At 70.8% G+C, this 56022-nt stretch carries 55 protein-coding genes (1 of these 55 running past the window's edge); 35 read left to right on the plus strand and 20 right to left on the minus strand.

Going from position 1 to position 56022, the window contains the following annotated elements; genetic code table 11:
- The first annotated feature begins 60 nt into the window (after positions 1-60).
- The 3 genes from EIY87_RS04155 (at position 61) to EIY87_RS48875 (ending at position 1461) form a co-directional block, all read left to right on the plus strand.
- A complete protein-coding gene (locus tag EIY87_RS04155) occupies positions 61-519 on the plus strand; it encodes a nuclear transport factor 2 family protein (protein ID WP_125306310.1) in 459 nt (152 codons plus the stop codon).
- A gap of 79 nt (positions 520-598) precedes the next feature.
- Positions 599-1213: a class I SAM-dependent methyltransferase gene (locus EIY87_RS04160; RefSeq protein ID WP_263855601.1), complete on the plus strand. Its 615-nt coding sequence runs from the start codon at positions 599-601 to the stop codon at positions 1211-1213.
- A gap of 119 nt (positions 1214-1332) precedes the next feature.
- A complete protein-coding gene (locus EIY87_RS48875) occupies positions 1333-1461 on the plus strand; it encodes a hypothetical protein (protein ID WP_255482257.1) in 129 nt (42 codons plus the stop codon).
- Between the two features lie 12 nt (positions 1462-1473).
- On the opposite strand, the gene EIY87_RS04165 is transcribed toward EIY87_RS48875, so the two are convergent.
- Entirely contained in the window at positions 1474-2751 is a 1278-nt protein-coding gene (locus tag EIY87_RS04165) for a glycosyltransferase family 4 protein (protein ID WP_125306312.1), read from the minus strand.
- Between the two features lie 112 nt (positions 2752-2863).
- Between EIY87_RS04165 and EIY87_RS04170 the strand changes: the two genes are divergently transcribed.
- Positions 2864-4627, plus strand: a complete 1764-nt coding sequence (locus tag EIY87_RS04170; protein WP_125306313.1) for a glycoside hydrolase family 2 protein — start codon at positions 2864-2866, stop codon at positions 4625-4627.
- Positions 4628-4699: 72 nt separating this feature from the next.
- Here the strand turns inward: EIY87_RS04170 and EIY87_RS04175 are convergent, their stop codons facing one another.
- A complete protein-coding gene (locus EIY87_RS04175) occupies positions 4700-5815 on the minus strand; it encodes an ROK family transcriptional regulator (protein ID WP_125306314.1) in 1116 nt (371 codons plus the stop codon).
- A gap of 85 nt (positions 5816-5900) precedes the next feature.
- On the opposite strand from EIY87_RS04175, the gene EIY87_RS04180 reads away from it, so the two are divergent.
- Complete coding sequence (locus tag EIY87_RS04180; protein WP_125306315.1) at positions 5901-7130, plus strand: YbiU family protein; 1230 nt, start codon at positions 5901-5903, stop codon at positions 7128-7130.
- 40 nt (positions 7131-7170) lie between these two features.
- On the opposite strand, the gene EIY87_RS04185 is transcribed toward EIY87_RS04180, so the two are convergent.
- From EIY87_RS04185 to EIY87_RS04195, 3 genes are read right to left on the minus strand one after another with little or no spacing between them, the layout of a single operon-like run.
- Positions 7171-7659: a glutathione peroxidase gene (locus tag EIY87_RS04185; protein ID WP_125306316.1), complete on the minus strand. Its 489-nt coding sequence runs from the start codon at positions 7657-7659 to the stop codon at positions 7171-7173.
- Positions 7660-7668: 9 nt separating this feature from the next.
- Positions 7669-9174, minus strand: coding sequence for a 1,4-alpha-glucan branching protein domain-containing protein (locus tag EIY87_RS04190; RefSeq protein ID WP_125306317.1), 1506 nt, complete (start codon positions 9172-9174; stop codon positions 7669-7671).
- Positions 9171-9944: a class I SAM-dependent methyltransferase gene (locus tag EIY87_RS04195; RefSeq protein WP_125306318.1), complete on the minus strand. Its 774-nt coding sequence runs from the start codon at positions 9942-9944 to the stop codon at positions 9171-9173. The genes EIY87_RS04190 and EIY87_RS04195 overlap by 4 nt, the downstream gene beginning before the upstream one ends.
- Before the next feature lie 53 nt (positions 9945-9997).
- Between EIY87_RS04195 and EIY87_RS04200 the strand changes: the two genes are divergently transcribed.
- Positions 9998-10423: a hypothetical protein gene (locus EIY87_RS04200; RefSeq protein WP_191983945.1), complete on the plus strand. Its 426-nt coding sequence runs from the start codon at positions 9998-10000 to the stop codon at positions 10421-10423.
- On the opposite strand, the gene EIY87_RS04205 is transcribed toward EIY87_RS04200, so the two are convergent.
- Complete coding sequence (locus EIY87_RS04205; protein ID WP_125306320.1) at positions 10401-11246, minus strand: DegV family protein; 846 nt, start codon at positions 11244-11246, stop codon at positions 10401-10403. The genes EIY87_RS04200 and EIY87_RS04205 overlap by 23 nt on opposite strands.
- 243 nt (positions 11247-11489) lie before the next feature.
- Here EIY87_RS04205 and EIY87_RS04210 point away from each other — a divergent pair, with 243 nt between their 5' ends.
- The 4 genes from EIY87_RS04210 (at position 11490) to EIY87_RS04225 (ending at position 15085) form a co-directional block, all read left to right on the plus strand.
- Positions 11490-12275 carry an electron transfer flavoprotein subunit beta/FixA family protein gene (locus EIY87_RS04210; RefSeq protein ID WP_125306321.1) on the plus strand — a complete coding sequence of 262 codons (786 nt, stop codon included), beginning with the start codon at positions 11490-11492 and terminating at the stop codon, positions 12273-12275.
- A 28-nt stretch (positions 12276-12303) separates the two neighbouring features.
- The gene (locus EIY87_RS04215; protein ID WP_125306322.1) at positions 12304-13263 is read left to right on the plus strand and encodes an electron transfer flavoprotein subunit alpha/FixB family protein; all 960 of its coding nucleotides are present in this window, start codon (positions 12304-12306) and stop codon (positions 13261-13263) included.
- Between the two features lie 158 nt (positions 13264-13421).
- The gene (locus tag EIY87_RS04220; protein ID WP_125306323.1) at positions 13422-14204 is read left to right on the plus strand and encodes a GNAT family N-acetyltransferase; all 783 of its coding nucleotides are present in this window, start codon (positions 13422-13424) and stop codon (positions 14202-14204) included.
- Positions 14201-15085: a lysophospholipid acyltransferase family protein gene (locus EIY87_RS04225; RefSeq protein ID WP_125306324.1), complete on the plus strand. Its 885-nt coding sequence runs from the start codon at positions 14201-14203 to the stop codon at positions 15083-15085. Before EIY87_RS04220 ends, EIY87_RS04225 begins: the two co-directional genes overlap by 4 nt.
- 49 nt (positions 15086-15134) lie before the next feature.
- Here EIY87_RS04225 and EIY87_RS04230 read toward each other — a convergent pair whose 3' ends face one another.
- Positions 15135-16037 (minus strand): NADP-dependent oxidoreductase, encoded by a 903-nt coding sequence (locus EIY87_RS04230; protein ID WP_125306325.1) that lies wholly within the window; start codon positions 16035-16037, stop codon positions 15135-15137.
- 143 nt (positions 16038-16180) lie between these two features.
- Between EIY87_RS04230 and EIY87_RS04235 the strand changes: the two genes are divergently transcribed.
- From EIY87_RS04235 to mnmA, 4 genes are all read left to right on the plus strand, one after another.
- Entirely contained in the window at positions 16181-17464 is a 1284-nt protein-coding gene (locus EIY87_RS04235) for a helix-turn-helix transcriptional regulator (protein ID WP_125306326.1), read from the plus strand.
- 44 nt (positions 17465-17508) lie between these two features.
- Positions 17509-18876 carry an MFS transporter gene (locus EIY87_RS04240; protein WP_125306327.1) on the plus strand — a complete coding sequence of 456 codons (1368 nt, stop codon included), beginning with the start codon at positions 17509-17511 and terminating at the stop codon, positions 18874-18876.
- A gap of 64 nt (positions 18877-18940) precedes the next feature.
- Positions 18941-20137: a cysteine desulfurase family protein gene (locus tag EIY87_RS04245; protein WP_125306328.1), complete on the plus strand. Its 1197-nt coding sequence runs from the start codon at positions 18941-18943 to the stop codon at positions 20135-20137.
- A gap of 4 nt (positions 20138-20141) precedes the next feature.
- The gene (mnmA, locus tag EIY87_RS04250; RefSeq protein ID WP_125306329.1) at positions 20142-21233 is read left to right on the plus strand and encodes a tRNA 2-thiouridine(34) synthase MnmA; all 1092 of its coding nucleotides are present in this window, start codon (positions 20142-20144) and stop codon (positions 21231-21233) included.
- Between the two features lie 7 nt (positions 21234-21240).
- On the opposite strand, the gene EIY87_RS04255 is transcribed toward mnmA, so the two are convergent.
- The 5 genes from EIY87_RS04255 to EIY87_RS04275 all read right to left on the minus strand — a co-directional run bounded on the left by EIY87_RS04255 (position 21241) and on the right by EIY87_RS04275 (position 25639).
- Positions 21241-22440, minus strand: coding sequence for a DUF222 domain-containing protein (locus tag EIY87_RS04255; protein WP_225439693.1), 1200 nt, complete (start codon positions 22438-22440; stop codon positions 21241-21243).
- Between the two features lie 282 nt (positions 22441-22722).
- Positions 22723-23175 carry a GNAT family N-acetyltransferase gene (locus tag EIY87_RS04260; RefSeq protein ID WP_125306331.1) on the minus strand — a complete coding sequence of 151 codons (453 nt, stop codon included), beginning with the start codon at positions 23173-23175 and terminating at the stop codon, positions 22723-22725.
- 11 nt (positions 23176-23186) lie between these two features.
- The gene (locus tag EIY87_RS04265) at positions 23187-23588 is read right to left on the minus strand and encodes a GNAT family N-acetyltransferase (protein ID WP_125306332.1); all 402 of its coding nucleotides are present in this window, start codon (positions 23586-23588) and stop codon (positions 23187-23189) included.
- Positions 23589-23666: 78 nt separating this feature from the next.
- Complete coding sequence (locus EIY87_RS04270) at positions 23667-24710, minus strand: MBL fold metallo-hydrolase (protein ID WP_125306333.1); 1044 nt, start codon at positions 24708-24710, stop codon at positions 23667-23669.
- A 104-nt stretch (positions 24711-24814) separates the two neighbouring features.
- A complete protein-coding gene (locus tag EIY87_RS04275; protein ID WP_125306334.1) occupies positions 24815-25639 on the minus strand; it encodes a phospholipid scramblase-related protein in 825 nt (274 codons plus the stop codon).
- Between the two features lie 134 nt (positions 25640-25773).
- Here EIY87_RS04275 and EIY87_RS04280 point away from each other — a divergent pair, with 134 nt between their 5' ends.
- The 4 genes from EIY87_RS04280 to EIY87_RS04295 all read left to right on the plus strand — a co-directional run bounded on the left by EIY87_RS04280 (position 25774) and on the right by EIY87_RS04295 (position 30278).
- Complete coding sequence (locus EIY87_RS04280; RefSeq protein ID WP_125306335.1) at positions 25774-26811, plus strand: uroporphyrinogen decarboxylase/cobalamine-independent methonine synthase family protein; 1038 nt, start codon at positions 25774-25776, stop codon at positions 26809-26811.
- 83 nt (positions 26812-26894) lie between these two features.
- Positions 26895-27599, plus strand: a complete 705-nt coding sequence (locus tag EIY87_RS04285) for a hypothetical protein (protein WP_125306336.1) — start codon at positions 26895-26897, stop codon at positions 27597-27599.
- Between the two features lie 11 nt (positions 27600-27610).
- Positions 27611-29791 carry an NAD-dependent DNA ligase LigA gene (ligA, locus tag EIY87_RS04290; RefSeq protein ID WP_125306337.1) on the plus strand — a complete coding sequence of 727 codons (2181 nt, stop codon included), beginning with the start codon at positions 27611-27613 and terminating at the stop codon, positions 29789-29791.
- Positions 29784-30278, plus strand: a complete 495-nt coding sequence (locus EIY87_RS04295) for a GNAT family N-acetyltransferase (RefSeq protein ID WP_125306338.1) — start codon at positions 29784-29786, stop codon at positions 30276-30278. The genes ligA and EIY87_RS04295 overlap by 8 nt, the downstream gene beginning before the upstream one ends.
- A gap of 64 nt (positions 30279-30342) precedes the next feature.
- Here EIY87_RS04295 and EIY87_RS04300 read toward each other — a convergent pair whose 3' ends face one another.
- Positions 30343-30996, minus strand: a complete 654-nt coding sequence (locus tag EIY87_RS04300; protein WP_163046647.1) for an ACT domain-containing protein — start codon at positions 30994-30996, stop codon at positions 30343-30345.
- Positions 30997-31232: 236 nt separating this feature from the next.
- Between EIY87_RS04300 and gatC the strand changes: the two genes are divergently transcribed.
- The 8 genes from gatC to EIY87_RS04340 all read left to right on the plus strand — a co-directional run bounded on the left by gatC (position 31233) and on the right by EIY87_RS04340 (position 39305).
- Positions 31233-31532: an Asp-tRNA(Asn)/Glu-tRNA(Gln) amidotransferase subunit GatC gene (gene gatC, locus EIY87_RS04305; protein ID WP_003080804.1), complete on the plus strand. Its 300-nt coding sequence runs from the start codon at positions 31233-31235 to the stop codon at positions 31530-31532.
- Positions 31529-33046, plus strand: coding sequence for an Asp-tRNA(Asn)/Glu-tRNA(Gln) amidotransferase subunit GatA (gene gatA / locus EIY87_RS04310; RefSeq protein WP_125306340.1), 1518 nt, complete (start codon positions 31529-31531; stop codon positions 33044-33046). Before gatC ends, gatA begins: the two co-directional genes overlap by 4 nt.
- The gene (gatB, locus tag EIY87_RS04315) at positions 33043-34548 is read left to right on the plus strand and encodes an Asp-tRNA(Asn)/Glu-tRNA(Gln) amidotransferase subunit GatB (protein WP_125306341.1); all 1506 of its coding nucleotides are present in this window, start codon (positions 33043-33045) and stop codon (positions 34546-34548) included. Before gatA ends, gatB begins: the two co-directional genes overlap by 4 nt.
- Positions 34549-34556: 8 nt before the next feature.
- Entirely contained in the window at positions 34557-35093 is a 537-nt protein-coding gene (locus EIY87_RS04320; protein WP_125306342.1) for a hypothetical protein, read from the plus strand.
- A 363-nt stretch (positions 35094-35456) separates the two neighbouring features.
- A complete protein-coding gene (locus tag EIY87_RS04325; protein ID WP_125306343.1) occupies positions 35457-36536 on the plus strand; it encodes a Gfo/Idh/MocA family protein in 1080 nt (359 codons plus the stop codon).
- Entirely contained in the window at positions 36533-37453 is a 921-nt protein-coding gene (locus tag EIY87_RS04330; RefSeq protein ID WP_125306344.1) for a DUF6807 domain-containing protein, read from the plus strand. The genes EIY87_RS04325 and EIY87_RS04330 overlap by 4 nt, the downstream gene beginning before the upstream one ends.
- Entirely contained in the window at positions 37450-38163 is a 714-nt protein-coding gene (locus tag EIY87_RS04335) for a cupin domain-containing protein (RefSeq protein WP_125306345.1), read from the plus strand. The genes EIY87_RS04330 and EIY87_RS04335 overlap by 4 nt, the downstream gene beginning before the upstream one ends.
- Complete coding sequence (locus tag EIY87_RS04340) at positions 38163-39305, plus strand: Gfo/Idh/MocA family protein (protein WP_125306346.1); 1143 nt, start codon at positions 38163-38165, stop codon at positions 39303-39305. Before EIY87_RS04335 ends, EIY87_RS04340 begins: the two co-directional genes overlap by 1 nt.
- Positions 39306-39357: 52 nt before the next feature.
- Here EIY87_RS04340 and EIY87_RS04345 read toward each other — a convergent pair whose 3' ends face one another.
- On the minus strand, positions 39358-40566 hold the full coding sequence (locus EIY87_RS04345; RefSeq protein WP_125306347.1) for a PQQ-dependent sugar dehydrogenase: 1209 nt from the start codon (positions 40564-40566) through the stop codon (positions 39358-39360).
- 65 nt (positions 40567-40631) lie between these two features.
- Here EIY87_RS04345 and EIY87_RS04350 point away from each other — a divergent pair, with 65 nt between their 5' ends.
- Together EIY87_RS04350 and EIY87_RS04355 are read left to right on the plus strand one after the other, a co-directional pair.
- Positions 40632-41540, plus strand: a complete 909-nt coding sequence (locus tag EIY87_RS04350) for a 2-hydroxyacid dehydrogenase (RefSeq protein ID WP_191983946.1) — start codon at positions 40632-40634, stop codon at positions 41538-41540.
- A 37-nt stretch (positions 41541-41577) separates the two neighbouring features.
- Entirely contained in the window at positions 41578-42153 is a 576-nt protein-coding gene (locus EIY87_RS04355) for a DoxX family membrane protein (protein ID WP_125306349.1), read from the plus strand.
- Positions 42154-42685: 532 nt separating this feature from the next.
- Here EIY87_RS04355 and ilvD read toward each other — a convergent pair.
- Entirely contained in the window at positions 42686-44530 is a 1845-nt protein-coding gene (gene ilvD / locus EIY87_RS04360; protein WP_125306350.1) for a dihydroxy-acid dehydratase, read from the minus strand.
- 95 nt (positions 44531-44625) lie between these two features.
- Positions 44626-45057, minus strand: coding sequence for a PH domain-containing protein (locus EIY87_RS04365; protein ID WP_225439695.1), 432 nt, complete (start codon positions 45055-45057; stop codon positions 44626-44628).
- A 335-nt stretch (positions 45058-45392) separates the two neighbouring features.
- Here EIY87_RS04365 and EIY87_RS04370 point away from each other — a divergent pair, with 335 nt between their 5' ends.
- From EIY87_RS04370 to EIY87_RS04385, 4 genes are all read left to right on the plus strand, one after another.
- Positions 45393-47276 (plus strand): acetolactate synthase large subunit, encoded by a 1884-nt coding sequence (locus EIY87_RS04370; protein ID WP_225439697.1) that lies wholly within the window; start codon positions 45393-45395, stop codon positions 47274-47276.
- Position 47277: 1 nt separating this feature from the next.
- On the plus strand, positions 47278-47784 hold the full coding sequence (ilvN, locus tag EIY87_RS04375) for an acetolactate synthase small subunit (RefSeq protein WP_086842284.1): 507 nt from the start codon (positions 47278-47280) through the stop codon (positions 47782-47784).
- Between the two features lie 32 nt (positions 47785-47816).
- Positions 47817-48830, plus strand: a complete 1014-nt coding sequence (ilvC, locus tag EIY87_RS04380; RefSeq protein WP_086842286.1) for a ketol-acid reductoisomerase — start codon at positions 47817-47819, stop codon at positions 48828-48830.
- Between the two features lie 94 nt (positions 48831-48924).
- A complete protein-coding gene (locus tag EIY87_RS04385; RefSeq protein WP_125306352.1) occupies positions 48925-49179 on the plus strand; it encodes a DUF397 domain-containing protein in 255 nt (84 codons plus the stop codon).
- Here EIY87_RS04385 and EIY87_RS04390 read toward each other — a convergent pair.
- From EIY87_RS04390 to EIY87_RS04405, 4 genes are all read right to left on the minus strand, one after another.
- Positions 49176-50042, minus strand: a complete 867-nt coding sequence (locus EIY87_RS04390; protein ID WP_125306353.1) for a nuclear transport factor 2 family protein — start codon at positions 50040-50042, stop codon at positions 49176-49178. The genes EIY87_RS04385 and EIY87_RS04390 overlap by 4 nt on opposite strands.
- 70 nt (positions 50043-50112) lie before the next feature.
- Positions 50113-51273, minus strand: coding sequence for an ankyrin repeat domain-containing protein (locus tag EIY87_RS04395; protein WP_125306354.1), 1161 nt, complete (start codon positions 51271-51273; stop codon positions 50113-50115).
- A 55-nt stretch (positions 51274-51328) separates the two neighbouring features.
- Positions 51329-52141 (minus strand): TIGR03620 family F420-dependent LLM class oxidoreductase, encoded by an 813-nt coding sequence (locus tag EIY87_RS04400; RefSeq protein ID WP_125306355.1) that lies wholly within the window; start codon positions 52139-52141, stop codon positions 51329-51331.
- Complete coding sequence (locus tag EIY87_RS04405; RefSeq protein ID WP_125306356.1) at positions 52138-53037, minus strand: TIGR03620 family F420-dependent LLM class oxidoreductase; 900 nt, start codon at positions 53035-53037, stop codon at positions 52138-52140. The genes EIY87_RS04400 and EIY87_RS04405 overlap by 4 nt, the downstream gene beginning before the upstream one ends.
- Before the next feature lie 89 nt (positions 53038-53126).
- Between EIY87_RS04405 and EIY87_RS04410 the strand changes: the two genes are divergently transcribed.
- The 3 genes from EIY87_RS04410 to EIY87_RS04420 form a co-directional block, all read left to right on the plus strand.
- Positions 53127-53690, plus strand: a complete 564-nt coding sequence (locus EIY87_RS04410) for a TetR/AcrR family transcriptional regulator (RefSeq protein WP_125306357.1) — start codon at positions 53127-53129, stop codon at positions 53688-53690.
- Positions 53691-53816: 126 nt separating this feature from the next.
- Complete coding sequence (gene serA, locus EIY87_RS04415; protein WP_125306358.1) at positions 53817-55415, plus strand: phosphoglycerate dehydrogenase; 1599 nt, start codon at positions 53817-53819, stop codon at positions 55413-55415.
- A gap of 230 nt (positions 55416-55645) precedes the next feature.
- Positions 55646-56022, plus strand: partial view of a S8 family serine peptidase gene (locus tag EIY87_RS04420; protein ID WP_191983947.1) — the beginning only. Its footprint extends 2977 nt past the window's final position; the window shows 377 of its 3354 coding nt (coding positions 1-377); it begins with the start codon at positions 55646-55648; its stop codon lies beyond the right edge, outside the window.

Below are 56022 nucleotides of genomic sequence, written 5' to 3' on the forward strand. Positions count from 1 at the left end.
TTCTCTACGGTAGCGGACGTAGTGGAGAACGCACGTTCTCCGCGTCCGGAAGGAGCTGCCATGACCTCGCGACCCCCGTTCCCGCCCTTCGACGAGGACACTGCCCGCCAGAAGGTCCAGGCCGCCGAAGACGCGTGGAACACCCGCGACCCGGAGCGGGTCTCGCTGGCCTACACCGAGGACTCGGTCTGGCGGAACCGCGACCGGCACGTCGTGGGCCGCGCCGAGATCGTCCGGTTCCTGACCGCGAAGTGGGAGCGCGAGCTGGACTACGCGCTGCGCAAGGAGCTGTGGGGCTTCCGCGGCAACCGCATCGGCGTCCGGTTCCAGTACGAGTCCCGCACCGCCGAAGGCCGGTGGTTCCGCAGCTACGGCAACGAGCTCTGGGAGTTCAGCGACGAAGGCCTGATGCGCCGGCGCGAGGCGAGCATCAACGACGTCCCGATCGAGGAGTCCGACCGCCGCATCTTCGGCCCGCGCCCGGCGTCCGAACACGGCCTCCTGCTGCCGGTGTTCTAGGTCCGCCCGCCCGGCGTCCGGGGCATGGTCGAAAGATGACCACACCGGCGCGGCGGACGAGCTGGCCGCGGCGTTCGCGCTGACCCGCGACGACGTCGTCCTCAACCTCGGCTGCGGCACCGGCCAGCTCACCCGGGTCCTGGCCGCCCGGGCGGGCGCGGTCCTCGGCATGGACCCGGAGCCGGCCATGCTGGAGCAGGCCCGCCGGGCGACCCCGCTGCCGAACGTCAGCTGGCTGCTCGGCGCCGACACCGACGTCGGCGCGCTGTTGCCGCTTTTCGGCAACGGCCGCCTGGCCGCGGTGACGGTCGCCCAGGCGTTGCACTGGATGGACCACGAACGGCTGTTTTCGGCCGTTCGCCCGCTGCTGCGCCCCGGCGGCGGCATCGCGGTGGTGACGAACGGCGAGCCGCTGTGGCTCCAGGACACCGCGTGGTCCGCCGCGCTGCGGGACGTCGTTTCGGCGTACCTGGGGACACCGCTGCACAGCACGTGCGGCACTGACGAGGCGAGCCAGGAGCGCTACGCGGCGGCGCTGGCGGCCGCCGGTTACGCCGTCGACCTGCGCGTTGTCGACTACGCGACCACGCTGACCGTCGAGCAAATAGTCGGTGGCGTTTTTTCGGCCATGAGCCCCGCGCACGGACCGCTCCGCGAGGCGGTCCGGGTGCGGATCCTCACCGGAACCCGCTGACCGGTCACGCTACGCGATTGCGTAGCCACCCCTACTGTTCCACCTGTTGTTTCCCCGGGGAGCGGCGCGGATGCTCGCTCCGAGGGCGCCCATCGCGCCATCGCCCCCGAGGAGTCCCCATGACCAGCAGGTTGAGAACGGCCGTCGCCGCCCTCTTCGTCGTGTTGTCGTTTTCCTACGGTGCCGTGGTGACCCCGGCCGGAACCGTCGCGGGGCAGCCGGACTGCGTCCGCCCCTGCCGCTTCTGAGCGGTCCGCTACCTACAGTTTCGGGATCCCGGCCGCGACCGGCTCGAACGCGTTGCCGGTGGCGATCTTCGGCCGCGGCAGCTCCACCGGTTCGGCCGGCTTCGCGCGGCGGTAGACGTCGGCGGTCGCCTCGGCGATCCGGCTCCAGTCGAAGTCCGCGGCCAGCCGCGACTGCGCCGCCTTCGCCCGCTTCGCCGCGGCCGGAGCGTCGCTGAGCACCGCCGTCACGGCGTTGGTCAATTCCGCGACATCGCCGGGGCTGAACGCGAGCCCGGTCTCCCCGTGCACCACGACCTCGCCGAGCCCGCCGGCGGTCGACGCCACGAGCGGCGCCTTCGCGGCCGCGGCCTCCAGCGCGACGATCCCGAACGGCTCGTACCGGCTGGGCAGCACGACGGCGTCGGCGGCGGCCAGTGCCGCCCGCAGGTCGCGGTCGGAGAGGTGCCCGACGAAGTCGACCGCGCGCCGCACCCGCAGCTTCCGCGACTGTTCGACCAGCTCGTCGAAGTGCCGTCCTTTTCCGGCGACGACCACGCGCGTGCCCGGGTGGCGGCGCCGGATGCGGGGGAGCGCGGCGAGCAGGTCCTGCACGCCCTTCTCCCACTCGAGCCGTCCGAAGTAGAGCAACAGCGGCGCGCCGGCCGGGCTGTAGACCTCGCGGGCGCGGGCGATCTCCTTCGCCGGCACCTGCCAGCCGCGTTCCTCGATGCCGTTGTGGATCACCGTGACGTCGGCGGCCTCGACCTCGAAGAGGTGCGCGACCTCGCGGCGCATGGCCTGCGAGCAGGTGATCAGCGCGTCGGCGCGGTTCGCCAGCCACCACTCGACCGAGTGCACCTGCTGGTTCAGCGGGTGCGAAAGCCAGCCCGAGTGCCGGCCGGCCTCGGTCGCGTGGATGGTGCCGACCAGCGGCACCCGCGCGGCCTCGGCGATCGCGATCGCCGGGTGCGCGACCAGCCAGTCGTGCGCGTGGACGACATCGGGCTGCCAGGTGCGCAGCAGGTCGTGGGCGGCGCGGATCATGGCGTGCCCCATGGCCAGCGTCCAGGCGACGAGGTCCCGCTCGAACGTCACGTGCATCGGGTCCTCGGCGACCCGGATGATCCGCACGCCCTCGACCACGCGGTCGCTGCGCGGGTGCGTCCCGGCGTCGGTGCCGGCGGCGTGGCGGCAGAGCACGACGACCTCGTGACCCTGGCGCGCCAGGTGGGTGGCGAGCGCGTGCACGTGCCGGGCCAGGCCTCCGATGGCCACTGGCGGGTACTCCCACGACAGCATCAGCACACGCATGGGCAGAGGTTACTCGCGAGTCAGAACGACCCGACGCGCCCGTGCTGGCGAAGTGTTCACATGTGATCTCGATCACTGGCGAGCGCGGGGAACTCTGCCACCATCGGCCGGGATGACTTCCCCCGAGGACACCGGCTGGCGCCGGCTCGACCCGCCCCTGCCGACCCCGTGGAGCGGCGACGTCGCTCCGGGCAACGCGCTGCCCGAGTACCCGCGGCCCCAGCTGACCCGGCCCCGCTGGCTGAGCTTGAACGGCGTCTGGGAGTACGCGGGCCGGCCGTCGTCGAAAAACGAACCACGGCCGTCCGGCTACGCCGAGCGGATCCTGGTGCCGTTCCCGCCGGAGTCGGCGTTGTCCGGAATCGGACGACGCGACGAGGTCCTCTGGTACCGGCGGCTCTTCGACGTCCCGCCGGACTGGGCCGGCTCACGGGTCCTCCTGCACTTCGGCGCGGTCGACCAGACGGCGAAGGTGTGGGTCAACAACCAGCTCGTCGCGACCCACGAAGGCGGCTACACGGCGTTCAGCGCGGACATCACCGACGTCCTGCGCGCGTCGGGGCCGCAGGAGCTGACCGTGCGGGCCGAGGACCGCACCGACATCGAGACGTTTCCGGTCGGCAAGCAGCGCAACGCCCCCGGCGGCATCTGCTACACGGCGTCGTCCGGAATCTGGCAAACGGTCTGGCTGGAGCCGGTGCCCGACCACCGCGTCGACCGGCTGGACCTGACCCCGGACCTGACCGGCGTGACGGTGTTCCCGCAGGTCACTGGCGGTGCCGAAGTAGTTGTCGTTCTTTCGGCAAACGGCGAGGAGGTGGCCCGCGCGTCGGGCGCGGCCGGGGCGTCGGTCCGCGTGGACGTCCCCTCGCCGCGCCTCTGGACGCCCGACGACCCGCACCTCTACGCCCTGCGCGTCGAGCTCCGGGACCGCCACGGCGCGCTCCTCGACGAGGTCGGCGGCTACACGGGCCTGCGGACGATCGGCCTGGTCCCCGACGAGCGGGGGCGGCCGCGGATCGCCCTCAACGGCCGTGTCACTTTTTTGCACGGGCCGCTCGACCAGGGCTACTGGCCGGACGGCATCTCGACCGCGCCCACCGACGAAGCCCTGCGGTTCGACCTTGAGAAGACCAAGGAACTGGGCTTCAACTTCGTCCGCAAGCACGTCAAGGTGGAGCCGGCCCGCTGGTACTTCTGGGCCGACACGCTGGGCTTGGTCGTCTGGCAGGACATGCCCTCGCTGACGGTGTCGTTCGACGGCCCGCCCGGCATCGCGCCGGACCCGGTGCCGCGGGCCCGGGAGCGGTTCGAGCGTGAGTTGATCGCGATGATCGAACAGCTGCGGCCGGTCCCGTCGATCGTCGGCTGGGTGCCGTTCAACGAAGGCTGGGGCGAGTTCGACACGGCCCGTGTCGCGGAATTGGTCAAAGCCCTGGACCCGACGCGCCTGGTGATCGCGAACAGCGGCGTCAACTGCTGCTTCTCCCGCCCGGACACCGGCGCCGGCGACGTCTACGACGACCACACGTACGTCGGCCCGGGCGACCCCGCGGTCCACGACGCCCGCGCGATCGTCGACGGCGAGTACGGCGGCCTCGGCCTGGTCCTCGACGACCACCGCTGGCCGGGCCCGCCGAACGCGTACGAGATGACGCCCACCCGGGAACGCCTCACCGAGCGCTATGCGGAAGTGAGCGCGGCGCTCGAGCGCGTGGTGGCGGAGCGCGGGTTGTCCGGTGCCGTCTACACCCAGACGACCGATGTCGAAAACGAGGTCAACGGCCTGCTGACGTACGACCGCCGGGTGGTCAAAGCCGACCCGGCAGTGGTCGCGAAATGTGCGAAGGCAGTGATCGAGGCGGGCTCGGCCTGACCGCGTTGACGCTGGTCAGCGCCGTGGTCGACTTTCGGCAACGGTCCGGGAGCGGCTCGTCGCGCCTGCTGGTCAGCTTTCGGCAACCGCCCTGAGCAGGCCGTCGCGCCCGTGGTCGAGCGCCGACAGCAGCGCCCCGCGCAGCGCCGCCGAGTCCGTCACTTCACCGGCTTCCACCCGGACCGGGCCGGGCGTCAGTTCGCGGACCGTTCGCCGGATTTCGGCCACGAGTTCCCCTCGGCTCCCGGCCGGGCCGCCCAGCAGCACCAGATCCGGGTCGACGATGGTGCAGATCGCGGCCACGGCCCGCCCCAGCGTCGCGCCGAGCAGCCGCAGCCGTTCCGCGGCGACGGCGTCTTCGGCGGCCCGGTCGAGCGTGGTCAGAATTGCGCCAACGTCCAGTGACGGCGCATCCGGCCGGCCGAACCCCTGGTCGGCGAGCGCGGCGGCCAGCGTCGAGCCCGAGCTGTCCAGGTACCCGATCTCGCCGGCCAGCCCGTGCGCGCCGCGGACGAGCTGGTCGCCGACGTAGAGGCTCACGCCGAGCCCCGCGCCGACGTAGACGTAGGCGAAGCTCTTCGCCTCCCGGGCGGCGCCCTCACGCCGTTCGGCGAGCGCCGAAAAGTTGACGTCGTTGTCGAGCAGCACGCCGGAGCCGACTTCCTCGGCCCGGAGCCGCCCCTCGGGAAACGGTGACCCCGGCAGCGCGACGACCTCGTGCGTGACCGGGTCCACGGGGTTGGCCACCGAGACCGCGGTCGCTCGCACCGGCCCTGTCCCCGCGGCGCCCGCGGCGGCGACGGCGACCCGGACGGCCTCGGTGATCGGCCGGCCGTCCGGCGCGTGCCGCTCGGTGGCCAGGACGGCCCCGGTCAGATCGGTCGTCACCGTGCGGACGCCCTGCTGGTTCACCTCCGCGGCGACGACGTGCCCGGCGTCGGCGGCCAGCTCGTAGAACGTGGCGATCCGGCCGCGGCGGCCGGTCTGGTCGGTGCCGGTGGCCCGCAGCGCGCCCGCCGTTTCGAGCCGTCGGACGGACTCCGAGATCGTCGGTTTCGAGATCCCGGTGGCCGCGGCGAGCTCGGCACGCGTGGTCCGGCCGTGGGCGAAGACCTGGTCGAGCACCGCGCGGTCGGTCATGGCCCGCAGCATCGCCAGGCGCGGGAGCGGCCGGTCGGGGTCGGACATCGCACCTCTTGTGGCGGGGAAGGAACTGGGGTTACCGTAGCGGGGACATTCTAGTAAGGAGTCCTAACCAAAACGGAGGACGCCGATGACCACCACCGAACTGCCCGCGAACCTGGCCGAGGCCGTCACACGCACCAAGCGGGAGCTGCGCGCCCGGATCGGCGACGTCGCCGGCGCGTTCGACGGGATCCGGGACTGGACGCGCCGGGAGGTCGACGCCGTCGCCGCCGATCCGGACGCCTTCCCCGTGGTCCGGTTTCGCGACATCGCCGGCGGAACCGTGCCGGACCGCACGCTCGGCGCGATCCGGCGCCGCGGCTGCGCCGTCGTCAAAGGCACCTTCGCGCGCGAAACGGCCGAAACCTGGGACGCCGAACTCGCCGCCTACCTCGCGGACAACGACTTCGACGGCACCTACGAAGGCCCGGCCGACGACGTCTTCGCCGGGCTCGCCTCCGGCCAGCCGCAGATCTACCCCGTCTACTGGTCGAAGCCGCAGATCCAGGCGCGCCAGCACGAGCACATGGTCGCGGTCCGGCGGTTCCTCAACTCCTTCTGGCGGCACGAGTCCCAGGGCCGCGTCTGGTTCGACCCGGATCGCGACACCGCCTACCCCGACCGCATCCGCCGCCGCCCGCCCGGCTCGGCGTCGCTCGGCCTGTCCGCCCACACCGACTCCGGCTCGGTCGAACGCTGGCTGCTGCCCGCCTACCAGCAGGTCTTCCGGCACGTCTTCGACGGCGACTGGCCTGCCTACGACCCGTGGGACGGCGCCCACCGCACCGAAGTCGACGAATACCCGTCGACGGTGATGTGCTCGGCCTTCCGCACGTTCCAGGGCTGGACCGCGTTGTCGGAAATGCGCCAAGGCGACGGTGTGCTGCACGTCGTGCCGATCCCGTCGGCGATCGCGTACGTCCTGCTCCGCGCGCTCCAGGACGACATCCCCGACGACGACCTCTGCGGCGCGGCGAACGGCCAGGCGCTACCGGTCAACGACAAGTACCACGAGGACCTGCTGCCGGCGCTGACTTCGATCCCCGACGTCGAGCCCGGCGACACGGTGTGGTGGCACGGCGACGTCGTCCACGCGGTCGCCGACGGCACCAACCCGGACCGGTGGGGAAACGTCATGTACATCCCGGCGAGCCCGCATTGCGCGAAGAACGCCGCGTACGCGGAGAAGTGCGGCCGCGCTTTCCTGACCGGCGCCAGCCCGGGCGATTTCGCCCCCGAGGACTACGAAGTGAACTGGGCCGGCCGGGCCACGCTCGACGACCTCAACGCCGTCGGGCGCGCCCAGCTCGGCCTGTGAACCGGCGGTGGTGGGGGATCGGCGTCCCCCACCACCGCCGTCAGGCCGGGAGTGCCGCTTCGATGGCCTTGACGACCGTCTCGTCCTCGGGCTCGGTGCGCGGCCGGAACCGCGCCAGAACCTCGCCGTCCGCGCCGATCAGGAACTTCTCGAAGTTCCACTGGACGTCGCCCGCGGCACCTTCGGCGTCGGCGGTCTTGGTCAGCTCCGCGTAGAGCGGGTGCTGGCGCTCGCCGTTGACGTCGATCTTCTCGAACAGCGGGAACGTGACGCCGTAGGTCGTCGAGCAGAACGTCTGGATCTCCTCGGCGCTGCCCGGTTCCTGCCCGGCGAACTGGTTGCACGGAAAACCGACCACGGAGAAGCCCTGGCCGCCGAAGCGTTCCTGAAGCCGCTCGAGGCCGGCGTACTGCGGGGTCAGGCCGCATTTCGACGCGACGTTGACCACGAGCAGCGCCTTGCCGGCGAGGGAGCCCAGCGAGCTGTCCTGCCCGTCGAGGGTCTTGACCGGAATTTCGTGGATTCCCATGGGTCCCTTTCAGTCGTGCTTCAGCGCCCGGGCGTCGAGGTGCCCGAACGGTCCGTCGTCTGCGCGGTAAGCGGCGGCGAGTTCTTCGGCCCGCGCGCGGTCGCCGCGGCGCAGCAGCCCGGCCAGCGCATCGAACCGTTCGGTGTGGACGGCCGCGCGTCGGCGCGCGTAGTCCGCGGCGGAGTCCTTGGTGACCATGAACGCCCAGTCGCTTTCCAGCGCCAGCATCGCCTCGGCGACGGCCTGGTCGGCGACGGTGTCCCGGGCCGTTGTCGCCAAATCGGCAACGAGGTCGAGCAGCCGCCGCTGCAGTGCCGAGTTGGCTTCGACCATGTCCTTGACCTGCTCGCCGTCCCAGACGCGCCAGTCCTTGCCCGATCCCCACGACGACGCCGGCAGGTCGATCGGCTCGCCGACGTGGCCGGCTTCGATCGCGCCCTTCAGCGTCGTCACGCGGACGCCGGCCTCGGGCAGCGCGCGCAGCACGCCTTCCAGCCACGCCGGTCCTTCGTGCCACCAGTGCCCGAACAGCTCCGTGTCGTACGCGGCGACCACGAGCGCCTCACGCCCGTGTTGCGCCTTCAGCGAACGCAGCCGCGTCACGACCGTCTCGACGAAGTCCTTGACGTGCTGCTGCAGCACGTCCGCGGCGAGCGCGGGGTCGTAGGGCGCCTTGTCCTGCGGCTCGACCGTCTTGCCGGTGACCCGCGCCGCCTTCAGCCCGACCTCGTGCTGCCAGGTGTGGAAGTCGCGGTACGCGGCGTGCCCGGGGTAGCCGGCCTTCGGCGACCAGACGCGGTAGGTGACTTCGAGGTCTCGTCCGAAAGCGACCACGTCGCTCGCGCCGACCGGCCGCGCGGACCAGGTCTCGCCACGCAGCGACGGGCCGTCGACCATGAACCGCCGCACGCCGGCGGCGGCGTAGTCGTTTTCCATGCCAGGCGCGTAGCCGCACTCCGGCGCCCAGATCCCCTCGGGCCGCGACCCGAGCCGCAGCGCCGCGTCGGCGAGCCCGGCGTTCAGCGCGAATTCGCGCACCCGCGGGTCCAGCAGCGGCTGGAACGGGTGCGCCAGCGGACCGCCGAGCAGCTCGATCGTCGAATTTTCGACCAGGGACCGGAGCACCGGGGAAAAGCCGTGCCGCCAGCGGGTGCCCAGCTCCTCGGCGGCGCGGACGGCGGTCCGGTGCTCGGCCGCCGCGAGCTCGCGCAGCAGCGGGTCGCCGCGCCACAACGTCGACGCGTGCTGGGCGCGCAGCTGCCAGTGGCCGAGCCAGTCGTGGAACGCGCGGATGCTGTACGGGTCGTCGAGCTGCGCGGCCAGCACCGGCGTCACGCCCAGCGTCAGCACGTCCTGGCGCCCCTCGGCGGCGAAGCGTTCGAGCAGGTCGACCATCGGCAGGTACGAGTGCGCCCACGCCTGGTACAGCCATTCCTCGCCGACCGGCCAGGTCCCGTGGTGCGGCAGCCACGGCAGGTGGCTGTGCACGACGAGGCAGAACGTCCCTTCGCTCATCGGCGCACCGCCACGGCGATCAGGTCGAGGCTCGCGTCCAGGTCGTCGCCGTGGATGTCGAACCCGGAGGCGTCGATCGCGGCGACGTCGGCGAGCAGCGCCGCCGGCCAGACGGCCTGGCCGGGCAGCTCGCCCATGACCACGTCGAGCTGGGCGTCGATGAGCGAACCGCCGTACCGCTCGTCGAGCGCGCGCACGGCCTCGCCGTGGTGCAGCCCGTGCAGCGTCTCGACCTCGAAGCCGGCGTCGTCGAGCAGCCCGGCCAGCTCCGACGGCGCCAGCTCACGGGTGTGGAACGGGTTCAGCGGCGTGTCGCTGTCCGGCGTGAACGTCAGCCGGTTCGGCGTCGTGACCAGCAGTTTGCCGTTTTCCGGCAACACCCGCCGGCACTCGGCGAGGAAGCCCGCCTGGTCCCACAGGTGCTCGATGACCTGGAAGTTGGCCACGACGTCGACCGCGCCGTCCCGCACCGGCAGGAACGCCAGGTTCGCCCGCGCGACGGCGAGCTCGGGGTAGCGGCGGGCGACGTGCTCGGTGGTCGGCACGTCGTAGTCGAGCGCCAGCACCCGGCGGGCGGTGGTCGCGAGGAGGCTCGCGCCGTACCCCTCGCCGCAGCCGGCTTCGAGCACCGTCGCGTCCGCGCAGTGGGGGAGCAGGGCGGCGTACGCGGCTTCGTGGCGGCGGAACCAGTAGTTCTCCTCGGCGATGCCGGGGACGGTCCGTTCACCGGTCAGGTGCAGCGCCTCGGCCCGGGTGGCTGGGGTGGTCACCTGCGCGACCATAGCGGGTGTCACGTCCGGGCAGCCGGGCTCGTTCCGTGGTCATGCAACGGACCATCACCCGCGTACTGCTCGTCGTCTTCGGCCTGGTCGAGGCCGTGGTCGGAATCTGGCCACTGCTCTCGCCCACCGGCTTCTACCAGGACTTTCCCGGTTTCCGCACCGGCTGGGTGGCCATGGACGGCGCCTTCAACGAGCACCTCCTGCGTGACTTCGGCGGCCTCAACCTGGCCCTCGCCGCGCTGCTGATCGGCGCCGCCGTGATCGCCACCACAGCAGTGGCGCGGCTGGCCGGTGTGGCGGCGCTGCTGTTCGGCCTGCCGCACTTCCTCTACCACCTCGGCCACGTGGCGCACTTCGTGCGGCTCGACCAGGTGCTGATCATCGCGACGACCGGGCTCGGCGTCGTGGTCCCGCTCGTGGTCCTGCTGGTCCCGGGGCGGCGCGTCAGCCCACCGGCGACACCGTGATGCCGAGCGCGCCCGGGCCGAGGTGCGCGCCGATGACGGTGCTCGCCTCGACGACCATGCTCTCGGCCATCGCGGGCACCCGGCGTTCGATCTGCCTGCCGATTTCGAGCTCGTGGTCGCTGGCGCCGAACCGGGTGACGGCGATGTCGGCGCGGAACCCGCCGGACTTCTTCACCGCGAGGTCGACCATCTTGGCCAGCGCCCGCCGCGTGCCGGGGACCCTGGCCAGCGGCGCGACCTCGCCGTCCTTGACCGTGAGCAGCGGCTTGATCGAGAACGCGGTGCCGAGCATCGCCTGCGCGGCGCCGATCCGCCCGCCCCGGCGGAGGTACTCCAGCGTGTCGACGTAGATGAACTCGGTGCTGGTCAGGCACCGCCGTTCGGCGGCTTCGATGACGCGGGCGGCGTCCGCGCCCGCCGCGGCCGCCCGGGCCGCCGACACCACGGCGAAGCCCAGGCTCATCCCGGTGGTGCGGCTGTCGAGGACGTGCACCGGGATGCGGACCTGCTGGGCGGCGTCCCGGGCCGCGCGGACGGTGTCGGACATGCGGCCGGAGATGTGGATGCTGACGATGGCGGTCGCGCCGGCGGCGGCCGCCTCCTGGTAGGTCCAGAAGAACGCCCCCGGATCCGGGGGCGAAGTGGTCAGGACTTCCCCGGCTCTCAGCGCGTCGATGACCTTGCCGCGGTCGAAGCGGTTCTCGTCGTCGAAGTGACCACCCAGGTTCAGCTGGATCTGGACGACCCCGATCGCCCAGCGGGCGGCGACGATGTCGGGCAGGCAGGAGCTCGAGTCGGTGATGACGGCGATGCGCGCGGGCATGGTGCGGGAGGTTAATGCCTGACATCCACTGCGAGTAGGCCGTGGTTGGTCCGATCGGACGAACGGCTGTTCAAGCGGGGTAACCGGTCGACTACTGGGACGATGGTCCCACTAGATTGCGCATCCAGGTGAAAGGCGTCACCTCGGCGGGTGCTGGGCGCCGATCGGCCCTAATCTACCGGCCAGTAGAGCACTGTCCCGTGGTCGACCGCGGGCCACGAACCGGGAGGTCGAAGCAGACCCATGACCAACATCGTCGTCCTGGTCAAGCAGGTACCGGACACCTACTCGGAGCGGAAGCTCAACGGGTCCGACCACACCCTTGACCGCGAATCCGCCGACGCCGTGCTCGACGAGATCAACGAGAAGGCCGTCGAAGAGGCGTTGAAGATCAAGGAAGCCGGCGAGGGCGAGGTCACCGTGATCTCGGTGGGCCCGGACCGCGCGACCGACGCCATCCGCAAGGCGCTGTCCATGGGCGCCGACAAGGCCATCCACGTCTCGGACGAGGCGCTGCACGGCTCCGACGCGATCGCGACCGCCAAGGTGCTCGCCGCCGCGATCGGCAAGGTCGAGGGCTTCGACCTGGTCATCGCCGGCAACGAGTCCTCCGACGGCCGCGGCGGCGCCGTCCCGGCGATCCTCGCCGAGCTGCTCGGCCTGCCGCAGGTCACCTACGTGCGCGAGCTGACCGTCGACGGTTCGACGATCAAGGCGACCCGCGAGACCGAGGACGGCCTCACGCACCTCGAGGCGAGCCTGCCCGCGATCGTGAGCGTCGGCGAGAAGATCAACGAGCCGCGCTACCCCTCCTTCAAGGGCATCATGGCCGCGAAGAAGAAGCCGGTCGAGACGTTCACCATCGCCGACCTGGGCGTCGACGCGGGCGAGGTCGGCCTCGGCAACGCGTGGTCCACCGTGACCGAATCCGCGCCGAAGCCGCCGCGCACCGCCGGCGAGAAAGTCGAAGACGAGGGCGACGGCGGCACCAAGGTCGCCGAGTACCTGGTCGGCCAGAAGCTCATCTGACAACGGCTCTTCGAGGAGGAACAAGAACATGGCTGAAGTACTCGTCCTCGTCGACCACGTCGACGGTGAGGTCAAGAAGGTCACACTCGAGCTGCTGACCGCCGCCCGCGCGCTCGGTGAGCCGTCGGCCGTCGTCGTCGGCCCGACCGGGACCGCCGCCAAGGCGAAGGAGGCGCTGGCTTCGCACGGCGCCGCCAAGGTGTACGTCGCGGAAGGCGACGACGCCGCGAACTACCTGGTCACGCCGAAGGTGGACGTGCTCGCCGCGCTCGCGCAGCAGGCGTCCCCGGCTGCCGTGCTCGTCACCGCCAGCGGTGAGGGCAAGGAGGTCGCCGCCCGCCTGGCCGTGCGCCTGGGCTCCGGCCTGATCTACGACGCCGTGGGCGTCAACGGCGACGGCGTCATCGATCAGTCCATCTTCGGTGGCGCGTTCTCGGTGAAGTCCAAGTCCGCGAAGGGCGCGCCCGTCGTGTCCATCCGCCCGGGCGCGGTCGAGGCCGAGCCGGCCGAGGGCGCGGCGGCCGAAGAGACCGTCGAGATCCCCGCGGTCGACGCGGCGAAAGCCACCAAGATCACCGGCGTCGAGCCGGTGACCGGCGGTGACCGTCCGGAGCTGACCGAAGCCTCGATCGTGGTCTCCGGTGGCCGTGGTGTCGGCTCGGCGGAGAAGTTCGACGTCGTCGAGAAGCTGGCTGACTCGCTCGGCGCGGCCGTCGGCGCGTCGCGTGCCGCGGTCGACTCCGGCTACTACCCGGCGCAGTTCCAGGTGGGCCAGACCGGCAAGACCGTGTCGCCGCAGCTGTACATCGCGCTCGGCATCTCCGGCGCGATCCAGCACCGCGCCGGCATGCAGACGTCGAAGACGATCATCGCCGTCAACAAGGACCCGGAGGCGCCGATCTTCGAGATCGCCGACTTCGGCATCGTCGGCGACCTGTTCAACGTCGCGCCGCAGCTGACCGAAGCGGTCGAGAAGCGCAAGGGCTGATCCAGTACTCGAAAGGGCCTCCCGGGACGTCCCGGGAGGCCCTTTTCGCGTTTTCGGGACCTGAGAGAAGCCTGAGAACCCGCCATTAACTGAACGTGCACCAATCGGTCATCGGATGGCACTCTCCGAGGCTTCCTACGCGCGGGTACACCTTGACCATGACGACGTCACAGCTCCTCGTCAGCACTGATCAGGCGGGTGTCGAGCTTCCCGCGGACGCTCCCCGGTACTCCCTCCTCGTCGCCCACGCGAACGACGAAGTGGTCGCCGCGCAACGCCTCCGGCACCGCGTTTTCGCCGAGGAAATGGGGGCGCGGCTGCACTCGCTCCGGCCCGGTCTCGACGTCGACGAGTTCGACGAGTTCTGCGACCACCTAGTCGTCCGCGACGACAACACCGGCGAGATCGTCGGCTGCTACCGGATGCTGCCGCCCGACCGCGCCGCGCGGGCCGGGAAGCTCTACGCCGACAGCGAGTTCGACCTGGGCGCGCTCGACGCGATCCGGCCGCACCTGGTCGAAACCGGCCGCTCGTGCGTGCACCCCGACCACCGCAGCGGCGCCGTCGTCAGCCTGGTCTGGGCCGGGATCGCCCGCTACATGCTGCTGTCCGGCCACCGGTACCTCGCCGGCTGCGCGTCCGTCCCGCTGGTCGACGGCGGTTCCTTCGCCGCCGGCGTGTGGGACCTCCTGCGCACCAAGCACTACTCGGACGAGGCCACCCGCGTCTCGCCGCTGATCCCGTGGGACTCCTCGGGGATCGAACGCCCGGCGCGCGCCACGCTGCCGCCGCTGATCAAGGGCTACGTCCGCCTCGGCGCCAAGGTCCACGGGCCGCCCGCGCTCGACGCCGACTTCGGCGTCGCGGACTTCTTCGTCGTGCTGGACCTGCACAACGTCGACGAGCGCTACCTGAAGTTCTTCCTCGGGACCCAGGGATGAGCCACGCCTGGATGCCGACGTCGCCCTGCGGCGACGGCTGCCTGACCGACGGCGACGCGGTCGTCGGCCTCCCGCGCCGGGTCCTGCGCTTCGCCGCGGCGATCACCGCCGTGCTCGCGGCGCTGCTGTCGGCGCCGCTGCTGCTGGTGCCGTGGGGCCGCGAACGCCGGATCCGGCTGATCTTCCGCGGCGTCCTCCGGGCGTTCGGCGTCCGCCTGGACGTCCGCGGCGGCGAGGACTTCCTGACCGCGCCCGCCGGCCGCGGCGCACTGGTCGTCAACAACCACATCTCGTGGCTGGACATCGTCGCGATCAACGCCCTGCGCCCGATGCGCGCGCTGGCCAAGAAGGAGATCGCGGGCTGGCCGGTGCTGGGCGGCCTGGTCCGCCGCGGCGGCAGCATCTTCCTCGACCGCGAGCGGCTGACGACGCTGCCCGCCACGATGGCGTCGCTCGCCGACGCGCTCCGCACGGGCTCGCTGGTGAGCGTCACCCCGGAGGGCACGACCTGGTGCGGCCTGGCGTCGGGCCGGTTCACGACGGCGACGTTCCAGGCGGCCATCGACGGCGGCGTCCCGGTGCGCCCGATCGCGCTGCGGTACCGCCTCGCCGACGGCCGCGAGACCAGCCGTCCGGCGTTCATCGGCCCGGAATCGCTGATCGCGTCCCTGCGGCGCGTGGCCGCCCTGCGCGGCCTGGTCCTGGAGGTCCACATCTGCCCGGAGATCGCCCCCGGCCGCGCGGAAAACCGCCGCGAGCTGGCGGCCCTCGCCGAGGCGGCGGTCTATTCCGCGCTGGGCACGGTCCAGATCCCCGCGCAGCAGCGCCGCCGGACCGCACGTCGTCAGCCGGCGCCCCTGGCTTCGCCTCCCGCGAAGTGATCCGGGCCCTGTCGCCGCGATCCGGCGACAGGCCCGGATTGGCCGGGGTTCAGCCGACGGCGATCGTGAGCTTCCCGCCGGGGTGCCCGCCCTCGCTCTCGACCTGCGCGGCGGCCGCGTCGGCGAGCGGGTAGCTCTTGCCGTGCGCGAGACCGACGCCGTGGCCGGTCACCCAGCCGGCGATCCCGGTCAGCACCTCGCGGCTCTGCTCGCCCCCGCTGGAGAACGTGATCCCCAGCTCGAAGGCGGCCGCGTCGGCGATGGTGACGACCCGGTCCTTCGTGCCCCGCAGCTCGACGGACCCGGGCAGCACCCCGTGCCCGGCGGCGTCGAACACGGCGTCGACCGGCCCGGGCGCGGCCTCGCGGACGCGCACCTCCCAGCCGTCGCCGTAGAGCACGGGAACGACGCCCAGCGACTTCAGGTCGTCGAGGCTGCGGCTCCCGCCGGTCCCGATGACGGTCACCCCCTGCGCGACGGCGACCTGAGCGGCGAACCGCCCGACGGTGCCGCTCGCGCCGTGGAGCAGCAGCGTCTCGCCCTCACGGACGCCCAGCAGCCCGAGCACGCGAAGCGCGGTCTCCCCGGCGACCGGCAACGCGGCGGCGTCCGCCCACGAAAGGCTCGCCGGCTTCGGCGCGAGCGTCTTCGCCAACGCGTACTCGGCGTAAGCGCCGGTCTCGGACCAGCCGAACACCTCGTCGCCGACGGCGAATTCCGCCCCTTCACCGACGGCGTCGACGACCCCGGCGACCTCGAGACCGGGCGTGTGCGGGAAGGCGACCCGGAAGTTCTGCTGCATGAAGCCGTTGCGGATCTTCCAGTCGATCGGGTTGACACCGGCGGCCCGCACGGCCAGCCGCACCTGCCCCGGGCCGGGCTCCGGCACCGGCACCTCGGACAGCCGCAGGACGTCCGGCCCGCCGTAAGCGGAGAAGGTGATCGCTCGCATGGTTCTTCGGCACTCCTCGGTTTGGTGAGATTTCTTCTTCCAGTCAACTCGCCCCAGCAGCCCCGCCGAACCACCCGGACGAGCAGTGTTCACTAGCCGGACGAGCAGGCCGCCCGACGGCGGACGCGCCTACCTTGGACGCCATGGACGCATCCTGGTCGGACCCGCAGCACGTGCTCGACGTCGTCGACCGGGTGCTGTCGGTCCCTCGGCCCCAGTTCCTCAGCCGGTTCTCCACGGAACTGGGGCGGCTGATCCCGCACCGAGCTGCCGCGATGCAGACGGGCGACTGCCCCCGCAGCCCGCTCAAGGTCGTCGGCGACGAGACGATCACGGCGACCGTGACGAGCGTCGAGCTGCAACGCCTGGTCGACCGCAGCGAGCCCGGCAAGGCTCTGGTCATCGACGGCCACCTCGGTGGAACCGAACGTCGCATCGTCCTGCTCGCCTCGACCCCGGCGATCGGCAAGGGCGCCGTGCTCGCCGTGGTGCCGGAGGCCGGCGAGCTGCACGCTGTCGATCTGGAACTGGCCGCGCAGCTGTGGCACATCGTCAGCACGGACGCCGCCCAGCGCGCGACCGACCCGGGCCCGGACGTCCTGGCCAGCAGCCTCGCCGCGGCCTCCGCCCGCGCCCAGGCGATCACCGACCTCGGCCAGACCCACGCGGCGACGTTGGCCACGCTCCTGGCAGTGCTCCGTTCCGGACGCCTCTCCGACACGGCCGCCCGCCGCACCGCGGTCGACCTCGCGGCCGACGCGCTGCTCGAGCTCAAGGGCGTGGTCGACCGCGACCAGGTCCTGTCCGTCGAACCGGCCGACGCGGCCTTCGCGGTGTTGAAGACGCAGCTGGCCGACCTGGTGCGCCACACAGAGGTCGACGTCGACCTGGCCGACCCGATCGGCGACGCGTCCCTCCCGCAGGACATCGCCCACACAGCCCGCACCCTGACCCGCGGCCTGGTGCTCGCCGCCTTGGACCGCCCGGCGACCACCCGCCTCCGAGCGTCCTGGCGCCTGGACGGAACAACGCTTCGTATAACTGTCCGTGACGACTGCCCGGAGGTCGCCGACGCGATCCCGGCCCGCGGCCTGACCGACCGCCTCACCGCCCTGGGCGGCCACTGGGAGGTCGACGCGGTACCCGGCTGGGGCACGACGATCACGGCGGTCCTCCCGCTCGGCGTGGCCGAACCGCCGGAGCTGCGCCCGCTGGACCGCCTCAACCCGCGCGAGCTCGAGGTCCTGTCCGGCATCTCCCAGGGCTTGCGCAACCGGCAGATCGCCGAACAGCTGCAGCTCAGCGAGCACACGGTCAAGTTCCACGTCCGCAACATCCTCGAGAAGCTGAGCGTGACCTCCCGCGGCGAGGCCGCCGCCCTGGCCCGCGACCTGCCCCTGGACCCGGTGACCCACCGCACGGCCTGAGGCGGCTTGACCTCCAGCGGGCTGGAGGTTGCACGCTGCTGATCATGGCCTCGACGATCGACTCCGCACCCCGCCGCCGAAGTGTGCTGTGGAGCGCGGAACACCGCCTGACCACGATCGCGCTGCTGCTCGTGGTCACGTTGGTCGCTTTCGAGAACATGGGCGTGGCGACGGCGATGCCGACCCTGGTCGCCGACCTCGACGGCCTGGCGCTGTACTCGTGGCCGTTCATGACCTTTCTCATTGCCAGCGTGGTCGCCACGGTCCTGTCGGGCCGCATCGGCGACCGCCGTGGCCCGGCACCGGCGTTGCTGGCCGGCCCCGCGCTGTTCGCGACCGGCCTGATCGTCGCGGGAGCGGCGAACGGCATGCCGGTCTTCCTCCTCGGCCGAGCCCTGCAGGGTTTCGGCTCCGGCCTGCTCCTGGTCTCGATCTCCCTCCTGATCGCGCTCACGTTCACCGACCACGAACGCCCGGTCATCTACGCGGCCAACGCGGCAGCGTGGGTCCTGCCGGCGGTCATCGGCCCCTCGGTCGCCGGCCTGGTGACGGTCAGCATCGGCTGGCGCTGGATCTTCCTCGGCCTGGTCCCGCTCGTGGCCATCGGAGCGGTCATGCTCCTGGTGGTCGTCCGACGACTGCCCACGCACACACCCGCCCTCGACGGCCGCCGCGCGAGCGTGCCCCAGGCGGTCATCGCCGCCCTCGGCGTCGCGGCCCTGACGTGGGCGGCCCAGCACCACTCCCTCCTCTCCCTCGGCTACGGCACGCTGGGCCTCGTGGCCCTGGCCTACGCCCTGCGCACCCTCCTGCCGGTCGGAACACTGACCTCCCGCCCAGGTCTGCCGACAGTCGTCGCTTCGCGCGCCCTGATCGCTGGCGCGTACGCCGGAATGGAGGCGTACCTGCCACTGACGATGAGCGCTGTCCACGGCTACAGCCCCGCGCTCGCCGGCCTGCCCCTGACGATCACGGCGTTGGGCTGGTCCGCGGCATCGGCAGCCCAAGGCCGGTTCCTCAACTGGTCGAGGGAAGCCTCCCTGCGCACAGGATTTTGGCTGGTCGCGGCGGGGCTCGTCTGCTTCGGCCTGGTCTCACAACCGTGGTGCCCCGCCTGGCTAGCGTTTGTGGCCTGCGCGGTCGGTGGCGCCGGCATGGGGATCGCGATGCCCGCGATTTCGGTTCTTCTGCTGCGCTACTCACCCGCAGGTGAACGCGGCTTCAACACGTCAGCGATGCAACTCGCGGACTGGGTGGGCTCCGCCCTGCTGATCGGCTTGGGCGGCGTCCTGCTCGGCGTGGTCGGCTCGGTTCTCAACCCGTCGCCGGCGATGGCCCTGCTCACCCTCGCATTGGCGGCGTTGGCGCTGCTGGGCGTCCGGCTGACTGGACGGTGGCCGTCAAAGGTGTGACAGCCCACTTCGACGGCCAGGGTGGGCTTGGTCACGCGCTGGAGCGGACTACCCTGGTAGAGCGATGACCTATCTCGACCACGCGGCAACCACTCCGATGTTGCCCGAAGCCATAGCGGCGATGACCGAGGCGCTGTCCACCGTGGGCAACGCCTCCGCGCTGCATTCTTCGGGCCGCCGGGCTCGGCGAATGGTCGAGGAAGCCCGCGAAACCATCGCTGACGCGCTGGGCGCTCGTCCCTCCGAAGTCATCTTCACCGGCGGTGGCACCGAGAGCGACAATCTCGCGATCAAGGGCATCTACTGGGCCCGCCACGAAGAACGCGAGCAGCGCCGTCGCGTCTTGTGCGGTGCCGCGGAGCACCACGCAGTGCTCGACACCGTCGAGTGGCTCGAAGCCCACTGTGGCGCCGACGTCGTCTTGCTCGACGTCGACAGTCAGGGACGCGTCTCACCTGACGTCCTCCGTGCGGCCATCGCCGAGGAGCCCGACAACGTGGCGCTGGCGACCGTGATGTGGGCCAACAACGAGGTCGGCACGATCAACCCGATCGCCGACCTGGCCGCAGTATGTGCCGAGTTCGAAATCCCATTCCACACGGATGCGGTGCAAGCCGTCGGTGCAGTTCCGGTGGACTTCGCCGCCAGCGGCGCAGCGGCCCTGACGCTGACCGGGCACAAGCTCGGTGGTCCGATCGGAGTGGGAGCGCTGTTGCTCGGACGTGACGTGACTTGTGTGCCTCTGCTGCACGGTGGGGGCCAGGAACGCAACGTCCGTTCCGGCACCTTGGACGTCCCCGCCATCGTGGGTTTCGCCGCAGCAGTTCGAAGCAGCGTCACCACACGGGCTGACTACGCCAAGCGTGTCGAGGGACTCCGCGATGAGCTCGTCGAGGCTATCCAGCGCGAAGTTCCCGACGTCGTCCTCAACGGTGGGGACGGCGAGAGGCTGCCCAGCCACGCTCACTTCACGTTTCCTGGGTGTGCCGGCGACAGCCTGCTGATGCTGCTCGACGCCAAGGGCATTGAATGTTCGACGGGATCGGCGTGCACCGCCGGCGTCGCCCAGCCGAGCCACGTGCTGCTCGCCATGGGGGCGGATCCGGCCGCGGCCCGCGGTTCCCTTCGTTTCTCCCTAGGACACACATCCACGGCTGCGGATGTCGAGGCAGTGGCCGCCGAGATTGGCGGAGTCGTCCTGCGCGCACGGCAGGCCGGCCTAGCCGGAATGCGCAAGCAGACCCAGAAGCAAGAGGTGTAAGGCAATGCGGGTTTTGGCCGCGATGAGCGGAGGAGTGGACTCGGCAGTCGCCGCAGCGCGTGCGGTCGATGCCGGGCACGACGTCGTCGGCGTGCACCTGGCGCTGTCGGCCAAACCGGGAACGTTGCGAACTGGTTCGCGTGGGTGTTGCACGATCGAAGACTCGCACGATGCCCGGCGAGCCGCAGATATTCTTGGCATTCCCTTCTACATCTGGGACTTCGCTGAGCGATTCACCGAGGAGGTCGTCGAGACATTCGTCGGTGAATACGCCGCCGGCCGCACCCCTAACCCGTGCGTGACCTGCAACGAGAAGATCAAGTTCGAAGCTCTTCTCGAGAAGGCGATGGCGCTCGGCTTCGACGCGGTCGTTACCGGCCACTATGCGCGCCTTTCGGTCGTCGACGGTGTGCCCGAGCTGCGCCGCAGCGCGGACAGCGGCAAGGACCAGTCCTACGTGCTCGCCTCCCTGACCGCGGAACAGCTCAGCCACGCCATGTTCCCCCTCGGCGACTCCTGGAAGTCCGATGTTCGAGCCGAGGCAGAGCGGCGAGGCCTGTCCGTTGCCAACAAGCCCGACAGCCACGACATCTGCTTCATCCCAGACGGCGATACCAAGAAGTTCCTGGAAGACCGTTTGGGGCAGCGTCCCGGCGAGCTCGTCGACGCGGAGACGGGTGCGGTGCTCGGCCGACACACCGGCGTGCACGGATTCACGGTCGGCCAGCGCAAGGGCCTGGGGATCGACGCTCCGGCGCCGGACGGTCGTCCGCGGTACGTCTTGTCACTCGAACCGGTGTCCGGCTCCGTCAAGGTCGGACCTGCCGCCGAGCTCGGTGTCAAGGTGATCGAGGCTGATCGGGCGATCTGGCCCAGCGGCAACCCATTGACCGAACCGACCGAGTGCGTGGTCCAGGTCAGGGCTCACGGAGGCATTGTCGACGCGGTCGCCGACGTGGACTCCGAGACCATGACAGTGCACCTGCGTGAGCCGCTCCGCGGAGTCGCCCCGGGCCAGGTCGTCGTTCTCTACCGGCCGGATTCCGAAGGCGGGGACGTCGTCTTGGGCAGCGCGAAGATTTCCGGTACTCGCTGATCAACCGTCACTTCCGAGTCTTCTTTCGGCTTCGGTTACCCCGCCGTTGCTCTGGCTGGATCGACGGCGGCGTCGTCGAATGCACCTGCCCCGCCGGCGTCGCGACGTTCACGGTGCCATCCGAGGTGACTTCGTAGTCCCAGCCGGGTTGTCTCTTCAGCCGGCGATGTCGTGAGCAATAGGTGACCGGCTGCTCCGCCGTACCTTCGACTCCGCCCACGGGACGTGTCGCCTCGATCCCGCAGTTCTGTGCAGGACGTGTGCACCCCGGCTGCCGGCATTCCTGGTCCCGGACCCGGATGAACTCGTCCTGGTGGAGGGGATAGCGCGTCGGCGAAAGTTCGAGTGCCTGGCCGGTGCGCGGGTCGGTGAGAACCCGTCGCAGTGCTGTGTTGGGTCCGCCGATGATGTTGCGAGCCACCGCAGCGGCGATTGGCCCGCGACCGGCCAGAGCCGCCGGTGTTTCGCTGAGGCCGAGGTAGGTGTCGAGGTCGATGTGCAGGAAGACCTCGGTGCGCTCGCTCGGGCCACCCGCGCCGCTGAGCAGCAGATCCATGGCCACGTCGGCGCGGAGCTGGTCCAGGGAGCGAGCTTCTTGCGGAGTCTTCAGCGCTCGCGCGGCCCGATCGATGCGGGCGTAGGCGGCGGTCGCCTTCTCGGTGGGCGCGTTGTTGACCGAAATGTGGGTCACCCCGGTGTCCTGGTGGTGCAGCGCGAGCCGCCGCTCGATGAGTTTCTGCTCGGTGCGGAGCGCCGCGCCTTCCGGGTCGGCTTGCGCGGCCGCGTAGGTCGCCGCTCGACGGACCTGAGTGGCGTTCCTGCCCGGGACTCGGTCCTCGAGCGTCGCATCGACAGTGCCTATGTGCTCTTGGGACAGCCAGGCCGTCGCATCGGTGACCTTCATGGCACGGTAGAGATCGAGTCTGCCGTCGTCCATGAGGTTCAACATGCGGGGAAGTCGGACGATCAGTGCGCTGGCAGCCGAAACGATGGCTCTGGCGCGATGTTCGGTTATGGACAGGGCAAGTGCTACTTCCGAAGCCGCGCTGGGCTCACGTCTCCGACGCACACTCAGATTCGCGATCGCTCTCAGCTGAACAGCTTGCAGCTTGGAGATCTCCGCGTCGGTATCGCGGATGAGGTCGACGACTTGGTCGTCTTTCATGCGCTGCAACGATTCCGGGTCACATCGGACCGAGCGCAGCATCGTGGGGAGTCTGTCGTCGTTGCTCGTGGAGTCGGTTGCAGTGACGAGCTTGCGTACTGGTTGCGAAGGTGCCATGTGTCCGACCGTACGACGGCTCGCCAGAAAAGTCATCGAAAGGGCACGAACGGTCCGTTCGTGCCATTCATCGCTTGACGTAGTGCATTTAGTTCGGAATGGTTCTCGTGTGCGGGCGTTCGCCTTCGGTGTGCAGGAGGCGACTTGGGCTACTTTGTGTCCGGAGTGGACAGAATGAAGATTGGTCGGCGGTGTGGGTGGTATTGCTCAGAGCTTGAGCTTGAATCCCGTGTGGCTTGGGGTGAAGCCGAGGCGTTCGTAGAAGCGGTGCGCGTCCGTCCTGGAGGTGTCGGACGTGAGCTGTACGAGTGCGCACCCGCGCCGCCGCGACTCGGCAATCGCCCACTGCACGAGTTCGGCACCCAGCCCGGAGCCGCGGTGATCCGAATGAACCCGTACGGCCTCGATCTGACCGCGAAGCGCGCCTCGCCGGGCGAGACCGGGGATGATCGTCAGTTGCAGTGTTCCGACCGGCTCGTCGTCGGACGCGACGACGACCAGCAGCTGATTGGAATCCTTGGCGATTTCGTCGAATGCGCGCAGATAGGGGTCGAGGTCGTCAGGGTCGTCTCGGGTAGCGCCCAGCTGGTCGTCCGCCAGCATGCGCACGATCGCACCGACGTCCTCGCGTCGTGCTCTGCGGATCACGTATTCGGTCACGACGCCCAGTATCACAGCGCGCGGGTGAAGCCTTGATAGCTGTGCTCGAAACCGAAGCGTGCGTAGAACTCTCGCAGATCACCGCGGGTGAGGCCGGATTCCAGGTGGACACGAGCGCAGCCTCGTCGGCGGGCTTCGTCGATGCCCCAGGTCAGAAGCGCACTCGTCACGCCTCGTCGGCTGGCGCGGATGCCTTCGAGCAGACCGCGGGTCGCGCCGTTCCACGAGAGTCCTCGAAGCACCGTCAGTTGTGCGGTTCCGACGACACCGTTGTGATCCTCGGCCACGACCAGCGAGACGTGAGGGGTGTTCATGAGCTCACGGAGTGTCGCTGCCAACGGCTCATCGGGCGCGCCGAACAGGCGCTCGAGCGCCTCGATGTCCGTAGTGCGGGCGCGTCTGATGACATCCATTTCACCCAGTATGCAGGACGCTCGGGCATAGCTGTCGCTGTTACAGGGTGGCTACTCCCGGTGCTGCCTACGCGATCATCAAGCTACCGTGTAGTGCCGAACGCCGTCGACGACCTGCGTGGTCAGTTTTCCTTGCGACGCCAGCAGGTCGAGGTGAGCGGCGGTTTCCAGGACCGCGAGCATCTGGTTGAACGAGTCCATTTCGGACAGCTTCCGGTTCCGTCGGGTCCAGCCGACCCGGTGCGCGGCTTCGTTGGCGGTGGTCGCACCGGCCGCGATCTGTGAGCCCATCGTTTCAAGTCGCTGCCGATGATGTTCCAGTAGCTCGTCCACTCGTGTGTGCACGCTGTCGGACACGGGGCCGTGTGCAGGAAGCATGCGACGGTCCGGCATCGCGCGCACCAGACGGAGGGAGTCGATGAAGTCGTTGAGCGGCAACTCTGCGGGAACGGGCTGGAACCCGATCGAGGGTGTGATGTGCGGCAGCACGTGGTCACCGGAGAACAACAGTTCGGCAGTGTCGTCGACGAAGACAACGTGCCCAGCCGTGTGTCCGGGGGTGGCGACGACGTCGAACTCGCGGCCGGGCAGGATCGGCCGCCGGCCTGGCGTCAGCCATTCGTCGGGCGCCTCCCAGAGATCGGCTTCCGTGTGGCGCCGGTTCGTGCCGAACTCCCGAGCGAGCGCTTCGACGACTTCGGCGGCGCCGGCCTGAAAAAGGAGATCGACCTGGGCCTCCATCGGCAACCGGTCGGGATTGCCCGATGCCTTGAGCGATGGTTCCTCGTCCTGGCCGAGGGCGATCTTCGAGCCGAACTCGCGGCGGAGGACGACAGCCTGCGAATAGTGGTCCCGGTGCACGTGCGTGACCAGGAATTCGCTTACGTCAGCGAGCTCCGCGCCGATGCCACCGAGGGCATCCGCAAGCTGTTGCCGAGCCACGCTCAGCGCCCAACCCGAATCGACCAGGACGAGCTTCTCGCCATCGGTGACCGCGTAGACGTTGACCGCGCGCAGACCGTCGTTCGGCAGCGGCAACGGGATCCGGTAGACACCGGCCGAGACCTCGTAGATCCCGGGCTCGGTCCAGCTCCTGTCGCTGCTTTCCGGCAACGGTTCCACGGTGACCTCCGTCCCGGCGAGACTGCGGCGTCCCGGCCCTTCTTCACATTGAGCCGTGCCGGGCCCGCTGTCCACCTGGAGAAGATGAGACACCGGTCACTCGATCAGTCGGTGTCCTGCTTCAGCGCGGTGTCGATCGTGAGCGCCGCGGCGACGACCATGCTGGCGAGCGGATCGGGCAGAGGGTGGGGGATCTCCACGACGTAGTTGTCAGCCGTCGTGAAAGCGGCCTTGATGAAGCCGCCCCACGTCTTCGTCACCCGGGCCACCTCGGTGCCGGCGTGGTCGCGGATCGAGAAGTTCCAGGCTCGCCAGTTCTCGGCGAAGATCCCGCCGACCGAACGGCCGTCCACGATGAAGCCGAAGCGGATCTTCCCGAAGACGTTCTCCTGCACGATCTCGCCGATCGGGGTCTCGTCGGCCCGAGTGACCAGGAATCGTGACTTGAACACCTTCGCGGGCCGGGTCACCTTCAGCACCGTGCTGTGGTTGGCGTCGCGGACCTCGAACTTGTGGGTCAGGAACTGGTCGTACTTGGTCAGGAGCCGGATCGCCTTCTTCAGCGTGCTCTGGCCGACTTCCACGACGCCGCCGAGGCGGTTGCCGTTCTGGTCGAAGACGCCGAACTCGTTGGCCATCTCGATCAGCTTGGCGCGTTGGTTGACCACCAGCACCGGCTCTGTGAACAGGGTTCCACCGCCATTGCGTGCCGCGCCGCGGCCGCGCGTCGCTCGGGAGACCTGGTCCTGGATCCGAGCGGGATCGTGGCCGCGTTCGATGTCGAGCTCGATCGGCGTCGAGTCGCTCGGCGGTGGTGCCTGGTAGGCGGGCCGGGTGTTGGCGGTCCAGGCCTGGCCGTCCCACCAGCGGTGCAGACGGGGGTCCCGCGCGTCGGGATACCAGCCCGGCTGCGGTGGCGAACTCGTCATGGCCGGTCAGCCTATCCGCGCGGGCACGCTCGTGGCGGCGGTAAACGGAAATGCGGCGAATGTCCGCATCGAGGCCGGCTGTCGAGGCAGCCCGGTCGGTGCCGTCGGCGGGTGGTCGACCAGAATCGGTGGTCGTGAGTGAGCGACTTTGGCCCAGCGGTGCCGCGACGGCGATCGGTTCGATGCCGGGCACCGATCCCGCGGAAGCGGCCGCCGTCGTGTTCGGCGAGCTGCCCGACTTCCCGCACCTGCCCGAGCTGCCGGCTCGCGGTGTCGGGGCCGACATGCTCGGCCGGACCGCCGCGCTGCTGGTCGACTTGGCCGTCGACGTCGTCCCGAGCGGGTATCGCGTCGCGACCCGGCCTGGTCATGACCACCGCCGGGCCGTCGACCTGCTTCGCTGGGATCTCGACGCCGTGCAGGAGGCACGGGAAAAAGCCGGGGCCACCCCGCCTGTCTTCAAGGTCCAGCTCGCCGGGCCGTGGACCCTCGGTGCCGGAATCGAGCTGCCGAGGGGCCACCGGGTGCTCACCGACCACGGGGCTTTGCGGGATTTCACGTCATCCCTGCTGGACGGGCTCGCGGGCCATGTCGCGGAGGTGCAGGCCAGGACCGGCGCGCCGGTGGTCGTCCAGTTCGACGAGCCGTCGTTGCCCGCCGTTCTGGCCGGCGGCCTGTCGACACCGTCCGGCTACGGGAACGTCCCGGCGGTGCCGGAGCCCGAGGTCCGTGACCTGCTCACCACCGTGATCGAGGGCGCCCGCGGGATCACCGGCCGGCCGGTGATCCTGCACTGTTGCGCCGGCAAACCACCGCTCGGCCTGCTGCGCAAGGCTGGCGCGGACGCGCTGGCCTTCGACCTCGCCGCGCTCGACGGTGCGTCCGCTGCCTTCCTCGACGAGATCGGCGAGGTGTGGGACGGCGGGGCGACCCTGTTCCTGGGCGCAGTCCCCGCCACGGGACCCGCGTCCCCGCCGAGTCTCAAGGACGTCGGCGAGCCCGCCTTCCGGTTGGCCGACCGGCTCGGCTTCAACCGCAGCGTCCTCGCGGAACGTGCCGTGCCGACCCCTGCATGCGGGCTCGCCGGCGCGACGCCGGAATGGATGCGCCGGGCGCTCTCCCTCACGCGTGATCTGGGCAAAGCCTTCGTGGAGCCGCCTGAAGGCTGGTGACGGAATCCGGCAACTCGCCGACGTCCGCGCCGCCCGGCCAGTAGCGTGTCGGGTAGCCGACCGAACGAGGACCGTCCGCAACCATGCGCCTGTTTCGCCGCAAGAACACCGTCGCCGACCCGCCCGACCCCCGCACGGCCTGGCCCGAGCAGCACGTGCCGGAGGACCCGGCGGCCGCCGCGGAGGTGTTCTGGCAGGGGTGGTTCGAGCTGCTCCCGCTGGTCAGCGCGGCTCTGGGCGAGGGCGAACCGCACCGGGTGGAGCACGAGCTCTGCCAGCTGGTCGAGGCGCTGCACCCGCGGCTGCACTTCTCCCTCGAACGTGGTCGTCAGGCGATCTACGCCCTGGTCGTGACCGGCCAGGAGGATCCCGAGGTGCGGCCGTTCACCGACGCGTGGCGGGCCGCTGCGCCGCCGGACGACGCGATCTGGGAGTACCACGACTCGGTCCCGCCGGTGCCCGATCCGACCGAGGTCACGGTGAACCTCGGCGAGCGCCGGATCGCGCTGGCCGACGTCCGGGTCGTCGCGCAGGTAGACGACGATGAGCGCGTGGTCGACGTCGCCGTCTACCACCCCGGGTTCGGCGACCTCGACGACGTCACCCGGCAGACACTGACGTTCCTGCCGCTCGACGCCACACTGGGTGAACGGCTCGCCGCCGAACGACTACGGCGCGTCGAGACCGCGGAGGTCGAGCCCGCCGGTGCGATCACCCTTCTGGAGTTCCGTGAACTGGTCCACGGGCTGGCCAGCGGGCCGGGCGAAAATGTCGGTACCCCCGGCTAGGGTTACCACCCGTGAGCAGCACCGAACTCCCCCAGGACCAGATCGCGGCGGTCGACGCTCCGGTGACCGCCGAGGACGTCACCGACGTCCCGGCCGACGTGCGTGAGCGGCACGGCGCTCTCGCCGAGGAACTGCGGAACCACCAGTTCCGCTACTACGTCCTGGATTCGCCGATCATCTCCGACGGGCAGTTCGACGAGCTCCTGGGCGAGCTGCAGCAGCTCGAGGAAGCGCACCCCGCGCTGGTCACCCCCGATTCGCCGAGCCAGCGAGTCGGTGGCACGTTCTCGACCGAATTCACCGCGTACGACCACCTCGAGCGGATGCTCAGCCTGGACAACGTGTTCGACCGGGACGAGTTCCTCGCCTGGGTCGAACGGGTCGAGAAGGAGGTCGGGCGCACCGAGTTCCTCGCCGAGCTGAAGATCGACGGCCTGGCGATCAACCTGTTGTACGAAAACGGCCACCTCACCCGCGCGCTCACCCGGGGTGACGGCCGGACCGGCGAGGACGTCACGCTCAACGTCCGCACGCTCGACCAGGTCCCGGAGACGCTGACCGGCACCGATCAGTTCCCGGTGCCCGCACTGGTGGAGGTGCGTGGCGAGGTCTACTTCCGCGTCGAGGACTTCCTCGAGCTCAACGCGAAGATGGTCGAAGCCGGGAAGCCGCCGTACGCGAATCCTCGCAACACCGCGGCTGGCTCGCTGCGGCAGAAGGACCCCAAAATCACCCGTGAGCGGCGGCTGCGGCTGATTTGCCACGGGCTCGGCAAGCGCGAAGGCTTCGAGCCGCAGCGCCAGTCGGAGGCGTACGACGCGCTGGCGGCGTGGGGTCTGCCGGTGTCGCCGCACAGCAAGGTCCTGTCGACGGCCGAGGAGCTCACCGAGCACATCGTCTACTGGGGCGAGCACCGGCACGACGCCGAACACGAGATCGACGGCGTCGTCATCAAGGTCGACCAGGTGGCGCTGCAGCGACGACTGGGCACGACGTCGCGCGCGCCGCGGTGGGCGATCGCCTACAAGTACCCGCCGGAAGAGGCCATCACCACGCTGCTGGACATCCAGGTCGGCGTCGGGCGGACCGGCCGGGTGACGCCGTTCGCGGTCACCGAGCCGGTCAAGGTCGCCGGGTCGACCGTGGCGAGGGCCACGCTCCACAACGCTGAAGAGGTCAAACGCAAGGGCGTGCTGATCGGCGACCGGATCGTCCTCCGGAAGGCCGGCGACGTCATCCCCGAGGTGCTCGGACCGGTGGTGGACGCGCGCACGGGCGACGAGCGCGAGTTCGTCATGCCCACCCACTGCCCGGAATGCGGCACCGAGCTCGCCTACCAGAAGGAAGGCGACAAGGACATCCGCTGCCCGAACACGCGGTTCTGTCCCGCGCAGCTGCGGGAGCGGCTCTTCCACCTGGCCGGGCGTGGCGCCTTCGACATCGAGGTCCTCGGCTACGAGGCGGCGGTCGCGCTGCTCGACGCCCGCGTGGTCGCCGACGAGGGCGACGTCTTCGATTTGAACGAGGAGAGCCTCGCCGAGGTCGAGCTGTTCCGCACGAAGGCCGGCGAGTTGTCGGCGAACGCGCGAAAGCTGATCGCGAACCTCGACGCGGCGAAGGACCGGCCGCTGTGGAAGGTGCTGGTCGCGCTGTCGATCCGGCACGTCGGGCCGACCGCCGCGCAGGCGCTGGCTCGCGAGTTCGGGTCGATCGAGCGCATCGAGCAGGCCACCGAGGAGGAGCTGGCCGACGTCGACGGCGTGGGGCCGACCATCGCCCACGCGACGCAGGAGTGGTTCGAGGTCGGCTGGCACCGGGAGATCGTCGAAAAATGGCGACGCGCCGGCGTCCGGATGGAAGAGGAGCGCGACGAGTCGATCCCGCGCAACCTCGAAGGGCTGTCGATCGTGGTGACGGGCTCGCTCGACGGCTTCTCCCGCGACGAGGCCAAGGAGGTCATCATGGCCCGGGGTGGCAAGGCCGCCGGGTCGGTCTCGAAGAAGACGGCGTTCGTCGTCGTCGGGGATTCGCCTGGTTCGAAATACGACAAGGCGGTGCAGCTGAAGGTTCCGGTGCTCGACGAAGGCGGCTTCCGCGTCCTGCTGGAACAGGGGCCCGAGGCGGCTCAGGAGGTGGCGCTGCCGACCGGGGACGAGACCTCCGATGGCGAGTCCGGGGAGACGGATGGGTGATGTCGAGATCCGGCCGGCGCGATCCGAGGAGTATGCCGCGGCGGGGGAGGTGACAGTGCGGGCCTACGACGTCGATGGTCACCTGGCCGGCGACGTCGGGTACGACACCGTGCTGCGGGACGTCGCGCGGCGGGCGGAGCAGGCCGAGGTGCTCGTCGCCGTCGATGGTGCGGGGGAAGTGGTCGGGACCGTGACCGTCGTGCTGCCTGGGTCTGACTTCGCCGAGATTTCGCGTCCCGGCGAGCTGGAGTTCCGGATGCTGGCGGTGGCGCCGACGGCGCGGGGGCGGGGCATCGGTGAGGCGCTGACGAAGGCAGTGCTCGACCGCGCCCGGACGCTGGGCATCCCCAAGGTCGTGCTGAGCAGCCTCGAAGGCATGCGCGGCGCGCACCGGCTCTACGAGCGGCTCGGGTTCGCGCGCCTGCCCGAACGGGACTGGCGGCCGTTCCCGCACATCAGCCTGATCGCCTACCAAATCGACGTCTGACCTGGGGTTGGTCGAAAAAGGGCGAGCCCGCGCGGGCTCGCCCCTGAGTCGATCCGCTCCGGGGTCAGCCGTCGAGGACGACCGCGACGATGCCTGCGAGGTGGGCCAGCCGGGCGACTTCGGCGGCTCGGAAGGCGGGGCCGCCCGGGCGGGCGACCAGCAGCGCCTTGCCCGGCTTGCCGAGCGGCGTGGCGGCCAGCTCGGTGCCGAGCTCCTTCCACGTCTCCGGGATCCAGGCCTCCTCACCGTCGAGCACCGTGGCGCGCTCCAGCGGCAGCCAGGGGAAGTCGGTGATGGGCGTCTCCGGCGCGGCGCTTGACGACGCCAGCCGGACCGCGCCGGTTTCGGCGTGCTCGACGACCATCGCCCAGCCGGCGCGGACGATGCGGGGCACGCCCTCGGCCAGGATGTCGAGGCCCGACTTCGGCTGCGCGGCGATCTCTTCGACCAGCTCGAGCTCGCGATGGGTGTCCAGGACACCCGCGTAGGGCCGGACGGCGTCCACTTCGACGCCTTCGACGCTTTCCGCCGCCGTGATCAGCGCGTCGGGCAGGCGGCCCGACGGGAGTTCGACGACCAGGTCGTCCACGGCCACTCCGGTGCCGCGTTCGACGACGTCCACGCTGAGGATGTCGGCGCCTACCGTGCCGAGCGCCGTGGCGACCGCGCCGAGGGTCCCCGGGCTGTCCGGAAGGAGGACCCGGATCAGGAACGACACCACGCGCCCCTCTCACCTCTGGCGTCCCAGCCTTGCCGTGGGACGCTGAATGCCGGTCGCCGATTGTGACAGACCCGCCCGGCTCGCGGGACCTGCTGTCCGGCGGGCGGGACGCGAGCGTCGCCGGACGGCACTCGGCTTGCGCCGGGCGTAACCCAGTCGAGTCCGCCCGCGCCGTCACCATAGACTTGCAGCTTCCGAGACAACCCGCACAGCACAACCCGGGAGTCACCCGCGTGCCCAACATTTCCCGAGACGAGGTCGCGCACCTCGCGAAGCTGGCCAGGCTGGCCGTGACCGACGACGAGCTCGACGTCTTCGCCGGCCAGCTCGACCAGATCCTGGACTCGGTGGCCAAGGTGAGCGAGGTCGCCGCCGACGACGTGCCGCCGACCTCGCACGCCGTGCCGCTGACGAACGTCTTCCGGCAGGACGTCGTCGTTCCCGGGCTCACGCAGCAGCAGGCGCTGGCCGGTGCGCCGGCCGCCGAGGACGGGCGTTTCCGGGTGCCGCGGATTCTGGGGGAAGAGCAGTGACCGAGCTCATCAAGCTGACCGCCGCGGAGCTGGCGGAGAAGATCCACGCGCGTGAGGTGTCCGCGGTCGAGGTGACGCAGGCCCACCTGGACCGGATCGCCGAGGTCGACGACCACATCCACGCGTTCCTGCACGTCGACACCGAGGGCGCGCTGGCCGCGGCCAAGGCCGTCGACGAGGGCATCGCCGAGGGCAAAGCGCCCGCGTCGGCGCTGGCCGGCGTGCCGCTCGCGCTGAAGGACGTCCTGACCACGCAGGGTGTGCCGACGACCTGTGGTTCGAAAACGCTCGAAGGCTGGATCCCGCCGTACGACGCGACCGTGACGCGCAAGCTGCGCGAGGCCGGTGTCGTCATCCTTGGCAAGACCAACATGGACGAGTTCGCCATGGGGTCGTCGACGGAGAACTCGGCCTACGGCCCGACGCACAACCCGTGGGACCACGCTCGCATCCCGGGCGGGTCGGGCGGTGGCTCGTCGGCGTCGATCGCGGCCTTCGAGGCGGCCATCGCGATCGGCACCGACACCGGTGGCTCGATCCGGCAGCCGGGGTCCGTGACCGGCACCGTCGGGGTCAAGCCGACCTACGGCGGGGTGTCGCGGTACGGCCTGGTCGCTTTTTCGTCATCGCTCGACCAGGCCGGTCCATGCGCGCGGACGGTGCTCGACGCGGCCCTGCTGCACGAGGTCATCGCCGGCCACGACCCGCTGGACTCCACCTCCATCGACGCGCCGGTGCCGCCGGTGGTCGCCGCCGCCCGGCAGGGCATGACGGGTGACCTCAAGGGCGTCAAGGTCGGCGTCGTGAAGGAGTTCGGCGGCGACGGCTACCAGCCTGGTGTCGAGCGGTCGTTCCAGGCCGCCGTCGAGCAGCTGCGCGCGCTGGGTGCCGAGGTCGTCGAGGTCTCTTGTCCGCATTTCGTCTACGCGCTGCCCGCCTACTACCTGATCGCGCCGAGCGAGTGCTCGTCGAACCTCGCCCGGTTCGACGCCATGCGCTACGGCCTGCGCGTCGCCGACGACGGCACGCACAGCGCCGAAGAGGTCATGTCGCTCACGCGGGAGAAGGGCTTCGGCGCCGAGGTCAAGCGGCGCATCATGCTCGGGACCTACGCGCTGTCGTCCGGCTACTACGACGCGTACTACGGCTCGGCGCAGAAGGTGCGCACGCTGATCACGCGTGACTTCGACGCCGCGTTCGAAAAGGTCGATGTCCTCGTTTCGCCCACGACGCCGACCACGGCGTTCAAGATCGGCGAGCGCGTGGACGACCCGATGGCGATGTACCTCGCGGACCTGTGCACGATCCCGTCGAACCTCGCCGGCAACGCCGCCATGAGCGTGCCGAGCGGGCTGTCGGACGAGGACGGACTGCCGGTCGGCCTGCAGATCATGGCCCCGGCGCTCGCCGACGACCGGCTCTACCGGGTCGGCGCCGCCTACGAGGCCGCTCGCGACGCCGCCGCCGGCGGGGCGCTCATCCACAAGGTCCCGGAGCTGGGAGGAACGAAGTGACTGCCGTGGCCGAGTTGATGGACTACGCCGACGTCATCGAACGCTTCAACCCCGTCCTCGGGCTCGAAGTGCACGTCGAGCTGAACACGAACACGAAGATGTTCTGCGGCTGCCCGAACGAGTTCGGCGGCGAGCCGAACACGAAGGTGTGCCCGACCTGCCTCGGCCTGCCCGGGGCGCTGCCTGCGGTCAACGGCAAGGCCGTCGAGGGTGCGATCCGGATCGGTCTCGCGCTGAACTGCGAGATCGCCGAGTGGTGCCGGTTCGCCCGGAAGAACTACTTCTACCCGGACATGCCGAAGAACTTCCAGACGTCGCAGTACGACGAGCCGATCGCCTTCAACGGCTACCTCGACGTCACGCTCGACGACGGTGAGGTCGTGCGCGTGGAGATCGAGCGCGCGCACATGGAGGAGGACACCGGCAAGTCGCTGCACGTCGGCGGCGCCACCGGCCGGATCCACGGTGCTGAGCACTCGCTGCTCGACTACAACCGGGCCGGCGTTCCGCTGATCGAAATCGTCACCAAGCCGATCGAGGGCACCGGCGAGCGGGCACCCGAGGTGGCACGGGCGTACGTTTCGGCGTTGCGTGACCTGCTTCGCGCGCTCGACGTGTCGGACGTCCGCATGGACCAGGGCTCGCTGCGGTGCGACGCGAACGTTTCGCTGATGGCGAAGGACGCGACCGAGTTCGGTACCCGCACCGAGACGAAGAACGTCAACTCGCTGCGGAGCGTCGAACGGGCCGTTCGCTACGAGATGACGCGCCAAGCGGCCATCCTCGCCGAGGGCGGTTCGATCAAGCAGGAGACGCGGCACTTCCAGGAGGCCGACGGCACGACGTCGTCCGGCCGGACGAAGGAGACCGCGGAGGACTACCGGTACTTCCCGGAGCCCGACCTGGTCCCGATCGCGCCGTCGCGTGAATGGGTCGAGGAGCTGCGCGGCACGCTGCCCGAGATGCCTTCGGAGCGGCGGAAGCGGATCCAGCAGGAATGGTCACTTTCTGACGAAGCCCTGCGTGACCTGCTGAACGTCGGTGCTGTCGACCTCGTCGCGGCCACGGTCGAGGCCGGTGCGTCGCCGGACGAGGCGCGTGGGTGGTGGGTCAACACCCTCGCGCAGGAGGCGAACTCCCGCGAGGTCGAGCTGGCCGACCTGCCGATCACGCCGAAGCAGCTGGCCGAGGTCATCGCGCTGGTTTCGTCCGGTGAGCTGACGAACAAGCTGGCCAAGGAGGTCGTCCAGGGCGTGCTCGCCGGTGAGGGCGAGCCGCGCGACGTCGTCGAGAAGCGCGGGCTGAAGGTCGTCTCGGACGACTCGGCCCTGCTCGCGGCGATCGACGAGGCCCTGGCGGCGCAGCCGGACGTCGCCGAGAAGATCCGTGGTGGCAAGGTCGCCGCGGCCGGCGCGATCGTCGGCGCGGTCATGAAGGCGACCAAGGGACAGGCCGACGCCAAGCGGGTCCGGGAACTGATCATCGAGCGCGTCGGCTCCTGACCGTTTTCATGACATCGCCGTTTTCCGTCAAAAGCGTCACCTGGCGCGAGTGGCTCGGCCTGGCGGCCGGGTTGCTCGCGCTGGGGTCGACGTTCCTGCCGTGGACCACGCTGAGCACCAACAAGCCGGACATCGAAGTCATCCTCTCGTCCCTGCCGCACAGCGACGTCATCCGGAACGCGTGGCAGTCGAGCTTCTTCGCCTGGTGCCCGCCGCTGCCGCTGCTGCTGGCCGGACTGGTCGTGGTCGTTTTCGGGCGAATCCGGAAAGTGCGGGTCAGCGGCCTGCCGCACCTGTGGCTGGTGGTCGCCGCGGCGTCGCTGCTGCTGATGGTGCTCGGCTGGTTCACGCTCGACTGGGAGTTCGACGCAGACCAGCGCGGCATCTTCGACGCCGCGGGGATCGCCATCGGCGCGGGCTTCGGGCGGTTCCTCGGGCTGTTCGCCGCGGTCGTTTCGGCCGTTGTCGCTTTCTTGGACATCCGGGCGGCCCGCGCCGAGAGCCGGCAGCCGCGGAAGCGGGAGCCCAGGAGCAAGACCCGCTGAGCGACCCGGTGCCGGGGTGTGGCGGCAGACGGCGGAAGCGCTGCGGTTCGAGGCGGCGGCGCCGGTGGCAGCGGCCGACTGCGCCGGGGCTCCGAGTCGAAGGGCGTGGCTGACGGCGTCGGGGCTTCGAGCCGGAGAACGGTGCCGACGGCGCCGGGACCGTCGCGGAGTCGGCTGGGGCGTCAGCGCTGAGGGCCTGAAGCCTTGGTGGCGTTGAAGTCGCGGATGCCGAAGGCCCGCTGATGCTGTCGTCCGTTCCGGTTGACCACCCTGGGTGACAACGTTGACATCGGACCAGTGCGTTGCGTGAGAAAGCGCTTTCTGAGACGGTCGGCGGTAGTGGACCGAGGAGGGAGACCTGGGTTGACTGAGAGAAAGCGCTTACGGGTCGCCGTTGTCGGCGCCGGGGGTATCGCCGCCAGTCATCGGGCTGCCTTTCAGGCGTACCGGGATGATGTCGACATCGTGGCCGCCGCCGATGTTGAGGAAGCGCGGGCTGTCGCGTTTTGTGCCGCGGCCGGCAATGCCAAGCCGTACGGCGATCTCGATACCTTGCTCGCCGAGCAGGAACCCGATCTCGTCTCGATCTGCACGCCGCCGGGGCTGCACGTCGAGCAGACCACCAAGGCGCTCGAGAGCGGGGCCTGGGTCTGGTGTGAGAAGCCGCCGTGCCGGTCGCTCGCCGAGTACGACGAGATGGCCGCCGCCGAGCGGGAGGGCGGGCCGTACGTTTCGTTCGTTTTCCAGCAACGGTCCGGGGCCGGTGCCGCGCACTTCCGGAGCCTTATCGCGGACGGGGTTCTGGGGCGACCGCTCGTCGCGCACTGCCAGACCACCTGGTATCGCGATGCCGCCTACTACTCGGTGCCGTGGCGGGGACGCTGGGACTCCGAGGGCGGCGGCCCCGCCATGGGGCACGGCATCCACCAGATGGACCTCCTGCTCCACCTGCTCGGCGACTGGGCCGAGGTGCGCGCGATGACCGCGCGGCTGGTGCACGACGTCGAGACCGAGGACGTCTCCACCGCGCTCGTGCGGTTCGAGTCGGGGGCGCTCGCGACCGTCGTCAACAGCGTCCTGTCGCCGGACGAGGTGAGCCGGATCCGGGTCGACTGCGAAAACGCCACCGTCGAGCTGACCCACCTCTACGGCTACGGCGCCAAGGACTGGCGCTACACCGCGGCGCCGCACGTTGCCGAAAAAGCGACGAAACGCTGGTCGGTGGCCTCGGACGACGTCAGCTCGCACGCCGCCGCGTTCGGTCCCGTCCTCGCTGCCCATCGGGCCGGGCGGCGGCCGCCGTGCAGCGGGGAGGACGGGCGGCGGGTGCTGGAGTTCGTCGCGGCCCTGTACAAGTCCGCGGCCACCGGGGCCGGGGTTCGCCGCGGGGAGATCGTGCCCGACGACGCCTTCCACCGGTCCATGGCCGGGGCGCCGGCGTGAGCGCGGCGATCACCGTCACGCACCGGCACGGGGAGCGGGTGATCGTCGAGGCCGGCGGGATTCAGCTAATGTCCTATGTGTACAAGCCCGACCCGGTCGCCTTCGAGTCCCGCAAGCCCTACACCCACCCGCTGCGGACCCTCGGCGGCCGCGGCGTCAGCGGGTACCGGCCCGCCGACCACCGGTGGCACAAGGGCCTGCAGATGACGTCCAGCCACCTCTCCGGGCAGAACTTCTGGGGCGGCCACACCTACGTCCCCGGCGATTGGTACCAGGACCTGCCCGACCGCATCGGCTCGATGCGGCACGACGACTTCGCGGCCTTCACCGTCGACCCCGACCGGCTGGGCTTCACCGAGCGGCTCACCTGGGTCGCGAACAACGGCGCGGAGTGGGCGCGGGAGCGGCGTGACCTCGTCGTCCACTCGGTCGAGCCGGACGAAGGGGCCTGGGCGCTCGACTGGGGGATCGAGCTGACCAACGTCCGGGACGCCCCGCTCGAGTTCGGCAGCCCGACGACCGCCGGTCGTGAGCTGGCCGGGTACACCGGGCTGCACTGGCGGGGGCCGCGCGACTTCAGCGGTGGGCGCGTCCTCGGGCCCGGCGAGCTCGGCGGTGAGGACATGATGGGCGCGCAGGCACCGTGGCTGGCGTTCGTCGGCGAGCACGACGACGTCGACGCGCATTCCACGCTGGTCTTCGCGCATTCGCCGGAAAACGACCACGCGATCCACGAGTCGCACTGGTTCGTCCGCTCGCGGGAGACGCCCATGGTGGCGTTCTCGTGGGCGTTTTTCGACGAATTCGAGCTGGAGCCGGGGGAGAGCTTCACCTACCGCTACCGGGTCGTCGTTGCCGATGGGGCGTGGGACCGCGATCGGGTGAGTGGCTACCTGGATCGGCACGGGTGGTCATGAACGCGTTCCCACTTCCAGGTGGAATCGGGGTCTCGCACCTGCGCGCCTACGACTGGGCGGCGGAGGATGGGGTGTGTGGCGGCAGCCCGCACCTGCACCTCGCCTGCACCGAGGCGTACGTCGTCACCGGCGGGCGCGGGGCGGTCCAGACGCTGAGCGCCGGCGGCTACGACGAGACGCCGCTGGAAGCCGGCGTGATCGCGTGGTTCGCGCCGGGGACCGTGCACCGGATGGTCCAGGAAGACGGGCTGCGCGTCACGGTGCTGATGCAGAACAGCGGGCTGCCCGAGGCGGGGGACGCGGTGTTCACCTTCCCGCCCGACGTGCTCGCCGATCCGGCCGCCTACGCCGAGGCCGCGGCGTTGCCGAAAACCGACCACGCCGCTCGTCAACGCCGTGACCTGGCGATTCGTGGTTACCTGCCGCTGCGGCAGGCGCTGCGGGACGGCGACCCGGAGCCGCTGCGGGAGTTCCACCGGGCGGCCGTCGCGCTCGTTTCGCCGAAAATCGGCGACTGGGTTCCGCGGTGGCGGGCCGGGGCGTTGCGGGCCGCCGAGCTGACCGGGGCGTACCTCGCGGCGCTCGCCGTCGGCGACGGGAGTCACCTCGAGCGGTCCGGCGTCCGGGTCGCGGCACCTTCGAACCCGGACGGCTACGGCATGTGCGGCCGTCGCGCGGAATACGACATCGACCAGGAAGGCCGGCAGTGATGAACCAGCCCAGTATCGGAGTGCTGCTCAACGGGGTCACCGGCCGGATGGGCTACCGGCAGCACCTGCTCCGGTCGGTCTTGTCGATTCGCGACCAGGGCGGCGTCGCCCTGCCGGACGGCAGCCGCGTGCAGCTCGAGCCGATCCTCGCCGGGCGCAACGCCGCGAAGCTCAAGGACCTGGCCGACCGACACGACGTGACCGCGTGGACCACCGACCCGGAGTCCGCGCTGGCTGACGCCGGCATCTATTTCGACGCGCAGCTGACGTCGGCGCGGGAGCCGTCGGTGCGGGCGGCCATCGCCGCGGGCAAGCACGTCTACGCCGAGAAGCCCCTTGCCGAAAAACTGACATCGGCGCTGGAGCTGGCCGGGCTCGCGCGGGACGCCGGGATCTGCCACGGCGTCGTGCACGACAAGCTGTTCCTGCCCGGGCTGCGGAAGCTGCGCCGGCTGATCGACGGCGGGTTCTTCGGCCGGGTCCTGTCGGTGCGGGGCGAGTTCGGCTACTGGGTGTTCGAGGGCGACTGGCAGGAGGCGCAGCGCCCGAGCTGGAACTACCGGGCCGAGGACGGCGGCGGGATCGTGCTCGACATGTTCTGCCACTGGAACTACGTGCTCGAGAACCTCTTCGGCCGCGTCGAGGCCGTGACCGCGAAAGCGACGACGCACATCCCGCGTCGCTGGGACGAGCAGGGAGACGCGTACGCGGCTACGGCCGACGACGCCGCGTACGGGATCTTCGAGCTGGAATCCGGGGTCGTCGCGCAGATCAACTCGTCGTGGTCGACGCGGGTGTTCCGCGACGAGCTCGTCGAGTTCCAGGTCGACGGCACCGAGGGCAGCGCCGTCGCCGGGCTGCGGCGCTGCCGGGTCCAGCACCGCTCCGCGACGCCGAAGCCGGTGTGGAACCCCGACCTGCCCGCGACCGAGCCGTTCCGCGACCAGTGGCAGGAGGTCCCCGACAACGCCGAGTTCGACAACGGCTTCAAGGCGCAGTGGGAGGAGTTCGTCCGGGACGTGGTCGCCGGGCGGCAACACCGCTACGACTTCTACTCGGCGGCCCGGGGGCTGCAGCTCGCCGAAGCCGGGCTGACGTCGTCGGCGGAGGGGCGGCGAGTGGAGCTGAAGCCGCTCACTTGATGGTCCTGACCAGCGAAAACAGACGCTGGTCGAAAAACGGCAAACGCGAGCGTCAGTCCTTGCCGTTGCCGCCACCGGAGGTCGCCGGGGTGATGAGCACGACGCGGTCGTCGCTCGACACCGGCGTGCCGCCGTCCTTGTTGACCGTGCCGGCCACCGCGAGCTGCGGGTTGATCATGCTCATCCCGGCGAGGCGCCCGTACGTCACGGGCGGCTTGCCGGTCTTGCCGTCGAGGCTGACCGTCGGCTTCCCACTGATCGCGCCCTCCGGCGTGACCGGCAGGTTCTGCAGGTTGCCGGCCAGCGACGTGCCGACCGAGACCGAGCCGTTGGCGTCGACGAAGTCGGCGCAGCCCGCGACACCCGGCTTGTCGGGCCACGTCCACGCCGGAGTCGTCAGCGGCTGCCCGGCCTGCAGCCGGTAGAGGACGTCCTTGTCGGCGAGCCGGTCGGTGACCCAGACGCGGCCGCCGTCGGCCGAGGCGCACAGGCCGCCGGGGGCGTGCAGGCCGGCCGCCACGGTCAGGGACCCGTTCGGGTTGCCGGCCGCGGCCTTGCCGGACGTGTCGATGCGCAGCACCTTGCCGGCCAGGGAGTTCGGGTCGGCGGCGGCGTTCGGGTTGCCCGCGTCGCCCGTCGCGACCAGCAGCGCGCCGCGGTTGTCGGTCGCGATCGTGCCGCGGTTGCCGGACGCGCCCTTCGGGATGCCGGTGAGCACCGGCTTCGCGGCCTGGCCCTTCGCGAAGCGGACGACGCGGTTGTCGGTCGCTGTCGTCACGTACGCGAACACCAGCTGGTCTTCGACGTACGACGGCGAGAGTGCGAGTCCGGTCAGGCCGCCGTCCCCGGCCGCTTGGACGTCGAGCTTCGCGAAGTCCGTCGCGTCCTTGCCCGCCGTCGCCAGCATTACGCGGCCGCTCTTTCGCTCGCCCGCGAGCGCGCTCGGCGTCGACCCGTCGCCCGGCAGGCCGGCCACCGCGGCGACGGTGTCCAGGCACGTCGAGATCACCGACGGGTCGAAGTCCTTGCAGCCCTGGGGCGGCGGCACCGGCGTCGCGGACGGGCCGGGGCGCACCTGCTTGCCGTCGCCGCCCGAATCCGCGCCGGGGCCCTGGACCTGGGGCGGCGATTCGGGGCTCGGGACGGGGGCGGGGCTGAACGACTGGCCGGCCGCGGTGTCGTCGAACCGCGCGCAGCCGGCGGGCAGCAGGACGCCGCAGGCCAGGATCGCCAGCAGGGCCGACCGGTACCGAGTGCGCATGATCCCCCAGCCTAGGGCCCGCCGCGTGAACCATGGGTGAGCACTCCTGGTTTACGTTGGGGATCATGACGCTGACCGTGCTGGTTCCCGACGACGAGGGCATGACCGTGCTCGCCGAGGTCCCGCGGGTCCTGCCCGTGCGCTACCAGTGGGGCGAACCCGTGCCCCCGGAAGCGGCGAAGGCGGAGGTCCTCATCCCCGGCAAGCACCCGCCCGGCGAGGAGCTCTGGCGCACGCTGCCGAACCTCAAGCTGATCCAGCTGCTGTCCGCCGGTGCCGAAGACTGGGTGGGCAAGGTGCCCGACGGCGTCCTGCTCTCCACCTGCCGCGGCGCGCACGGCGGGAGCACCGCCGAATGGGTCGTCGCGGTGCTGCTGTCGATGTACCGGAAGCTGGACGTCTTCGCGGCGGCGCAGCGCGAAGGCCGCTGGGAACGGCAGACGGCCGACACGCTGCAGGGCAAGCGCGTGCTCGTCATCGGCGCCGGCGACCTGGGGCGGCACCTGCGACGCCGGCTCGAGCCGTTCGACGCGCGGTGCACGATGGTCGGGATGACCGCGCGCGAGGGCGTGCACGGCGTGAGCGAGCTGCCGGCGCTGCTCGGGCTGCACGACGCCGTGGTGCTGATGGTGCCGCTGACCTCGCGCACCCGGGGCATGGTCGGCGCTGAGTTCCTGGCCGAGATGCGCGATGGCGCGGTGCTGGTCAACGTCTCGCGCGGCGCGGTGGTCGACACCGACGCCCTGGTCGCCGAATTGACCACGGGACGGCTGCGCGCCGCGCTGGACGTCACCGATCCCGAGCCGCCGCCGTCCGGGCACCCGCTGTGGACGGTGCCCGGGCTGCTGCTGACCCCGCACATCGGCGGGTCGGTGCGCGGGGTGCGGGGGCGGTCGTACGCCGTCGCGGCGGCGGAAATCGCCCGGTACGCGGGCGGCGAGCTGCCGGACAACCTCGTCCACGGCGAATACTGAGCTCGCCAGGCCCGCGCCGATCCCCTACCCTTCGCGCGTGAGCAGTGGAGACGATTTTTCGCAGCAGCCCACCAGCCTTCTCTCCGACGTCGAGGACGACGGGGGTGACGACACCCCGCGCCAGGGCGGGCTCGGCCTCGGCCTGCTGATCCTGCGGCTGGCGCTCGGCGTGACCATGGGCGCGCACGGTCTGCAGCACCTGTTCGGCCTGTTCGGCGGGCCGGGCATCGGCGGGTTCGCGCGCGTGCTGGAGACGTTCGGCTACCACAAGCAGACGACGCTGCTGTCGTGGATCACGGGGATCGCCGAGGTCGGCGGCGGGGTGCTGGTGATCGTCGGGCTGTTCACGCCGCTCGCCGCGGCCGCGCTGCTCGGGGTGGCGGCGAACGCCGTGTACGCGAAGTTCCACGGCGGGTTCTTCGAACAGCAGGGGCAGGGGTTCGAGCTGGAGCTGCTGCTGGGGGCTTCCGCGCTGAGCTTGCTGTTCACCGGGGCCGGGCCGGTTTCGCTGGAGCGGAACACGCCGTGGCGGAAGCGGCCGCTGCCGCTGGGGCTGGTGTCACTGCTGCTGGCCGCGGCGGCGACCGTGGTGGTCATCGTCCTGACGCGGTAGGCGCCGCGGCGGGCTGGGTCCCGCTCGGTGGGGGACTGGGGCCGGTACGGCGAGGCGGGCGTGGGGGTGGCTCGGCGGGGCGGGCTGGGGTCAGGTTCGGCCGGGCGGGCGTCGGTCTGGTTCGGCGGCGTGGCACCGTTGGGGTGCAGCTTGGTCGTGCATGGCTGCGTGGGACCGGCTCGGTGGTGCGGCGGCTTGGGGGACTCGGCGGGGGCAGGCGTGGGTCTGGCTCGGCGGCGCGATGCCGCTGGGGACGGCTTGGTTGTCCAGGGCTGCCTGGGACCGGCTCGGTGGTGCGGCGCGGGCTGGTCCTGCGGCGGCCTGGGGACAACTCGGCCGTGCGGGCCGGACTGTGGACAGCTCGGGTCCGCGGCAGCCGACGAGCCCGGAATTGTCAGTGCTCGCCGGTAACGTTGAAACCGGGGGTCCCCCTCACGGCCGAGGGGTGGTCCGGACGCCGGAAAGGCCGCCCCGGGAGCGGGACGGCCTTCGCGGCTGGAGCCGGCCGGAGCCGGACGGTGGGGAGCCGGACCTACTTGTTCACGTCGCGGACCGCGCCCGTGTCCGCCGACGTCGCCATGCGGGCGTACGCGCGCAGTGCCGCCGTCACCGGGCGCTGGCGCTCCTTCGGCTGCCACGGGCGCTCGGACGCCTCCATCTTCGACCGGCGCTCCGCCAGGACCTCCGGGTCCACCAGCAGCTCCAGCCGGCGCTCGTGGACGTCGAGGAGGATGCGGTCGCCGTTCTCGACCAGGCCGATCAGGCCGCCGGCCGCCGCCTCCGGGGAGATGTGGCCGACCGAGATTCCCGACGAACCGCCCGAGAAGCGGCCGTCCGTGATCAGGGCGCACTTCTTGCCGAGGCCCGACCCCTTGAGGAACGCCGTCGGGTGCAGCATTTCCTGCATGCCCGGGCCACCCGCCGGGCCCTCGTAGCGGATCACCAGGACCTCGCCCGGCTGGATCTCCTTCTTGAGGATCGCCGAGACCGCTTCCTCCTGGCTCTCCAGGACCCGCGCCGGGCCTTCGAAGTGCCACAGGTCCTCGTCGATGCCCGCCGCCTTGATGACCGCGCCGTTCTCGGCCAGGTTGCCGCGCAGGATGGCCAGGCCGCCGTCCTTCGTGTACGCGTGCTCGACGTCGCGGATGCAGCCGCCCGCCGCGTCCGTGTCCAGGGACGACCAGCGGTTCGACGTCGAGAACGCCTCGGTCGTGCGGACGCCGCCCGGGGCCGCGTGGAACAGTTCGAGCGCCGCCGGCGAGGGCGAAGCGGCGCGGATGTCCCAGGCGGCGAGCCAGGATTCCAGGTCCTTGGAGTGGACCGACCAGACGTCGGTGTTCAGCAGGCCGCCGCGGTGCAGCTCGCCGAGGATCGCCGGGATGCCGCCGGCACGGTGGACGTCCTCCATGTGGTAGTCCGAGTTCGGCGCCACCTTCGACAGGCACGGCACGCGGCGGCCGATCGCGTCGATGTCGGCGATCGTGAAGTCGACCTCGCCCTCCTGCGCGGCGGCGAGGATGTGCAGCACCGTGTTCGTCGAGCCGCCCATCGCCATGTCGAGGGCCATCGCGTTCTCGAACGCCGCCTTCGACGCGATCGAGCGCGGCAGCACCGAGTCGTCGTCCTGCTCGTACCAGCGCTTGCACAGCTCGACGACCGTGCGCCCGGCCTCCTCGAACAGCGCGCGGCGCGCGGCGTGCGTCGCCAGCGTGGAGCCGTTGCCCGGCAGGGACAGCCCCAGCGCCTCGGTGAGGCAGTTCATGGAGTTCGCGGTGAACATGCCCGAGCACGAGCCGCACGTCGGGCACGCGGAACGCTCGACGATGCCCAGCCCGTCCTCGTCGACCTCCGGGCTCGCCGACGCCGCGATCGCGGTGATCAGGTCGGTCGGGGCCTGGGCGACGCCGCCGACGACGACCGCCTTGCCCGCCTCCATCGGCCCGCCGGAGACGAACACGACCGGGATGTTCAGCCGCATCGCCGCGTTGAGCATGCCCGGGGTGATCTTGTCGCAGTTGGAGATGCACACCAGCGCGTCGGCCTGGTGCGCGTTGACCATGTACTCCACCGAGTCGGCGATGATCTCGCGCGAGGGCAGCGAGTAGAGCATGCCGGAGTGGCCCATGGCGATGCCGTCGTCGACGGCGATGGTGTGGAACTCGCGCGCGACGCCGCCGGCTTCCTTGACCGCGCCGGCGACGATCTCGCCGAGGTCCTTGAGGTGCACGTGGCCGGGCACGAACTGCGTGTAGGAGTTGGCGATCGCCACGATCGGCTTGCCGAAGTCGCTGTCGGTCATGCCGGTGGCGCGCCAGAGCGAGCGCGCGCCCGCCGCGTTGCGGCCGTGGGTGGTGGTCCGGGAACGGAGAGGCGGCACGGCGAAACTCCCAGGTCGGATGGTCGGCGGGAACACTCCGCCAAAACTGGTCCTACCAATTTAGCCAGTCGTGCGGAGCCCGTCCATCGAGGGTGCTACGAGCCGGGCTTCAGGTCTTCCTCTTCGAGCAGGCCGCTCGGATCGGCGACGAGGCCCTCGCTCACCAGCGACAGCACCGGCAGGTGCCGGGTCCGGACCGTCGGCAGCGGCACCTTCGTGTCGTCCTTCAGCACCGCCTGGACGCGGGACTTCTTGGTGATCGCGAGGCCCTTCAGCGCCGACCACGGCACGTCGCGCTTGCCGAACATCGTCCGGATCGCCAGCCCTTCGCGCGTGGCGACGGTGCGGTGGCGGACCACGAAGACCGCGAGCGCGATCGGGAAGATGTAGAGCCACTGCAGGTACGGGATTTCCCCGAGCGCGATCGGCGTCACGCACACGGTCAGGAGCGCGATCGCCATGAACGACGTGCGGGGGACGCGGAAGACGGCCTTCCGGCCCTCGTCCTGCTGAGCTTTTTCGGCCACCCCGAAATGGTGCACCGCCGCGCCGACCGGCCCGAACCCGGGTCGGGCGGGCGTGACACGCGTCGCGGCTGTGTCCACGATCCGGACACACCGTCCCGCAGAGTTGACACCCGCGCGGCGTTCCGGCTAGCGTCATCGCCGTGACACCGCTGACCGGCCTCGTACTTCCCAAGCGCGTCGACGCTTAGGGAAGTCCTTCCGCTGCGTCGACGCGCGACCCTCGTGCGACCTTACGGTCGGCGAGGGTTTTTTGTTGCCCGAGGAGAAGAGCTTCTTCACCGCACCGCATCAAACTGACCCGAACGAGTGACACCGAGACCCACGAGGCAGAACCGATGACCAGTGCCACGTCGCGCAGCGACGCGAAACCCGGGCCGACGCCCGGTACGTCCGGAGCCCGTCCGAAGCCGGCGCCCCCGGCGGGAACGCCGGTGCGCGTCACCGGCGCCCAGTCGCTCGTGCGCTCGCTCGAGGCCGTCGGCGCCGAGGTGGTCTTCGGCATTCCGGGCGGCACCATCCTGCCCGCCTACGACCCGCTGCTCGACTCGACGAAGGTCCGCCACGTCCTGGTCCGCCACGAACAGGGCGCGGGGCACGCGGCGACCGGCTACGCGCAGGCCACCGGCAAGGTCGGCGTGTGCATGGCCACCTCCGGCCCCGGCGCCACCAACCTGGTCACGCCGCTCGCCGACGCCAACATGGACTCCGTCCCGGTGGTGGCCATCACCGGCCAGCAGACCCGGGCGCTGATCGGCACCGACGCGTTCCAGGAAGCCGACATCTGCGGCATCACCATGCCGATCACCAAGCACAACTTCCTCGTCACGGACCCGGCGGAAATCCCGCGGACCATCGCCGAGGCGTTCCACCTGGCCGCGACCGGACGCCCCGGCCCGGTCCTGGTGGACATCCCCAAGGACGTGCTGCAGGAGATGACCTCGTTCTCCTGGCCGACCGAGCTGCGCCTCCCGGGTTACCGCCCGACGCTGCGCCCGCACGGCAAGCAGGTTCGCGAAGCCGCGAAGCTGATCGCGAAGTCGCGCCGACCGGTGCTCTACGTCGGCGGCGGCGTGATCAAGGCCGAGGCGCACGAGCAGCTGAAGCAGCTGGCCGAGCTGACGAACATCCCCGTCGTCACCACGCTGATGGCGCGCGGCGCGTTCCCCGACTCGCACCCGCAGCACCTGGGCATGCCGGGCATGCACGGCTCGGTCGCCGCGGTCGCCGCGATGCAGCGCGCCGACCTGCTCATCGCGCTCGGCGCCCGCTTCGACGACCGGGTCACCGGCCAGCTGTCGTCGTTCGCGCCGGACGCCGCGGTCGTGCACGCCGACATCGACCCCGCCGAGATCTCCAAGAACCGCAAGGCCGACGTGCCGATCGTGGGGGACTGCAAGGAGATCATCGGCGAGCTGATCACCGCCGTCACCACGGAGTTCGAGCACGGCGGCAAGCCCGACCTCGCCGACTGGTGGACCCAGGCCGACGACTGGCGCAAGACCTACCCGGCCGGGTACGAGTGGCCCGACGACGGTTCGCTGTCGCCGCAGTACGTCATCGAGCGGATCGGCCAGATCGTCGGCCCGGACGCGGTGTACGCCGCCGGCGTCGGCCAGCACCAGATGTGGGCCGCGCAGTTCGTCAAGTACGAGAACCCGCGCACCTGGATCAACTCCGGCGGCCTCGGCACCATGGGGTACGCGGTGCCCGCCGCGATGGGCGCGCAGTTCGGCGTCCCCGGCACGCAGGTCTGGGCGATCGACGGCGACGGCTGCTTCCAGATGACCAACCAGGAGCTGGCCACCTGCGCCATCGAGGGCGCGCCGATCAAGGTCGCCGTGATCAACAACGGCAACCTGGGCATGGTCCGGCAGTGGCAGAACCTCTTCTACTCGGAGCGGTACTCCAACACCGACCTCGGCACGCACAAGCACCGCATCCCGGACTTCGTGCTGCTGGCCGAGGCGCTGGGCTGCGCCGGGCTGCGCTGCGAGACCAAGGAAGACGTCGACGCCACCATCCGCCGCGCGATGGAGATCAACGACCGCCCCGTCGTGATCGACTTCGTGGTCGGGAAGGATGCCCAGGTGTGGCCGATGGTCGCCGCGGGCACCGGCAACGACGAGATCATGGCGGTCCGGGGCATCCGGCCGCTGTTCGACGACGACGAGGTTTCGGTGGAGACGACGGAAGCCGCCGCGGAAGGTGGCGAGCACTGAGATGACCGTCCACACGCTGAGTGTCCTGGTCGAGAACAAGCCCGGTGTGCTCGCACGCGTCTCCGGCCTGTTCTCCCGCCGTGGTTTCAACATCGAGTCCCTTGCCGTCGGGCCCACGGAAAACCCCGAGGTGTCCCGGATGACGATCGTGGTCGCCGTGGAAGAGCTACCGCTCGAACAGGTGACGAAGCAGCTCAACAAGCTGGTCAACGTGATCAAGATCGTCGAGCTGGAGCAGTCGACCGCCGTGCAGCGCGAACTGCTGCTCGTGAAGGTGCGCGCCGACAACACCGTGCGCAGCCAGGTCCTCGAAACCGTCCAGCTCTTCCGCGCCAAGGTGGTGGACGTCTCGCCCGAGGCGCTCACCGTCGAGGCCACCGGGACGTCCGACAAGATCGGTGCGCTGCTGCGGATGCTGGAGCCGTATGGCATCCGCGAGCTCGTGCAGTCCGGCATGGTCGCGGTGGGGCGCGGCGCCCGTTCGATCACCGCCACATCACCGCGCTAGAGAAGTAAGTCAGGAAAGGAAGCAACACCCCCATGGCAGTGGAAATCTTCTACGACGACGACGCCGACCTTTCGATCATCCAGGGGCGCAAGGTCGCTGTCATCGGCTACGGCAGCCAGGGCCACGCCCACTCGCTGAGCCTGCGCGACTCCGGCGTCGACGTCCGCATCGGCCTGCCCGAGGGGTCCAAGTCGCGGGCGAAGGCCGAAGAGCAGGGCCTGCGCGTGCTCACCCCGGCCGAGGCGTCGGCCGAGGCCGACCTGATCATGATCCTGGCGCCGGACACCAAGCAGCGCTTCATCTACGAGCAGGACATCGCGCCGAACCTCAAGGACGGCGACGCGCTGTTCTTCGGCCACGGCTTCAACATCCGCTACGACCTGATCAAGCCGCCGTCCAACGTGGACGTCGCCATGGTCGCCCCCAAGGGCCCGGGTCACCTCGTGCGCCGCCAGTTCGTCGACGGCAAGGGCGTCCCGGCGCTCATCGCCGTGGAGCAGGACGCGTCCGGCAACGCCCAGGCGCTCGCCCTCTCCTACGCGGCCGCCATCGGTGGCGCCCGCGCCGGCGTCATCAAGACGACGTTCACCGAGGAGACCGAGACCGACCTCTTCGGCGAGCAGGCCGTGCTCTGCGGTGGCGCGTCCGCGCTGGTGCAGACCGGTTTCGAGGTGCTCACCGAGGCCGGCTACGCCCCGGAGATCGCCTACTTCGAGGTGCTGCACGAGCTGAAGCTGATCGTCGACCTCATGTACGAGGGCGGCATCGCGCGCCAGCGCTACTCGATCTCCGACACCGCCGAGTACGGCGACCTGACCCGCGGCCCGCGCGTCATCTCGCCGGCGGTGAAGGAGGAGATGAAGAAGATCCTCGGCGAGATCCAGGACGGCACGTTCGCCCGCGAATGGGTCGCCGAGGACGAGGCCGGCCGGCCGAACTTCACCAAGCTCGAGGAGCAGGGCAACCAGCACCCGATCGAGGCGACCGGCAAGAAGCTGCGCGACCTGATGTCGTGGGTGGACCGGCCGATCACCGAGACCGCCTGATCTCCCGCGAGTTCCGTGAAGGCCTCCTTACCGGTCGAAAACGCCGGTAAGGAGGCCTTCACGGCTTTTCGGGGTGGCTCGTTACGCTGACCGCATGACCGATGACAAGGCGCACATCCGGCACCACCTCGACCTTTCCGGGGCGGAGTGGATCCGGGGCGAGCCCGCGGGCGTCACCCTGGACGAGGTCGTCGAGTACGCGTTCGTCGAGCACACCGACGGTGCCACCTACGTCGCGCTGCGGCGCTCGCCGGACGTCGACGGCACGATCATGGTCTTCACGATGTCGGAGTGGGACGCGTTCGTGAAGGGCGTCGACGACGGCGAGTTCGACGACCTGGGCGCCTAAGCGAGTTTCGCGGCCAGCTCGGGGATCTTGCCGAGGTCACCGGCGATGCCGAGGTGGTCGCCGTAGTCGCGGGATTCGACGACGAGCCCGTCCCGCACCCGCATGGCGAAGATGTTGGCGATCCGCACCGGGCGCCCGCCGTACTCGCCCTGGTAGGCGAACTCGCCGATCAGCACCTCCGGATCGGCGCCCTGGTAGGTCGTCAGGTCCGCGATCGCGAAGCGCGGGTTCATCGCCTTGCCCGCGGCGAAGTGCTCCCGCAGCTCGTCGCGCGTGCGCACGACCCCGGAACCCGGCAGGAACGGGTGCGTCACGTGCGTTTCTCCGGCGTACAGCTCCGGCAGCGCGTCCCAGCGCCCGCCCGCGACGCCGTGCACGAGCCGCTCGAACACCGTGCCCGCGCTCTCCGGCACGACCGGGGACAGCTCGCGCGGCGGGGCCTGCTCGTACGCCTTCACCAGCTGGTCGACGCCGTTCCGGATCACGGCGAGCTTCAGGTAGTCGTGGTAGTCGCGGGAATGGACGATCAGGCCGTCGCGGACGCGCAGCACCTGGATGTTGGCCGCCGAGATCGTGCGGCCGGTTTCGACGGATTCGGCGTCGTAGTCGTATTCCGCGACGATCACCTCGGGGTCCGTCGTCTCGTGCACGACGACGTTCTTCCGCTTGAGCCGGTACGCGCCCGCGAGGGCGCCGGTGAACCGCTCGTGGACGGCGTCGCGGCCGGTCAGGCGCGTCGGCCGGGGGACGGCCTGCGGGTGTTCGACGACGGTGTCCTCCGCGTACAGCGCGGAAAGCTCGCCGTAGCGGCCTTCGCTGATCCCGTCGGACAACGCGGTGAAGACGTCGCGCGGTGTGGTCATGGGTCCTCCCAGAAGACAAAACGGAGTCTGTAGTCCGTCTCCGAAGATACGGACTACGGACTCCGCTTGTCTAGCGGAGCAGCTCCTGGGCCGCCGGCTGCCCGCACACCTCCGCCCACGTCTCCGGGGTGCTGCCGAAGTTCGCGTCCCGCGCGTCCCGGTCGGCACCCGCGTCGAGCAGGGCGCCGATGACGTCGAGGTGCCCGGACTGCGCGGCCAGGTGCAGGGCCGTGACGCCTTCGCCGTGCTTAGGGCCGCCGAAGGTGCCCCGGTGGTTCACGGCGGCGCCGAGGTCCAGGAGCGTCCGGACGGCCGTGAGCCTGCCCTGCGCCGCCGCCCACGCCAGCGCCGTGCCGCGGTAGACGTCGGCGTTCACGTCGGCCCCGCGCGAAACCAGCGTGCGCAGCGCCTCGGTGCGGTCGTTGCGGGCGGCCCAGGCGAGCGCTTCGTCGCGGGCCTCGGCCGGGTTGTTCGTCGGCCGCCACGCCGGGAAACCGCTGTGGGGCCGGTAAAAGCCGCGGTGGTCGCCGCCGCGGCCGGACGTCAGCAGCTCGTCGAGGAGGTCGCTGTCGCCGAGCCCGGCCGCGACCCGCAGGTTGCCCGGGGCGCGGCTGTGCGCGGCCAGGGTCTCCGCGGCTTCGCGGTGCCCCCAGAACAGGGCGACGACCAGGGGAGTGCCGCCGTCGCCACGAGCGGAGACGTCGACCGGGGCGCCGGCGTCCAGCAGCAAGTCGAGCAGCAGCGGGAGATTGCTGTACGCGGCTTGGTGCAGCGGGGTCCAGCCGTGGACGTTGCCGCGGGCGGGATCGGCGCCGTGGGCGAGCAGGACGCGGCTCAGGCGCTCGTCGCAGGTCGCGCCCGCCATGCCGAGCAGGTCGTTGCCGTTGGTGCCACGGGCGGTGACGAGCCAGGGAAACTCGCCGAGGAGGGTTTCGAGCTGCTCGACGTCCCGCGCCTCGACTGCCCGGTACGCGCGGGCGAACGGCTCACCACTGTCCACAAGAGACTCGACGTGGACGCGAAGTGCTTCCCAGGAGCCGAATCCGTGTTCACGGGCCACGACCACGCGCGCGCCGTCACGGGTGAGTGGCTGACCCCAGCGCTCGAACGGCTCGCGCGCGCCGGGCGTCCCGTCCTCGGCCGAAGCGAGCAGGCCGAGCGCGCGCTCGGCGTAGTACCCGATGTCCTGGCGGTACGGGTGCTGCAGGTTTTCGCCGGGCGGCACGCCCATGGTGCCTCCTCGGACGGGACGCGGCCCGCAACCGCGTCCCGCCAGCCTACTCCCGTCAGGGCAGCAGATCCGCCAAGCGGCGGTAGGAGTCCTTCGGCCGCGCGAGGACCTGGACGCAGACGTGGTCGGCGCCCGCGTCGAGGTGGGCGCGGATCCGGTCGGCGACCTGCTGCTCGCCGACCGCGACGACGGCGTCGATCAGCCGGTCGCTGCCGCCGTCGGCGAGGTCGCCGTCGGTGAAGCCGAGGCGGCGCAGGTTCGTCCGGTGGTGGGGTGCCTGCCGCACGTAGAGACCGGCGTGCTCCCGGGCCACCTCGGGGGCCGCGTCGAGCACCACCGCCTGCTCGACGGCGAGGTACTTGCCCGGGCCGAGCCGCTCGCGCGCCATCGCCGTGTGCTCCGGCGGGACGAAGTACGGGTGGGCGCCGTCGGCGCGTTCGGCCGCCAGGTCCAGGAGTTTCGGGCCCAGTGCGGCGAGCAGCCGGCGCGGCCGGGGCGACGGCTGGGGGAGCCCGGGCAGCTCGGCCGCGTCCATCCCGTCGAGGTACTCGCGCAACGCCGTCAGCGGGCGCGCGCCGGGCCGGTGCCCGCCCAGCCCGGCGATGAACCGGCCCGGGTACGCCTCGCCCAGCGCCCGGATGGCGCCTTCCGCGGCGAGCGGCGAGCGCTGGTCGAACCGCGCGACCCCGGTGGCGACGGTCAGCTTCGACGACGCCGCGAGCAGCAGCGCGGCCTGCGTGAACGCCTCCCGCCCGGCGTACTCGCCGAACCAGATCGCGTCGAAGCCGAGTTCTTCGGCTTCCGCGGCGGTTTCGCGGAGTTCTCCGATCGGGGCGCCGTCGAAGAACCGCCAGATCCCGACGCTCATCGGAGCACCGCCGGAGCCAGCTCGACCAGCGTGTCCACAGTGGACTCAAAGGTGGTCGCCGACGGCGTCAGCAGGACGTGGTCCGCGCCCGCGTCGAGCACTTCCCCCACGCGTTTCGCGATGGTCGCGGCGTCGCCCCAGAGGACGAGGTCGTCGACGAACCGGTCGCTGGGTCCGTCGATGTCGGCTTCGGTGTAGCCGAGCCGTTTCCAGCCCGCCAGGTAGGCCTTCACGCCGAACTGCCGCGACTGCGCCACGCTGCGCCGGACGCTCGCGCGGGCGTCCTCGCGGCTGCCGAGCAGCACGGTCTGGTGCGGGATCAGCAGCTTGTCCGGCCCGAGGATCTCGCGGGCGTACGGCGTGTGCGAAACCGGCTGGGCGAACGGGTGCGCGCCGTCGGTGTGGTCGCGGGCCAGCTCCAGCATCTTCGGCCCGACCGCGGCCAGCACCCGCGGAAAGGCCACCGGCGCCGGGTTTTCCCGCGCCACCGTGTCCATTTCGGACAGATAAGCCCGCATCCGGTCCAGCGGCCGGTACTCCTCGCCGTACTTCGCCGCCTGGACCGCGTGCCCGATGCCGACGCCGAGCACGAACCGGCCCGGGTGGGCGTGGGCGAGGGTCGCCCCGCCCTTTTCGGCGGTCCGCCCGGGCCGCGCCCAGGCGTTGGCGATGCCGGCGCCGAGCACGACGTCCGGTACCGAGGCGAGCAGGTCGCCGAAGGCGGCGAACAGTTCGCGGCCGCCGGGACCTTCGCCGCTCCAGACCGAGCTGTAGCCGGCCTCGGCGAGCCGCCGCGTCGCCGCGCGTTCGACGTCCGGGGGCGGGGCCAGTGGTGCGCTCGGCAACCAGGCGCCGACCGCGCCGAGCCGGGTCCGCGTGTCTTCGATCAGGGTCATCCTCGAAATCCCTCCAGTAAGATGAGGCTGCCTCCGGTTAATATACGGAGGCAGCCTCCGATTGGCTACCCGGTAAGGTCGGGAGGGCGATGACCGACGTGAAACCGATGCGCGCGGACGCCCGCCGCAACTACGAGCGCCTCCTCGAGGAAGCCCAGCGCGCCTTCGCCGAACACGGCGTCGAGGCGTCCCTGGAAGACATCGCGCGCCGCGCCGGGGTCGGCATCGGCACGCTCTACCGGCACTTCCCGACCCGGGAAGCCCTGCTCGAAACGCTGTTGCGCGCCCGCTTCGACGGCCAGGCCGGCCGCGCGCGCGAGCTGCTGGCCCATCCCGAACCGCTGAACGCGCTGCAGACCTGGCTGGCCGGGCTCGGCGACGCGACCGGGACCTTCCGCGGCCTGGTCGAGCTGACCGCCGACGCATTGAGCGACGAGTCGTCCCGGTTGTACGCGTCGTGCCACGCGATGCGCGAGGCCGGTTCCCAGCTGGTGGAACGCGCGAAGGAAGCGGGTGAGCTGCGCGCGGACGTCACCACGCACGAGCTCCTTCTGTTGCTGCACGCGGCATCCTGGGCGGGCGGGCACCTGCCCGGCGAAGGGGGCATGCAGCGCCTGCTGGCTCTTGTTTTCGAGGGATTACGAGCGAGTTAACACCGTGGGAAGCCAGGGGGCCGCCCAGCGGGTTAAACTCCGCCACGACCGGGGCACAACGACGTGCTGAGATCCGTCTGCCGACCCAGAGCGTCCTGGAAGTGACCAGATAGTGGGAGCCGCATCGTGAGCAAGCCCAGCAAGCCCGTCGTCCTCATCGCGGAAAAGCTCGCCCCCTCCGTGCTGAGTGTGTTCGGTGACGAGGTGGAGGTCCGGCACGTCGACGGCACGGACCGGTCCGCGCTGCTCGAGGCGGTGAAGAGCGCCGACGCGCTCCTGGTCCGCTCCGCCACCAAGGTCGACGCCGAGGTCCTCGCCGCCACCACCCAGCTGAAGGTCGTCGCCCGCGCCGGCGTCGGCCTGGACAACGTCGAGGTCCCCGCCGCCACCGAGCGCGGCGTCCTGGTCGTCAACGCCCCGACGTCCAACATCGTTTCCGCCGCCGAGCACGCCGTCGCCCTCCTGCTGTCGGTCGCGCGCCGCGTCCCGGCCGCCGACCAGAGCCTCCGCGGCGGCGAGTGGAAGCGCAGCTCGTTCTCCGGCGTCGAGCTGCAGGGCAAGACCGTCGGCGTGGTCGGCCTCGGCAAGATCGGGCAGCTGTTCGCCCAGCGCCTGGCCGCCTTCGACACCAAGCTCATCGCGTACGACCCCTACGTCTCGGCCGCGCGCGCCGCGCAGCTGGGCATCGAGCTCGTCACCCTCGACGAGCTGCTGAGCCGCGCCGACGCGATCTCCATCCACCTGCCGAAGACGCCGGAGACCAAGGGCCTCATCGATGCCGAGGCGCTGAAGAAGACCAAGCCGGGCGTCATCATCGTCAACGCCGCCCGCGGTGGCCTCATCGTCGAAGAGGACCTGGCCGACGCGCTGCGCTCGGGCCACGTCGGCGGGGCCGGCGTCGACGTCTTCGTCACCGAGCCGACCACGTCGAGCCCGCTGTTCAACCTGGAGAACGTCGTCGTGACGCCGCACCTGGGCGCGTCGACGGCCGAGGCGCAGGACCGCGCGGGCACCGACGTCGCGAAGTCGGTGCTGCTGGCGCTGCGCGGCGACTTCGTGCCGGACGCGGTGAACGTCTCCGGCGGCGGCGCGGTCGGCGAGCACGTCCGCCCGTACCTGTCGCTGACCCAGAAGCTCGGCACGCTGCTGACCGCGCTGAACACGAAGGCGCCGACGTCGGTGACCGTGACGGTCAAGGGCGAGCTGACCAGCGAGGACACCGCGGTGCTGCAGCTGGCGGCGCTGCGCGGGGTGTTCACCGGCGTGGTCGAGGACCAGGTCACGTTCGTCAACGCGCCGCAGCTGGCGGAGAAGCTGGGCGTGCAGGTCGAGCTCACGACCGAGCCGGAGAGCCCGAAGTTCCGCAGCCTGGTCACCGTCCGCGCGGTGCACGCGGACGGGCAGGCGCTGACCGTGTCCGGTTCGGTCACCGGCAAGGACGAGGTCGAGAAGCTGGTCGAGGTCAACGGCCGCGGGTTCGACCTGCGCGCCGAGGGCACGGTCCTGCTGGTCGAGTACCCGGACCGGCCGGGCGTGATGGGCCGCGTCGGCACGCTGCTCGGCGAGGCGGGCATCAACATCGAGGCCGCGCAGATCAGCCAGACCACCGACGGCTCCGACGCCGTCATGCTGCTGCGCGTCGACCGCCACATCGACGCGCACCTGCTGGAGCCGATCGGCGCCGCGGTCGGGGCGCACACGATCCGCGCGGTCGACTTCACCTGACATAACCCTTTCGAAGGCCCCCCGTCACCCGGCAGGGGGCCTTCGTACGCAATCACAACTACATAACGGAGTCCTTTGCCTACGTAAGTAGGTGTTTTGGGGCATTAGGTTCTCCCCGCGAGGTTGAACCACGCGCCGTCGAGGGCACGGCGCTGTGCCGCGCTTCACCGTCGGGGGTGCCAGGAGCGGCAGGCAGGTTCGGGTCCAGACCTCGAGTAAGGGGCCGACTCATGAGCAGATCCCGCTTACCCGCTCGCGTCACGACGGCGTTCTTCGCCGTCGTGCTGGCGGCCGCGCTGGGGGCGCCGGTGGCGAGCGCGGCGGACGCTCCGCTCGCCGACGGCGTCGCACCGGCGAAGATCGACGACGCCCAGCTCCAGGGCAAGCTTTCCCCGCGCCTGGGCGCCGCGCAGGGCCGGGTCACCGCGTTCGTCGAGCTGGCCAAGAAGCCCGCCGTGGACGCCTTCACCGCCGCGCAGCCGCAGGGCAAGGACCAGGCCAAGCGCGCCGCCAAGGCCGCCAAGGCCGACACCGCCGCCGCGGTCGAGTCCGTCGTCGGCCAGCTGCGCGCGGGCAACGCCCAGCCGCAGGTCGTCACCCAGACCGC

This window comes from Amycolatopsis eburnea, assembly GCF_003937945.1.
GTDB lineage: Bacteria > Actinomycetota > Actinomycetes > Mycobacteriales > Pseudonocardiaceae > Amycolatopsis > Amycolatopsis eburnea.

Coding starts and splice junctions, on each gene's coding strand:
- EIY87_RS04155 (WP_125306310.1), top strand. CDS start 61: ATGACCTCGCGACCCCCGTTCCCGCCCTTCGACGAGGACACTGCCCGC.
- EIY87_RS48875 (WP_255482257.1), top strand. CDS start 1,333: ATGACCAGCAGGTTGAGAACGGCCGTCGCCGCCCTCTTCGTCGTGTTG.
- EIY87_RS04165 (WP_125306312.1), bottom strand. CDS start 2,751: ATGCGTGTGCTGATGCTGTCGTGGGAGTACCCGCCAGTGGCCATCGGA.
- EIY87_RS04170 (WP_125306313.1), top strand. CDS start 2,864: ATGACTTCCCCCGAGGACACCGGCTGGCGCCGGCTCGACCCGCCCCTG.
- EIY87_RS04175 (WP_125306314.1), bottom strand. CDS start 5,815: ATGTCCGACCCCGACCGGCCGCTCCCGCGCCTGGCGATGCTGCGGGCC.
- EIY87_RS04180 (WP_125306315.1), top strand. CDS start 5,901: ATGACCACCACCGAACTGCCCGCGAACCTGGCCGAGGCCGTCACACGC.
- EIY87_RS04185 (WP_125306316.1), bottom strand. CDS start 7,659: ATGGGAATCCACGAAATTCCGGTCAAGACCCTCGACGGGCAGGACAGC.
- EIY87_RS04190 (WP_125306317.1), bottom strand. CDS start 9,174: ATGAGCGAAGGGACGTTCTGCCTCGTCGTGCACAGCCACCTGCCGTGG.
- EIY87_RS04200 (WP_191983945.1), top strand. CDS start 9,998: ATGCAACGGACCATCACCCGCGTACTGCTCGTCGTCTTCGGCCTGGTC.
- EIY87_RS04205 (WP_125306320.1), bottom strand. CDS start 11,246: ATGCCCGCGCGCATCGCCGTCATCACCGACTCGAGCTCCTGCCTGCCC.
- EIY87_RS04210 (WP_125306321.1), top strand. CDS start 11,490: ATGACCAACATCGTCGTCCTGGTCAAGCAGGTACCGGACACCTACTCG.
- EIY87_RS04215 (WP_125306322.1), top strand. CDS start 12,304: ATGGCTGAAGTACTCGTCCTCGTCGACCACGTCGACGGTGAGGTCAAG.
- EIY87_RS04220 (WP_125306323.1), top strand. CDS start 13,422: ATGACGACGTCACAGCTCCTCGTCAGCACTGATCAGGCGGGTGTCGAG.
- EIY87_RS04225 (WP_125306324.1), top strand. CDS start 14,201: ATGAGCCACGCCTGGATGCCGACGTCGCCCTGCGGCGACGGCTGCCTG.
- EIY87_RS04230 (WP_125306325.1), bottom strand. CDS start 16,037: ATGCGAGCGATCACCTTCTCCGCTTACGGCGGGCCGGACGTCCTGCGG.
- EIY87_RS04235 (WP_125306326.1), top strand. CDS start 16,181: ATGGACGCATCCTGGTCGGACCCGCAGCACGTGCTCGACGTCGTCGAC.
- EIY87_RS04240 (WP_125306327.1), top strand. CDS start 17,509: ATGGCCTCGACGATCGACTCCGCACCCCGCCGCCGAAGTGTGCTGTGG.
- EIY87_RS04245 (WP_125306328.1), top strand. CDS start 18,941: ATGACCTATCTCGACCACGCGGCAACCACTCCGATGTTGCCCGAAGCC.
- mnmA (WP_125306329.1), top strand. CDS start 20,142: ATGCGGGTTTTGGCCGCGATGAGCGGAGGAGTGGACTCGGCAGTCGCC.
- EIY87_RS04255 (WP_225439693.1), bottom strand. CDS start 22,440: ATGCTGCGCTCGGTCCGATGTGACCCGGAATCGTTGCAGCGCATGAAA.
- EIY87_RS04265 (WP_125306332.1), bottom strand. CDS start 23,588: ATGGATGTCATCAGACGCGCCCGCACTACGGACATCGAGGCGCTCGAG.
- EIY87_RS04275 (WP_125306334.1), bottom strand. CDS start 25,639: ATGACGAGTTCGCCACCGCAGCCGGGCTGGTATCCCGACGCGCGGGAC.
- EIY87_RS04285 (WP_125306336.1), top strand. CDS start 26,895: ATGCGCCTGTTTCGCCGCAAGAACACCGTCGCCGACCCGCCCGACCCC.
- EIY87_RS04295 (WP_125306338.1), top strand. CDS start 29,784: ATGGGTGATGTCGAGATCCGGCCGGCGCGATCCGAGGAGTATGCCGCG.
- EIY87_RS04320 (WP_125306342.1), top strand. CDS start 34,557: ATGACATCGCCGTTTTCCGTCAAAAGCGTCACCTGGCGCGAGTGGCTC.
- EIY87_RS04335 (WP_125306345.1), top strand. CDS start 37,450: ATGAACGCGTTCCCACTTCCAGGTGGAATCGGGGTCTCGCACCTGCGC.
- EIY87_RS04340 (WP_125306346.1), top strand. CDS start 38,163: ATGAACCAGCCCAGTATCGGAGTGCTGCTCAACGGGGTCACCGGCCGG.
- EIY87_RS04345 (WP_125306347.1), bottom strand. CDS start 40,566: ATGCGCACTCGGTACCGGTCGGCCCTGCTGGCGATCCTGGCCTGCGGC.
- EIY87_RS04350 (WP_191983946.1), top strand. CDS start 40,632: ATGACGCTGACCGTGCTGGTTCCCGACGACGAGGGCATGACCGTGCTC.
- EIY87_RS04370 (WP_225439697.1), top strand. CDS start 45,393: ATGACCAGTGCCACGTCGCGCAGCGACGCGAAACCCGGGCCGACGCCC.
- ilvN (WP_086842284.1), top strand. CDS start 47,278: ATGACCGTCCACACGCTGAGTGTCCTGGTCGAGAACAAGCCCGGTGTG.
- ilvC (WP_086842286.1), top strand. CDS start 47,817: ATGGCAGTGGAAATCTTCTACGACGACGACGCCGACCTTTCGATCATC.
- EIY87_RS04385 (WP_125306352.1), top strand. CDS start 48,925: ATGACCGATGACAAGGCGCACATCCGGCACCACCTCGACCTTTCCGGG.
- EIY87_RS04390 (WP_125306353.1), bottom strand. CDS start 50,042: ATGACCACACCGCGCGACGTCTTCACCGCGTTGTCCGACGGGATCAGC.
- EIY87_RS04395 (WP_125306354.1), bottom strand. CDS start 51,273: ATGGGCGTGCCGCCCGGCGAAAACCTGCAGCACCCGTACCGCCAGGAC.
- EIY87_RS04400 (WP_125306355.1), bottom strand. CDS start 52,141: ATGAGCGTCGGGATCTGGCGGTTCTTCGACGGCGCCCCGATCGGAGAA.
- EIY87_RS04405 (WP_125306356.1), bottom strand. CDS start 53,037: ATGACCCTGATCGAAGACACGCGGACCCGGCTCGGCGCGGTCGGCGCC.
- EIY87_RS04410 (WP_125306357.1), top strand. CDS start 53,127: ATGACCGACGTGAAACCGATGCGCGCGGACGCCCGCCGCAACTACGAG.